Raw genomic sequence first — 57,671 nt, 5'->3', positions numbered from 1 at the left:
GGCAGCGGAGCAGGAGTAGCACGCTATTGTGATTTTCATGGCTGGATATACAGCTTTTTGCTTTTCCGCTATCCTGTGCCCTTTTGCCAGCCGCTAATGACTCGTTGCAGTACGTTTTGTTTCAGTACGCTTTGTTTCAAGTACTTAACAGCGGCTGCTAGCGCTATTTTTTTAGGAACCGATGTTACATGACCCAGTTTGATGCCTCCCAGTACGGCGCGAGTTCCATCGAAGTCCTGTCAGGGCTCGAGCCGGTGCGTAAGCGTCCCGGTATGTACACCGACACCTCGCGGCCCAATCACTTAGCTCAAGAGGTGATTGATAATAGTGTCGATGAGGCTCTCGCTGGCCACGCAACGGCTATCAGCGTGGTGCTGCATAGCGATGGCGCCATCGAAGTGCAGGATAACGGCCGTGGCATGCCAATCGATATGCATCCTGAACATGGTGTGTCGGGTGTCGAGCTCATCTTCACTAAGCTCCACTCGGGTGGCAAATTTTCCTCTTCCAGTTATCGCTTCTCAGGTGGTTTGCATGGGGTTGGCGTATCGGTGGTTAATGCCTTATCGCGCCGTTTAGATGTTGAAGTTACGCGTAATGGCGCGCGCCATGCCATGGCCTTTGAGTTTGGCGAAAAAGTCGAAGAGCTACACGAAATTGGTAAAGCGGCGAAAAAAGCGACGGGCACTCTCGTGCGTTTCTGGCCCGATGAGAGCTACTTTGACAGCCCAAAGCTTGCCCTTTCAAAGTTAAAGCACTTGTTACGTGCCAAGGCCGTGCTGTGCCCTGGGCTGGCGGTGACGCTAGTAGAGCCTGATGGCACCAAAACGGAATGGGCCTATGCCGATGGCTTAAAGGACTACCTAGCTGAAGCTACCGATGGCTATGAAGTGGTGCCGAATGAACCCTTTGTAGGCCATTTTAGCGACGATGAGCATGGCGTTGATTGGGCGATTCAGTGGTTGCCCGAAGGCGGCGACGCATTGTTGGAAAGCTACGTGAACCTGATTCCCACGCCCCAGGGCGGCACCCATGTTAATGGCTTCCGTTCAGGATTGTTGGAAGCGCTGCGGGAGTTCTGTGAATACCGCAGCCTGTTGCCCCGCGGCATTAAGCTGACCGCCGACGATTTATGGGAGCGGGCTTCCTTCGTGCTTTCGGTTAAAATGCTTGATCCTCAGTTTGCCGGGCAGACCAAAGAGCGGCTCTCCTCACGCACGATTGCGGGCTTCGTGTCGGGGGTGTTGAAAGATGCTTTCTCGCTTTGGCTTAACCACCACATTGAACAGGCCGAACAGCTGGCCGAAATGGTGATCAGCGCCGCTCAGCAGCGCCAGAAAAAGTCCAAAAAGGTCGCCCGTAAAAAAGTGACTTCTGGCCCCGCGCTACCAGGCAAACTGGCTGACTGTTCCGGTCAAGACCCTGCCCTTAGTGAGCTGTTTTTAGTCGAGGGCGACTCGGCAGGTGGTAGCGCCAAACAAGCGCGCAACCGTGAAACTCAAGCCATTCTTCCGCTGCGCGGAAAAATCCTCAATACCTGGGAAGTCGATACCCACGATATCTATGGCTCTCAGGAAGTGCACGATATTGCTGTGGCGATTGGCGCCGATCCCGGCAGCGCAGATCTTGAAAAACTGCGCTATCACAAAATTTGTATCCTGGCGGATGCGGACTCCGACGGCTTGCACATTGCAACGCTGTTGTGCGCGCTGTTTGTAAAGCACTTCCCCAGCCTTGTGGATGCTGGGCATGTGTTTGTTGCCATGCCACCGCTTTATCGAATCGACTTAGGTAAAGAAGTGCACTACGCCCTGGATGAGAGCGAGAAAGCTGCCATTCTCAAGCAGTTGGCGAAAAAGCGTGGCACACCCAACGTTCAGCGCTTTAAAGGCTTGGGTGAAATGAGTCCGCTACAGCTGCGTGAGACCACTATGTCAGTGGAAACCCGTCGTTTGGTGCAGTTAACGCTGGATGAGGGCGATGGCACGATGGAAATGATGGATATGTTGCTGGCCAAGAAACGTGCCGGTGACCGCAAAAAGTGGCTGGAGGATTACGGTAATCTGGCTGATGTAGAGGTGTAGTGACCGCTATACCAGTTGTAAACACCAGAGGTGTCAGCCGAACCTGCTGAGCAAACGTTAACAGGCATTATTACAGTGCCATGTTATTTGGCCGATAGTTGAATAGGTAGCCTACATACTAAGACGCGTAAAAAAACGCTCATAGACAGGGGAATAACTTTGTTCAACACAATCTCTCGGCAGTTAACGTTGTCTGCAGTGGTGCTCACACTACTCATGGCTGTCAGTATTTACGGCGTGATGGCTTGGCGTGGCCAGCCATTGGTGATCGATGCAAGCCAGTCATTGATTGAGCGGACGGGTGGCTCTATCGTGAATGCGCTGAATGGCCAGTTGGCTCGCGTCGAGGGGAATACCTCGAGCTTAGCAGCGCTGGCCGAGTCGCTTCCCCAAGATGAAGCGATTTACCGGCAAGCACTGCCTAATGTGGTCGATGATAACGGCAATATGACGATTGCCGGAGGCGGTATTTGGCCTGAGCCAGGCGCATTTTCGCCAGGTGTTGAGCGCTTTAGTTTTTTCTGGGCACGGAATGCTCAGGGAACGTTGGAGTTTCTGGATGACTACAACGCAAGCACTATTGCGCCTTATCATGACGAAGCATGGTACAGCAGTGCCCGCGATGCCACGCCAGGGCAGTGCGTTTGGTCTGCTGCGTACCGCGACCCAGCGACAGGGGTTGCCATGGTGACCTGTAGTGTTCCGTATTATATCGATGGCGCTTTTTCAGGAGTGGCGACCATTGATATGCAGCTAGGCGGTGTGGCTGAGTTTCTTGCAGAAAATGGCGGTGGCACAGGCGGCTACGCCTTTGTACTAGATAAGGAACACAACGTCGTTGACCTGCCGGGGGTAGAGCAAGCCTCGGATGAGATGAAGCGTTTAGCGGACGTTGCCCGTGATATGCCCTGGCTTCAGCCCGTTGTTACGGCGATCACGGCTGGCCGTGAACAAGCGAGTGTCGAAAACGCAGGCGTGTTAGCAGAACCTGCAGAGGTGCGTTTGTTTGATATGCCACGTACGGGGTGGACGCTAGGGTTAGTAACGCCTAGCGAGCAGGTTACGGCTTTGGCACGCACGCTAACACGTGATCTGCTGCTATTTATTGTCCCCTTACTGGCACTCTTGCTGGGGCTTGGATGGTGGGGCGGTCGCATTTTGCTAGCGCAAATACGCAGTACTACCCGCCAAATCGATCAGCTAGGGCAGGATGACTCGAGTCGCGAGCTGACGATCTATCGCGAGGATGAGATTGGCGAGCTGCGCCGAGCTGTTAATCGATACTCGGAGAAGCTACAGCGGCTATTTGGTGACGTGCGGAGTGTGGCCGATGCCATTGCCAGCGAGTCTACTGAAATTGCGGCAGGTAATACGGAGCTTTCTAGCCGAACAGAACAGCAGGCGGCTTCTCTTCAGGAGACGTCATCAACGATGGAAGAGATGGCGGCTACGGTGAAGCGCAACGCTGATAACGCTCAAGAGGCAGACCTGCGGGCAAAAGAGTCAGCGGATAAAGTGAAGCGCGGCGGCCAACAGGTATCGAGGCTGGCGCAATCCATGGAAGCGATCAACGAAAGTTCTGTTGAAGTCGCTTCAATTGTTCAAGTAATTGAAAATATTGCTTTTCAAACCAATATATTAGCGCTGAATGCCTCAGTAGAAGCAGCGCGTGCGGGTGAGCACGGAAGAGGCTTTGCGGTGGTTGCCAGTGAAGTACGTGAGCTTGCTTCGCGTAGTGCTACATCGGCCAGAAATATTAATGAGCTGATCAAAACCACCTCTGAGCAGATCGCGACGGGCAGCGGTTATGCTCAACAAGCTGAGTCGGCTATGAAAGAGATTGTGGGCGCCATTGAGGAAGTAACGGCACGCATTAGCGAAATCAGCCAAGCTTCCAGCGAACAAACCAATGGCATTGATGAGATTAACCGTGCGGTAACGCAGATGGATACGGTGACCCAGCAGAATGCGGGTTTGGTTAGCCAAGCCGCAGGGGCTGCTAATGAACTGTCGTTACAAGCCCAGCGCTTAAAAGGCTTGCTAGACGAGTTTCACGGCGGTGCGCAAGCGGCATCCCAGGCTCCAGCACTGTCGAATGCATCGCATGAAAAGTATCAATTAACATAGCGTGCCATGCTAAGTGGCCGCGTGTCCGCTTATCAGCCGCCCCGACTGGGGCGGTTTTGTTGTTAAGGTAGGATATGATCGACATGGATATTCAGGTAGCAGAGGGTGACGTCGAACGGCTGTCCCTGCGCGATTACACCGAAAAAGCGTACCTCGACTACTCGATGTACGTCATTTTAGACCGCGCCTTGCCCAATATTGGCGATGGGATGAAACCTGTGCAGCGGCGGATTATTTACGCCATGCGTGAATTGGCGCTACACGCCAATGCCAAGTACAAAAAGTCGGCGCGTACTGTCGGTGATGTACTGGGTAAGTTTCACCCCCATGGCGACGGCGCGTGCTATGAAGCAATGGTGCTAATGGCCCAGTCGTTTAGCTATCGCTATCCACTGGTAGATGGGCAAGGCAACTGGGGGAGTCCTGATGACCCCAAATCCTTTGCCGCCATGCGCTATACCGAAGCCAAGCTGTCTAAGTTTGCAGAAGTGCTGCTTAGCGAGTTAGGTCAGGGTAACGTAGACTGGACTCCCAATTTCGATGGCACGATGCAAGAGCCGGTAGTGCTTCCAGCGCGTTTGCCGCACGTGTTACTCAACGGCGGGACTGGCATCGCGGTGGGGATGGCAACCGATATTCCACCTCACAACGTGTCTGAGGTGGTGGAGGCAACCTGCCACCTGTTGCGGAACCCGGCAGCGACCACTGTCGACCTGATGGAATTTGTACCGGCCCCCGACTTTCCTACCGATGCCGAAATCATCACGCCGAAAGCAGACCTGCGTAAGCTCTACGAGTCAGGTCGTGGTTCGGTCAAGCTGCGCGCTCGCTATGTGCGCGAAGAGGCCAATATCGTGATTACCGCGGTGCCTTATCAGGTCAGCGGTGCCAAAGTGCTGGAGCAGATCGCCGCGCAAATGCAGGCCAAAAAGCTGCCGATGGTAGCCGACCTGCGTGATGAGTCGACCCATGAAGAGCCTACTCGCCTGGTAATTGAGCCTCGTTCTAACCGCGTGGATGTTGAAGCCCTGATGGCGCACTTGTTTGCCACCACGGATTTAGAAAAGAACGTGCGGGTGAACATGAACGTGATCGGCCTGGATGGCCGCCCCCGGGTGATGCCGCTACCCGATATGCTGAGCGAGTGGTTGCGCTTTAGGCGAGCGACAGTACGCCGTCGTTTAGAGCATCGTTTAGGTAAAGTCGAAGATCGTCTACATATTCTTGAAGGCCTGCTAACGGCTTACCTCAACCTTGATGAAGTGATCCGTATTATTCGTGAAGAGGATGAGCCTAAGCCAGCATTGATTGCTGCGTTTGGTCTTTCTGAGCGGCAAGCCGAGGCGATCCTGGAGCTGCGACTGCGCCATCTTGCCAAGCTGGAAGAGATGAAAATTCGCGGCGAACAAGATGAGCTGGAAAAAGAGCGCAAGTCGCTGCAAGGCTTGTTGGGTAGTGAAGCTAAGCTAACCACGTTAATTGAAAAAGAGATCCGTGCGGCGGGTAAAGAGCATGGTGATGCGCGTCGTTCGCCGCTGGTTGAGCGTAGTGAAGCAAAAGCGCTCTCTGAAGTAGAGTTGTTAGGCGCTGACCCGATTACCGTCGTGTTGTCGGAAAAAGGCTGGATTCGTGCGGCGAAAGGCCATGATATTGATCCGGAAGGGCTCTCCTATAAGGCCGGCGATAGTTTCCAACTAGCGGCTCGGGGTAAAACCAATCAACCCTTGGTGCTGCTAGATGACACTGGCCGTGCCTATACCCTAGCGGCGCATAACTTACCTAGTGCCCGAGGTCAGGGGGAACCGGTTACCGGCCGTGTCAACGTATCGGCAGGTGCGCGCATGGCAGGGCTAATGCTGGCGCCGCCCACTAAACGCTACGTATTGGCCAGTGATGGTGGTTATGGCTTTATCGCGCAGCTTGAGGCTCTGACAGGTAAAAATAAAGCCGGTAAAGCGGTGCTAAGTGTTCCGAAAGGGTGCAGCGTTATGGCGCCAGTGGAAGTGCCGGAAGGCCAAGGCCATTGGGTTGCATCGGTTTCCAATGAAGGCAGGCTGCTGCTGTTCCCGTTAGACCAATTACCTGAAATGGCTAAAGGGAAAGGCAATAAAATGCTCGACATTCCCGGCCCGCGTGCGGCTCGCCGTGAAGAGTTCGTGCGTGATATTGCCGTTGTGGCAGAGGGGTGTGAACTCATTATTCATGCCGGTAAGCGTAAGCTAACCCTGAAGGCCGACGATCTCGCGTATTATCGTGGTGAGCGCGGTAGGCGAGGCAGTAAACTGCCCCGCGGTTTCCAAAAAGTAGATTGTTTAGAGGCAGGGGAGTAAGTCATGGCAACACGTTATTTGATTCGTGCGACCGGGGTTGCGCGCCCGGGGCAGTTAGCTGGCCTGGGAAATGCGTTGGCGGCTGGGCGTGCCCGGCTGTTGGATATTAATCAAAGCGTGACGTTTGGCATGCTCTCTTTGGAAATACTGGTGGGGCTTGATCAGGACAGCGCTTTAGAAGCCGCGCTTAGTGAAGCGGGAGATACGCTCGGTTTAGACGTGCAGGCAATAGCGGTAAGTGGTGACGATTATCAGCGCTGGAGTGAGCAAGCCAGCCAACCGAGACTCATCTTAAGCCTGTTAGCCCCCAAGCTGCCTGCCGGCATATTAGCTGAAGTAGGGGCGCTGACCGCAGAGTTTGGCCTCACCGTTGAGCTAATTCACCGTCTTTCAGGCCGCGAAGCGCTTGAGGGAGATTCGCCGGCTAACGGTGCTTGCGTTGAGTGTTGGCTCAGAGGAAGCGATGCAGAACTAGAAACCCTACGCGAGAAGGCGCTTGCGCTAGGTGCCCAGCATGGTGTCGATATTGCTATTCAAGAAGATACTATCTGGCGTCGGCATCGTCGTTTAGTGTGTTTTGATATGGACTCGACGCTGATCAAGACCGAGGTGATTGATGAGCTGGCTCGCCGCCATGGCGTTGGAGATGAAGTTGCCGAGGTGACCGAGCGAGCGATGCGTGGCGAGCTTGATTTTCAAGAAAGCTTCCGCGAGCGTATGAGTAAACTGGCGGGTCTAGATGAGTCGGTCTTAAAAGAGATTGCTGCCGAGCTGCCATTAATGGACGGCGTTGAGCGGCTAATGGCGAACTTAAAGCGCTTTGGTTACCGCACGGTGATATTGTCCGGGGGCTTTAGCTACTTTGCTCGCCATCTTCAGGAAAAGCTCGGTTTTGACGAAATCCACGCCAACGAGCTGGTCATTGAAAATGGCAAAGTAACCGGTGATGTGAAAGAACCGATTGTTGATGCGCAACGCAAGGCCGATCTATTAGAGCAAATCGCGCTACGGGAAGGCTTTACTTTAGAGCAGACCATTGCCGTTGGTGATGGTGCCAACGATCTGAAAATGTTGGCAAAAGCGGGGCTGGGGATTGCGTTTCGCGCCAAGCCGGTGGTTCGCGCGCAAGCTCGCCAAGCAATTTCAACGTTGGGAATTGATGCGGTACTGTATTTAATTGGCTATCGGGAAGCTGATCTGATCGACTGACGTATCACGCCGCTAAGTGAACAGGCGGTGCCTTAGCACCGCCTTAGCCCTAGTTGGCCGTATGGCCGTTAACACCGCCATATTCCGCGCGCAGGGCTTCTAGTTTGGCGGCCTCATTTTCGCTAAGCGGTGGTGAGTTCCAAAGGGGTTCACCTTGCGCATTATTTACCCCCTCTAGCGTTAGGGTTAGCTGTGAATCGCGGGGGATCTGATTATTACCCCAGGGGCCGAAGCGGTTGGGGGCAAGACTCCATTGGGCGGTCTCGCCGGGGGCTAGGCCACCAGCAATAACATAGTAAAACGTTTCATCTACCCAGGGTGTCTCGTGTCCTGGGCTGGTCAATACGCCGTGTAAAAACAGTTCCGATACCTCTTGGTCAGAGCCATTCGTTACCTGAAGGTCAATGACTGGTTCGAATGCGCCATAGGGGCTGGTGCTGATGTAGTAATCGGCGCTTTCAATGCTTACCCGGGCGCGCTGTTGTTGGTCGTGTTCTGCTCGCGCTTGTTTGGTTTCTAGTCGATCAAGCGTTTGAAGCGCCTGCTCGCGTTCGCGGGCACGGCGCTCACGCAGCATTTTATCGGCGCGCTCTATAATCTCATCGCCCGTTAGGCCATGCATGTAGGCATTCGCCGACTCGGCAATTTCGGCGGCATTCATACGCTGAGCATTGAGTAAGTCGATGCCGTTAAACGATGACATGGCAATGATCGTTAATGCTTGATCAAACTCATCGCGCTTGTAGGCGGGGAGTGAGTCGCGAACTTTCTCAACGGATACCACGGCGGCTGGCATTGAGCTTGTGTCTATTTTGGGGTCTGAGCAACCCGCTATCATCAACGTGGTTAATGACAGTGCCGACAACCTAAGCAGGCTCCACATATAATTACCTCAAAACAGGCTAACAAAACGCAAGGAGCTTACCGGAAAGTGTCGCTTCCCACTACTATCTCGCGTCGCTGACATATAAAAAGCGCTGGCGTTTCGGCCAGCGCTTGTCAGTCAAGAACGGCTGTTCCTGCCTTTTAGCCATGTCCCTTGTCAGGGTGTGGGACAGGCTTTTCACCGACTTCTTCTGAGCGAAGTTCTACCGGTTTGCCCTGGGTTTTATCTATATGTTTGAGTTGCAGATGAAGCCCCGTTTTGGCGAGCAAGTGAGCACTTACCGGTGCGGTAATGAATAAAAACAGCGTGATCAACAGTTCTTGAACGTCAGGCTTACCATCGATACTCCAAAAGTAACCCATTGAGGCGACAAGCATGCAGCCTATGCCGAGTGTGGTGGCCTTGGTGGGGCCATGCAGGCGCATGTAGAAGTCTCTTAGATGAGCAAGACCCAGCGAGCCGATAAACACGAAAATACCGCCCGCGACCAATAGTAATGAAATCAGCGCTTCGACAAAAAACGACATTGGCGCATCTCCTGAGACGTTACACGGTTCATTCGATAATATCCCCGCGTAAAATGTACTTACAAACGGCCACTGTGCTGATAAAACCAAGCATGGCAATTAACAGCGCAGACTCAAAATAGGTCTTGCTGTTGAGCCATAGTCCCAGCAGCACGATCAGCGCAATTGAATTGACATACATAGTGTCGAGCGCCAGTACGCGATCAGGCAGGTCGGGGCCAATGGTTAGACGATAAAGATTCATCAATAGCGCCATAACGACTAGCGCTAAAGCAATCACGAGTGCGGCGCTTAGCATTCGTAAATCTCCTTAAGAGGGCGCTCATAGCGCTCGCGAATTTGGGCAATTAAAGCGTCCTCGTCGTCTACATCAAGTGCATGAATGAGCAACGATTTTCCGTCCATCCTCAAGTTCGCTGAAACTGTTCCTGGGGTTAGGCTGATAGTGCTTGCGAGAAGCGTAATAGTGAAGCGTTCCTCAAGCATCAGCGGGTATTCAATAAAGTGAGGTTTGACTTTACGCCAAGGGTTAGCAATTAAGTACGCAACTTCGAAGTTGGCGATGACGATATCGCCTAATACGCGAAACGCAAAACGCAGCAGTTTAAACGGCTTGCCAATGCGAGGACGTGCGTCCCAAAAGCGATGGGTCAATAACGGAATAAGGATGGCCAGCGCGCCGCCTAGCACAATCTGGCCGAATGCAAAGCTACGCACAAGCAGTAGCCATACCAACAGCAGTAGCAGCGATAGTACCGGCGTAGGGAGCCAAGCGCGGGGGGCAATCATTGGGTGTCTCCAGCATCAGGCAGAAGCGAATTAATCAACAGCTGCGGGTTGGCCAACTGCTCTCCCGTGGCTTGGGTGTAGCTGCTTACGGGCCCTGCAAAGGCCACCATTAGGGGGGCCGCGCTAAGTAGCCACAGCATACCAATCCATTGGTAACGAGAGAGGTTGCTGCCGCTTGGGCTGCCACGGTGGCTGCGCCAAAACAGCGTAGAGCCTGCGCGAGATAGCGCAATTAACGACGCCAGGCTCGTTAATAGTAGCAGCGGCCAAAGCCACAGACGCTCGCTACCTTCGGCGGCGTTAAGCATGAGAGCCTTCCCCAACGCACCGGATAGCGGCGGTAACCCGGCCACGGCAATAGCACCGATAAAAAAGGTCAGCGCCAGTGCATTGCCTTGCACCAATGGTCGGCCTTTAACAATGCGCGTGCCGGGTTTGCCCCGCTGTAGGCCAATCATTTCCGCTAACAGGAAAAGTCCGCCGGTAATCAGCGTGGTGTGAATGAGGTAATAGAGGAGTGCTGATGTCGCGGCAGGAGAGCGCATGCCAATGCCAGCCAATAGCGTGCCTACCGAAATAAGTACCAGATACGCTACCAGCAGGCGTAAATCGCGTGCGGCGATAACGCCAACACCCGCTGCGGCTAACGTTGCTAGCGCTAACCACCATACCCAGGGCTGCTCCAATGCGACTAAACCACCGGCCTGATCGCTGAATATCAGTGAATAAACGCGCAAAATCGCGTAAATACCCACCTTCGTCATAATAGCGAATAGCGCTGCCACGGGAGCGGGAGCAGCTGCATAAGCGCGGGGAAGCCAAAAGTAGAGTGGTAAAATAGCCGCTTTTAAACCGAACACCACCAGCAGCATTAATGCCCCGGCGGTGACTAAGCCTTCGCGTTCGGCGGGCAGGCTAGCTAGCTTATGCGCCATATCGGCCATGTTCAGCGTGCCCGTTGCACCATATAAAATGCCTACGGCGATTAGAAACAGTGAGGAGCCCGCTAGGTTAAGTACGACATAGTGAACACTGGCTTGGATACGTGCTTTGCCACCACCGTGTAGCAGTAAGGCGTAAGAGGCCAGGAGGAGTACTTCGAAAAATACGAAGAGGTTAAACAGGTCGCCGGTTAAAAAGGCCCCGTTAATGCCAAGCAATTGCCATTGAAATAGGCCATGGAAGTTACTGCCTTTTTCATCATCACCGCCGCAAGCAAAAATGACCGCACCGACCGCTAAAATAGCGGTGACTAGCAACATCAATGCCGACAAGCGATCCAACACCAGTACCACGCCAAACGGGGGCTGCCAGTCGCCCAGCGCGTAGTAAGTAATGTCACCACTTGCTGCTTGGTTGACCAGCGCTATTGAGACGAGCAGCAAGAGTATCGAAGCGACAACGCTGACAATACGCTTATAGTGTACTAAGCCCTGGCGTTGATAAAGCAACAAAATACCCGCGACTAACGGTAGCACCACGGGTAATACAATCAGATGCTGGATCATTCGTGGTCTTCCTTTTTGCCGTCGACATGGTCGTTACCTACTTCGCTGCGTGCACGCATGGCCAGGATGACCACAAAGGCGGTCATCGCAAAACCAATCACGATCGCTGTTAATACCAGTGCCTGGGGCAGCGGGTCAGCAATGTCCGTGCTTTCATTGACCAGGGCGGCGCCATCCGTGGTTAAGCCGCCCATGGAAAACAAAAATAGATTGACCGCATAGGAGAGCAGCGTCAGACCCACCACAACGGGAAACGTACGCCCGCGCAGTATTAGATAGAGTCCGCACGCAGTTAATATGCCCGTTGTAATGGCATAGAGCATTTCCATTAGTGGGACTCCTTGTTAGTGGGCGTACTCGAATCATCGCTTGTTTTGGGTTCGGTGACGGGGCGGTGTGGGGTGGTGACTTTACCCAGGTTGGCCAGAATCATCAGCGTTGCACCGACAACCGCTAAATAAACGCCAAGATCAAATAGCAGGGCAGTAGCCAGTTCAAAGGTGCCAATCAGGGGCAGCGTAAAGTAACCGAATGATGAGGTCAGGAACGGATAGCCAAAAAGCCAGCTACCTAGCCCTGTAAGTGTTGCAATGGCAACACCTACCACCGCCACTGGCTGGAAGGGGAAGTTGAGGCGCTCTTGTGCCCACTCTACGCCGCGTGCCATATACAGCAAGATAAGGGCGACTGCCGTGATCAATCCGGCGATAAACCCGCCGCCAGGCTGGTTATGACCGCGCAAGAAGATAAACGCAGACACCAGCAGCGCCAGGGGCAGTAACGTCATAGAAATCGACGTTAAAATGGCGGGATAGCGATCAGGCGACCAAACACGGCCTTCGCCATCGCTATGGGGGATAAACAAACGCAGCCGGTTCAATAGTTTAAAGATGGCTAAGCCAGCAATGGCCAGCACCGTAATCTCGCCAAGCGTATCGAAACCACGGAAGTCGACCAAGATCACGTTGACAACGTTATATCCACCGCCGCCAGGTTTGCTGTTTTCAACGAAAAACTCAGAAATTGACAGCGTTTCACGGGTCATCACCGCATAGTTAAGGCTCGCTACCACTAAGCCTAATGCACCTGCCAGTAACATATCCCGGACGTTGCGCTTGGGGCTTGATTCACGCGGCGTTTTTTGGGGTAAGAAAAATAGCGCTAACATCAGCAGTATCATGGTAACAACCTCTACCGATAGCTGTGTCAGTGCTAAATCTGGGGCAGAAAAGCGTGCAAAGGTGAGCGCAACGAATAAGCCTACGACCGAAAGCATCAGCAATGAGATCAACCGGTATCGATGGGCTGCGGCTGTTGCTATTCCCCCAAAGATCAGCATGCCGGCACCTAATAAAACGATACCATCAATTGGTTGATTACCTTTTGAACCGGTTAGGCCTTCAATGTTCGCCAGGCCAATCACACCCATCAGTAACGCCGCGAAAAGTAACCAACCCATATAGCGCTGAAGCGAGTTTCCTTCCAGCTTGGTGATAAGCTGTTCGGCGCGATAACCCAGAGTGACGATAAAGCGCTCAAAGGTGCGGCGCGCATCAATACTGGGGAATGATTGCACAAAACGGCGTAGATTCTTATGGCGCCAGTAGAGCGTGATACCCACCACAAAGGCCAGCCCACTCATCATCAATGGTAAGTTGATGCCATGCCAAATAGCTAAATGGAAATCAAGCGGCTCGCCCAATACTGCATGGGTCGCCAGCTGTAAAATACCGGTGGCAAAAAAGGCCGGAAAGAGTCCAACTAAGACGCATAGAGCCACTAAGATTTCCACGGGCAGGCGCATTAAATGCGGTGGTTCGTGAGGCGCTTTAGGCGTTGCCTCTTTGGCTGGTTTATAAAAAACCGCATGCACCAAACGCAGTGAATAAGCCACCGAAAGAATGCCGCCTAACGTTGCCAGCGCGGGCAGTAACCAACTAAGCCCGCCTAGTACCGGGGTGGCTAGTGTTTCGGTAAAGAACATCTCTTTGGAAAGGAATCCGTTAAGTAACGGCACACCTGCCATGGCTGCGGCGGCCAATGTGGTCAACAGCGCTGTAACAGGCATCGCCTTTTTCAAGCCGCCTAATTGCTTAAGCTCTCGGGTACCCGTTTCATGGTCGATAATTCCTGCGCTCATAAACAGGGCCGCTTTGAAGGCCGCATGATTCAAAATATGAAACAGCGCTGCTAACACCGCCATCGGGCTACCAATACCCAATAATACGGTGATCAAGCCTAGGTGGCTGACGGTTGAGAACGCCAGAATTCCTTTTAGGTCGGTCTTAAACAGGGCGAACCAAGCACCGTAGAGTAGCGTGATAGTACCTATGAGCGGCACCACTACGCTCCAAAGTTCGCTGCCAGCAATCGCAGGGTGTAAGCGGGCCATCAGAAAAATACCTGCTTTTACCATGGTGGCTGAGTGCAGATACGCTGAGACTGGCGTCGGGGCCGCCATCGCATGAGGTAGCCAAAACTGGAAGGGAAACTGAGCCGATTTGGTAAATGCACCGAGTAGCACCAGCCCAAGCATCAGCGGATAGCGAGGATCGGCGACGATGGCAGCGCCGCTGCTAAGCACATCATCCATCCGATAGCTGCCGGCCATATCCCCCAGCAGTAGCAGGCCAGCTAACAGAGCCAAACCGCCAGCACCGGTAACGGTTAGCGCCATGCGGGCACCTTTGCGGGCATCAGTACGGTACGACCAAAAGCCAATCAGCAAAAATGACGAAAGGCTGGTTAGTTCCCAGAATAACCAGAGTAAGATGAGGTTGTCTGACATCGAAATGCCCACCATCGATGCCATAAACAGCATCAGAAAGGCATAAAAACGTCCAAATGGCTCCTCTTTGTCTAGGTAAAAATGTGCATACAATAAAATCAGCAGACCGATGCCAATAATCAAAAGATTAAACAGCAACGACAGGCCATCTAAACGAAATGCCAGCTCAAGGCCTAGCTCAGGCATCCATGCCGCGTTAAAACGCAGCGCTTCGCCTTTTAACAGGGCAGGGATCTGCAACAGTGTCAGCAGCAGGGCAACAGCGGGCAGTATGCTTGTCGCTAGCGAACACAGGGTGCGGCCGCGTTTGGCATTGAATGCCGGCACCAGCACGCCTAGCAGGGGCAGTAGGGCTATCCACAGCAGTGTCATGGGCTTATCCAGCGCAAAAAAATCGTGAAACACCAAGGCGGCAATGGCTACCTGGATGGCGGAGATACATCAAGTGAAACAACAAGATATCACTTGTATAGTAAGTACGTGATTTTAGTATAAAGTGGTACCGTTAACCGTTTTAGAGACTCCCTGTTCCATGAGTGAACCATTCAATACCTGGCAAGCCCGCTTCGAAAAGCTGCGTTCAAACAAGCTGTTTGAAGGCGCTGTGATTTCCATCATTGTGATTTCTGCCTTAGTAATCGGCGCGAAAACCTATGAAGAAACCTCCCGAATAGAGCAGTGGCTGCTTTATCTTGATATTGCCGTAACCGTGTTCTTTCTGATTGAGATTTTGATCAGAATGGCAGCCGAGCGCAACTTAGTCAGCTTTTTTAAGAAGGGTTGGAATGTTTTCGATTTTCTGATAGTGACCGCTAGCCTGATCCCCATGGACGACTCAGAGATGGTGCTGCTGGCACGGTTGCTGCGAATTTTCCGTGTTTTGCGCTTGGTGTCGATGATTCCTGAGCTGCAAATGTTGTTGGGCGCGTTGGTGAAGTCGATACCCCGGATGGGCTATGTCGCACTGCTGATGTTTATCATCTTTTATATCTATGCGGCCTTTGGTAGCTTTTTATTCCATAACGTTGACGACTTCTTGTGGGGTAATATTTCCGTGGCGATGCTTACGCTGTTTCGCATCGCCACGTTTGAAGATTGGACTGACGTTATGTATGCCACCCAAGAAGTCTATGCTTGGAGCTGGGTCTATTATTTGACGTTTATATTCCTAACCGCGTTTATTTTCCTCAATATGATGATTGGTATCGTGCTCGATGTTATGCAAAGGGAGAGCGCGCAGATGGAGTTGGATAGCGGGGAAGGAGATTCTGCTCAGCTTCAAGCGTTGCGTAGCGACGTGCATACGTTAAAAGCCCAGCTTGATCGTATGGAGGCCGCCATGGCCCATAAAGGCACTGCATCAACTTCAAGTGACCAGGCCGACTAACCTAAAACTGGGTTGCCGAAAACAGGGCTGCCAACAACAGATTAACGACAGGAGCGACGCCATGATGCTGTCCGATCCCTCTAAAAAATATCGTCCCTTCGTGGCCGTTGAATTGCCTGATCGCCGTTGGCCTAACCAGCGCATCGAAATGCCCCCTGTATGGTGCAGTGTCGATTTACGTGATGGTAACCAGTCGTTAATTGATCCCATGGATCAAGAGCGCAAGCAGCGCTTGTTCGACCTGCTGCTAAAAGTGGGGTTTAAAGAGATTGAGGTGGGCTTCCCATCGGCATCACAAACCGACTTCGACTTTGTCCGTTCATTGATTGAGCAGGATAAGATTCCTGATGATGTGACGATTCAAGTGCTGACTCAGGCGCGCCCGCATTTAATTGAACGCACGTTCGAAGCCCTTAAAGGCGCTAAAAATGCCATTGTGCACGTCTATAATGCCACAGACCCGATGTTTCGACGGGTAGTGTTTAATGTGGACAAAACAGAGTGCATTCAGATTGCTGTTGATGCAACGGCGCAAATCCGCGATTTAATGGCCGCTAATCCAGACACCCATTGGACTTTCCAGTACTCGCCCGAGCTATTCACCACCACGGAGATGGACTTTGCGGTGGAAATTGTCGAAGCGGTGATGGATACCTTCGGGCCTAGCATTGATAACCGGATGATCGTTAACTTACCGGCCACCGTAGAAGTCGCAACACCCAATAACTACGCCGACCAGATTGAATGGTTCTGTCGTCATGTTAAAAAGCGCGACACGCTGATTGTCAGTGTGCACCCGCATAATGACCGCGGTACTGGCGTAGCGGCAGCAGAATTGACGCTAATGGCCGGTGCTGATCGGGTGGAAGGTACGCTGTTTGGCAATGGCGAGCGTACTGGGAACGTGGATATCGTGACGCTTGCGATGAACCTTTATACTCAAGGCGTTCACCCGAACCTGGACTTCTCCAATATTACGCCCATTATGCGTGAGGTTGAGTACTGCAATCAGTTACCCGTCCATCCACGCCATCCCTATGTTGGCGACTTAGTATTTACCGCGTTTTCAGGCTCGCATCAGGATGCGATTAAAAAAGGCATGGCCGATCGTCGTGCTCATCCTGAGGCTCCTTGGGATGTCCCCTATTTACCCATCGACCCGCTGGATGTGGGGCGTAGCTATGAAGCAGTAATTCGCGTTAACAGTCAGTCTGGAAAAGGCGGTATTTCCTATCTGCTGGAACAGGAGCACGGCATAGAACTGCCGCGTCGTCTGTCGATTGAATTTAGCCAAGTCGTACAGGAAGTCGCTGATCGCACGGGGCGCGAAATTACCTCACAAATGATTTACCAGGCATTTGCTGATGAGTACTTAGAGCAGCATTCGCCGCTAGCGCTGATAAGTCATCGCCTTTCCTCTGAGCCTGAAAGCCCAAAAGTTGCGCTTGAAGCGATACTGGAAAGCCAAGGTGAGCGCCAAACGGTAACTGGTGAGGGTAACGGCCCCTTGGCCGCGTTTGTCAAAGCGCTGGTGGCTAGCGGCCAAGAGGTGGAAATAATTGATTACCATGAGCACTCCCGCGGACAAGGGGCCGATGCTGAAGCAATCGCCTATGTTGAGGTGCGCATTGATGGTAAGGCAGTGTTTGGTGTGGGCACCGACGAAAGCATCACCAGCGCATCGATGAAAGGTGTACTCAGCGCTATTAACCGTCACCACTCCAACCAAGCACCGGCTGCCAATGTTACGGCAGAAACGCTAGGGTAAATACCCGATTTGGACGTGATCGCTAGCAGACCTATAAGGAGGCGTTGGCCTCCTTATAGGCGGTTAAGGTAACTAGCTTGCTACCTGGTGATGCTAGAGAGGGGTTTTGCTAGCTTTGCCAGGCACTTCGCGCACTAAGCGTGGCATTAAAAAACCTGGCAAGTGTTCAAGTAGCTGCTTAACCAGTGCTTTGGCTTCCGCATCGGGGACGTCAAAATGGGCGGCACCTTGCACCGGGTCGACCACATGCAAATAGTAGGGCAGCACGCCCGCTTCAAACAGGCGTTCTGACAGCGTCGCCAAGGTGCTGACGCTATCGTTTATTCCGCGTAGTAACACGCTTTGGTTAAGCAGCGTCACACCTGCTTGTTTTAAACGTGTACAGGCATTGATGACCGCTTGGTCAATCTCATTGGCGTGGTTAATATGCAGTACCATGACTTTTTGCAAACGCGTCGCCGCTAGCCAGCCAACAAGAGCATCATCAATCCGGTCGGGAATCACCACGGGTAGACGTGTATGGATGCGTAGCCGTTTGAGATGCGGAATATTTTCAAGCTGCTCCACCAGCCACGCCAGTTGGCGATCGTTGGCGGCCAACGGGTCACCGCCAGAAAGAATCGCTTCGTTTAGGCTGGTATCGATGCGCAGGTAATCCAACGCTTCCTGCCACTGTGCTCTGGAAGGAGAGTTGTCACTGTAGGGAAAATGGCGCCGGAAGCAGTAGCGGCAGTTAATTGCACAGTTAGGGCTGGCAATTAACAGCACGCGGTTAGCGTACTTATGAATAAGCCCCTTAACCGGCTGATGCTCTGCTTCTTCTAGCGGGTCGGTGACGTAACCTTGCGGTGTTGCAGCTTCATCGCTTACCGGCAGTACTTGGCGGAGCAGAGGGTCATTGGGATCGTTGGGGGCAATGCGCGTAAGATAGGCGTCGGGAACACAGATCTCAAACAGCTGGTGCCCAGTAGCAGCACCAGGTAGCCAGCTGTCGTCCAAGTTTAAACGCTTGCACAGTGTGGCTGGGTCGCGAATCGCTTGGGAAAGCTGCCGCTGCCATGACGCGTAAATCTGGGTAGACTGGCGCTTATCAGCGATAATAATGTTCTCCTGCAAAAAAGCCCTCCTTCGGGTTATCATGCGCGCACTTATTAGACGACGTATACAACGACATTATCAACGGCGAAGCATGGCTTCGCGCACTACGTTACTGAAATAAAACACTGAGAGGCATCATGGCGAACTATTCTACCAATGAATTCAAAGGCGGTTTGAAAGTAATGCTCGACGGCGATCCTTGTTCTATCGTCGAGAACGAACTGGTCAAGCCAGGCAAGGGGCAGGCATTTAACCGCGTTAAGCTACGCAACTTGATGACTGGCCGTGTTGGCGAGCGTACTTTCAAATCCGGTGACTCACTGGAAGGTGCCGATGTCATGGATTTGGAGATGGAATATCTCTACACCGACGGTGACATGTGGTATTTCATGAAGACGGATGGCTCCTTTGAGCAGTACGCCGTTGAAAAGAAAGCGTTGGGCGATACTGAAAAATGGCTCAAGGAGCAGGTGCCTTATATTATTACGCTTTGGAACGATAAAGCGATTTCCGTTACACCGCCCAACTTCATTGAACTGGAAGTGGTTGAGACGGACCCAGGTTTGAAAGGCGACACTGCCCAGGGTGGTTCTAAGCCTGCCACGCTGTCATCCGGTGCGGTTGTGCGCGTACCGTTGTTTATCAACCAGGGTGAAGTGCTGAAGATTGATACGCGCTCTGGTGACTATGTTTCCCGAGCATAAGTGTTTCTCGAGCATAAGTGTTTCTCGAGCATAAGCGCTGCCGTGTGACCGGTAGTTAGTTAGCCGCGAAAGCATCTACTTGATAAAGCCACGTGATCACCATGCGTGGCTTTATAGCATTGGAGGGGGCGTAAATGACGGCTAGCTGGCAGCCAACGGCAAGTATCGAAACGTTGCGCGAGCGTGCGCGCTTACTCGCTGAGGTGCGTGCATTTTTTGCTGAGCGGGATGTGTTGGAAGTGGAAACGCCGGTGTTGGGGCAGGGAGGCAGTACCGATGTGCACTTAGTCTCGCTCTCTAGCATGGCACGTACGGATAAAGGCCAGCGTCGGCTATGGCTGCAGACGTCGCCCGAGTTTCATATGAAGCGCTTGCTGGCCGCAGGTAGTGGACCGATTTTTCAACTCGCTAAAAGTTTTCGTGATGGTGAAATTGGCAGCCGCCATAATATTGAATTCACTATGCTTGAGTGGTACCGCCCGGGGTTTACCCTGGCGCAGTTGATTGATGAGACGACCACGCTGGTTGCTAACATAATGCCGAGCTTCGCGGGCCCCGTGGTGCATTACCGTTACCGAGAGTTGTTTCATACCTACTTGGCGGTAGACCCCTTTACGACCTCTATTGACATATTGCGCACATTGGCTGCAGAGCGTGGCCAGATGCCGGCGCATGCGTTAACAGAAGAGAGTCGCGATACTTGTCTCGATTTGTTAATGAGTATGGTGATTGAGCCCACGCTTGGCCAAAATGAACTGAGCGTTGTGTTGGATTATCCTGCCAGTCAAGCGGCCTTAGCGCGCCGCCATCAAGACGCAGATGGTGAGTGGGTGGCCTCTCGCTTTGAGCTTTATATCAACGGTGTCGAGCTGGCAAATGGCTATGATGAGCTGGTTGATGCTGAGGAGCAGCGGCTGCGTTTCAGTGAGGATAATGCCGAGCGCCGCCGTTTAGGTTTATCTGAAGTGGATATTGATGAGCAGCTGCTCGCAGCGCTAGATCATGGAATGCCTGCAAGCGCGGGGGTGGCATTGGGTATGGATCGTCTTATTCAGTTGGCGCTGGGTAAGGCACGCCTGGAAGACGTGCTTACATTTTCAACAGCTAATTGTTAGCACTAATTTCTCGCGTTTAAGGCTCGCCCAGTGTTTGGCCCATTTGTACCTTGGCGCCCAGCGGGTTGTCTTCAAACGCGACTGGCTTGGCAAAGCACATCACCACCGTTGAACCCAGTTTGAAGCGGCCCATTTCAGCGCCTTTTTCAAGCGTGATGGGTTGCCCGAAGCGCATGCGCTGGGGGTGGCCTGAAAGCGGTGTCACTTGGCCTGCCCAGACAGTCTCGATCGCCGCGACGATCATTGCACCTACCAATACCATGGCCAATGGGCCGTGCTCGGTATCGAAAATACACACCAGTCGCTCGTTACGCGCAAACAGTCCTGGCACGTAGTTAGCGGTTGCTTGGTTGACCGAGAAGAGCCGCCCCGGCACATAAATCATCTCGCGCAGGGTACCTGTGACCGGCATATGTACGCGGTGGTAATCTCGTGGCGAGAGGTAAACCGTCGCAAAACTGCCGCCCATAAACTCTTCGGCTAGCGTGCTGTCGCCACCTAGCAGGGTTTGAGCAGAAAACGTGTGGCCTTTCGCTTGCACTAACTGGCCTGCTTGTAAGCGGCCGAACTGTGACAGGGTGCCATCAGCAGGGCTTAGCAGGCCTGCTCCCAAGGGGCGGGCATCGGCCTTCAACGCGCGAGTGAAAAAGTCATTAAACGTTGCATAAGCGCTGGGGTCTGGCTCCAGCGCTTGGCTCATATCCACATCGAATCGTTTGATAAACGTCTTAATTAACGTGTTCTTCACCGAAGGGGCATCGCACTTAGCGAGCTGACCCGTTAAGCGCGACAGCGCGTGGTGAGGAAGCGGGTACTGAATTAGGGAAAACGCTTTTTGGGAAACAGTCACAGTTGTATTTTCACTTCTCAATCGGTGTATCGTCGCGGTTGCCCCATTCGCCCCAAGAGCCCGCATAACCACGCATATTAAAGCCTAGTGCCTTGCCGACTAACCACGTGAAGCTACTGCGATGGTGGCTTTGGCAATGAGTAGCAATTTCCATGTCAGGCGTCAGGCCGAGCGCGCCTAGTTCGGTTATTAGCTCAGCGTAATCGCGGATGCGAAGCGCGCGATTGCGATCCATGGCGTTGAGCCAGTCCATGTTAACCGCTCCCGGAATGTGGCCAAGGTGCTTATTGTTGCCTTTTTCACCATCAAACTCGCCTTTAGAGCGAGCATCCCAAACAGCGAACTGCTTGTCTTCGAGCTTTTGTTTGATTTCATCGCAGGTGATTAAAGCATGCGGGTTTAAGATCTCCGCTCGGTATTCACTGGGTGTTGGGGCGGTGGATTCAGTGCTTTCTGCTAAGCCGGAATCTCTCCATGCATGGATACCGCCATTCAAATACGAGTAACGGGTGTGGCCGATTAGCTCCAGTGTCCATAGCAGTCGTGCCGCCCAGCCGCCGCCCTCATCATCATAAGCGACGACGTGAGTATCCCGGGTTAGGCCAAGTGCGCTGAACAGTCGTGAGAGAAACTCAGTGCTCGGCACATCGTTGGGTACCGGCCCTTCGCCACGCATTAGGTAGCGAAAATCAAGGTAAATAGCACCCGGTACATGGCCTTGGCGATAGCTATCGCCATTCACTGGGGCATCGATAATTAGCAGCTGTGGATTATCCAGGTGTTCTTGAAGCTGCTCGGGCTCAACAATCAGCGGCAGTAGGTTGGTTTCCGATGAATGGCTAGCGGTGCTCATTGACAGCTCCCTATGCTTAGCAATTGATATATCAGGCATCAAGCTAATAAAAATTATGCGTTTAAGCTATCGAGAATACGCCGATAGCTGGCAAAGCGTTCTGGATGAATCTTGCCTGCCTCGACGGCTTCTAGTAAAGCGCAGCCAGGCTCGTTGCGGTGGCGACAATCTCGGAAGCGGCAATGGCCAATGAACGGATGAAACTCAATAAATCCATCGGTCACTTCCTGTTCATCAAGATGGATCAAGCCAAACTCGCGAATACCCGGTGAATCAATCAGTTCGCCGTTAGCCACTTCGTCACTACTCATCGCATAAAGCCGAGCGGTGGTCGTGGTGTGAGTGCCTTTACGCGAATCTTCTGACAGAGCGCCAATACGCAAAGTTTCATCGGGTAGCAGAAGATCAATTAGTGATGATTTGCCCACGCCACTCTGGCCAACAAACACAGATGTTCGACCTTCAAGCTGCTGGCGCAGATCGTCTAAGCCTGTTTGATTGGCAGTTGTGGTGCGCACTACGGTGTAGCCCAGAGAGTGGTAGCGCTCAAGCAGCTCCCCTAGTTGGCCACCACCTTCTGGTAGCAGGTCGGTTTTGTTAAGCACTAGTACGGGGGCAATGCCTGTTGCTTCGGCGGCGACCAAATAACGGTCAATCAGATTGGGATGAGGAGCGGGCTCTACCGCAAAGACAATCAGCAATTGATCGATGTTAGCCGCCACGGGTTTAAGCTGGCCCCGCGGGTCTGGGCGCTTTAGCACGCTGTCGCGCTCCTCGCGGGCCACGACGACGCCAGAGCCATCCTGGCCTGCTCGCCAAATCACTCGATCGCCGGTGACCAAGCCATCTAGGTTGGCGCGAAGATGGCAGCGCACGGGGGTACCGTCGGCATCGCGTACTTCTAATGTTCGCCCGAAGTGAGCCATAACTCGGCCTGGCTGTTCGGCACCATATTCGCCAGCGGCAAGTTTTTCAGCGTCTTTCACATCGCGCTTTTCAGCACGTTGTGCACGTTCCGCTTGGACTTTATCGACTCGCCACTGTTGCTGGCGACTTAATTTACGTTTGCTCATGACCACCTGATGCTCGGTACAATAATGGCATTGTACTCATCTGGGCAGTCCACTGTCCTGTATTGGGTGCTGGTTAAGGCAATATAAGCCACACTTTAACTCTAATCGCCGTATTAAGTGGCGGTACCGGCTAAGGAATGAACGTAATGAGTGAGCAAACTGCTGACAACGCTATCCCGCGAGATGATTTGCTAGTGTGGATAGACTTGGAAATGACCGGTCTGGATCCAAACAAAGAGCGCATCATTGAAGTGGCCACACTGATTACCGATGCCGATTTAAACGTCGTAGCGGAAGGGCCGGTGATTGCGGTGAAGCAGCCTGATAGCCAGCTGGCACAAATGGATGACTGGAATCAGAAGACCCATGGGGAGAGCGGGCTGGTTGCACGCGTCAAAGCGAGCACTGTGACTACCGCTGAGGCCGAGCAGCAAACGCTCGATTTTCTGCGCCGCTATGTGGTGTCTGGCTCATCGCCTATGTGTGGCAATAGTATTCACCAGGATCGACGTTTCCTTGAGCGCGAAATGCCGCATCTTTGGGCATTTTTCCACTACCGCAATTTGGATGTATCGACCGTTAAGGAGTTGGCAAAACGCTGGAACCCGGGGGCCTTAGCAGGATTTAAAAAACAGAATGTCCATCTGGCGATGGATGACATCAAGGAGTCGATTGCCGAGTTGGCTCACTATCGCAGTACGTTCTTACGCCTCGAAACGCTAACAGATGAAGAGGAGTAAGGTCGTTTAGAAAAGTGGCTAAACGCCATCAGTGGCAATTTTCGCCCCGCGCTTGAGGCGCTGCTCCTCAAGCGCCCAAGCAACGTGCTCACGCACCAAGCTACTCGGGTAGGCTCTTCTGGCCCACAAAGCTGCCTCTACCGCGCGACTCCAGGGGGCATTGCCCAGTCCGATAGCGATATTACGCAGCCAGCGTTCGTAGCCAATACGCCGGATGGGGCTGCCTGCGGTTTTATCCAAAAATTCGTCTTCGCCCCAGGCGAACAGGTTAAGGAGGTCGGCGCGGTCAAGGTCATGGCGTGGTGCAAAGTCATCTTCCTGAGTAACGCGGGTGAAGCGAGTGAAAGGACACACCAACTGACAGTCGTCGCAACCGTAAATACGATTGCCCATGGCGCGGCGAAACTCAGTAGGTATCGCGCCGTGGAGCTCAATAGTCAGATAAGAGATGCATTTGCGCGAGTCGACGACCTTGTCATCGACAATGGCACCGGTTGGGCAGGCGGTGCGACAGGCGCTACAGCTGCCACAGTGCTGCTGGGTAAATGGTGTGTCGATAGGCAGTGGCAAGTCGGTATACAGCTCACCGAGGAAAAAAAGCGAGCCCGCCTTGGGGTTGAGTAACATGGCATTTTTACCAAACCAACCAAGGCCTGCTTTTTGCGCTAGGGCGCGCTCCATAACGGGCGCTGAGTCTACAAATGCGCGATAACCAAACGCGCCGACCTGCTGCTCGATTTTTTTAGCGAGTTGCGCCAAACGTTTGCGTATTAATTTATGATAGTCGCGGCCCAGTGCATAGCGTGAAACATAGGCACGGCTAGGTTGCCCCAGCACTTTGGTACTTTCTACTTCAGCGGGTAAATAGTCCATGCGCACACTAATAACTCGCTGGGTACCCGGCTCAAGCTCCTCCGGGCGGGTGCGTTTGGTACCATGTTTCGCCATAAAGCTCATGTCACCGTGGTAACCTTTTTCAAGCCAAGTAGCTAGGTGTTTTTCATGAACGGCTAGCTGAGTGTCTGTAATGCCGACTTGCTGGAAACCTAACTCTCGTCCCCATGTTTTGATCAGGGCTGCAAGGTGCGTTAAGTCATCATCAGATAGTGAAAAGGTGGTGGAGTTTTGCATGGTAAATCAACGGTAGCGCGTTAAGCGCGCTATGCTAACGCATAAGTGGTTATCAACCTACTAGTGCCCAACTGTCACCAGATTAAGGAGAGATCGTGCCCACGTTAAGTACTTCCTCGCTACGCCCCCTTTATACAGCGGCTCAGGTGCGTGAGCTTGATCGGCGTACAATTGCTGGCGGCATTGAAAGTTTTGCCTTAATGCAGCGAGCAGCCTCCAGCGCATGGCACAGTTTTCGCTCCCGCTGGCCGCATGCACGAAGTGTGACAGTGCTGTGTGGGAGCGGTAATAACGGTGGTGATGGCCATGTGCTTGCGGCGTTGGCCATGCAGTCCGGGCTTAAAGTGCAGCGCATTTCACTTAGGCCTTTAGAGGCGTTGACGGGGGATGTTGCCCGCGCTGCCGAACTAGCCTCAGCGGCGGGCGTCGGCTTGGACCAGTGGCAGTCAAACACCACCTTAGTGGGTGAGGTGATTGTTGATGCACTGCTCGGTACTGGGCTGTCGGGGGATGTTGCCGGAGAAATCAGGCAAGTGATTGAAGCGATTAATGCGTCGCATCAGCCGGTATTGGCGCTGGATATTCCCTCTGGAATCTCGGCAGACACGGGGGCTGCTATGGGGCTGGCCGTCAATGCGGCCTGCACGGTGACGTTTATAGGCGACAAAATAGGCTTGCATACTGGCGACGCACCCGCTTACACCGGCGAAATTGACTTTCGTCCGCTAGGTGTAAAAGCGCAAGCGTTTGTTGATATCCCACCTAGCGCATGGCGTTTGGATGATGAGCTTTTGGGTGAGGTGTTTACGCCGCGCCCCCGTATTAGTCATAAAGGTGATCTGGGGCATGTGGTGGTAATGGGCGGCGCACCAGGATTTGGTGGTGCGGCGTTGCTCGCCTCACAAGCCTCCGCACGTTTAGGCGCCGGCAAGGTCAGCTTGGCAACGGCGCCTGAACATGTGGCCGCCAGTTTGATGCGTTGTCCTGAGGTAATGGCCCACGGCATTCGCGGTGGCGCTGATGCAGCCCAACTGCCTTGCCAGGCAGATGTGGTCGTTGTTGGGCCGGGGCTCGGGCAGGGAGCCTGGGGGCAAGCGATACTGCAAAGTGCTTTGCAATCAGACGTGCCGTTAATTGTTGACGCGGATGCGCTCAATTTGTTGGCTAGTCGTTGGCCCAGTGTGCGTCGTGATAACTGGGTATTAACCCCGCATCCGGGGGAGGCGGCTCGGTTGCTAGGCTGTTCCGTCGCCGATATTCAGGCGGATCGCCCAGCGGCAGCCCGAGCCTTGCAGCAAGCACGGGGCGGTGTCGTAATTTTAAAGGGGGCGGGGAGCTTAGTGGCTGGCCCCAGTGGGTTAGTCATCTGTCCCTATGGCAATCCTGGCATGGCTAGCGGCGGCATGGGGGATGTGCTGAGCGGGATGCTGGGCACGCTGGTTGCTCAGAGCGACAATAGGGAGCGCGGAGCATGGCTTGGGGTGATGGTGCATGCGCTAGCAGGCGATGAAGCGGCTAAAGCAACGGGTGAGCGTGGCTTGCTGGCAAGTGATCTGGCATCCTATGCACGAGTGTTAATTAACCCGTGAAGGCGGCCTACATGCAAGTGCAATTGAATAATGAAGTGTCTCACGTTGCCTTTGGTGAGGCATTAGGGCAGGCGCTGCAAGGTCACGGGCGCGTTTATTTAGAGGGCGACTTAGGCGCAGGAAAAACAACATTAACGCGTGGTATATTGCGCGCTTATGGCTACCAGGGGGCGGTTAAAAGTCCTACTTATACCCTGGTAGAGCCTTACGAGCTGGGGGCGCAGCGGATTTATCATTTAGATTTGTATCGTTTAGCAGATCCAGAGGAGCTTGAGTTTATCGGCGGGCGAGATGTGCTTGCCGATGACGCGCTCTGTTTAATTGAATGGCCGAGCCGAGGTGAAGGTTGGCTCCCAGCGCCTGATTTGCGAGTGGCGCTGGAGGTAGCTGATCCTGGCCGCTTGGTTACGCTAGCCGCAGAAACTGACTTGGGTGAACGGGTGATCAGCGAGATGGTTAGCAAGCATGGCAGTGAAAAGCTTGAAAGTGGTGTGATTCAATGGCTATAACCAGTGCACTAAACTATCTGGCACGCAACGTGTCGCTTGGCTGTGTTCTTATGGCGGCAGGTGCTTCATCGCTGCAAGCGGCAACGGTAGAAAGCATGCGCTTGTGGGCGGCTCCTGACCATGCGCGTTTGGTGTTTGATTTGACGGCAGCAGCAAATGCTAATGTATTTTCCCTTGATAACCCATCTCGGTTAGTTATTGATCTTGATGAAAGTTACTTAGACACCGATGTATCTACGCTGCCACTGGATGGAAGCGCCATCGATGAAGTACGAACGGGGGTTCGGGACGGTGGGGGGCTTCGCGTTGTTCTGGAACTTAATCGCGACATATCCCCACGCCACTTTTCATTGCCACCCAACGACCAGTATGGGCATCGCTTGGTAGTCGATCTTGAGTATCCTGGCGAGAGTGCGGTCGAAAACCCCATTGATCCGATAGAGGCGATGATTCGCGATCAAGAAATCCTTGCCCAAAGGGCTAACACCCAGGCTCAGGCCCAGTCACAGGGGCAAGTGGTTGCTGAAGAGGTCGTGCCGCCAACAGTTGCACCAACGGCGACAGCCGTCCAGCCAGCTCAACCGCATCCTCAGCGGGATATTATTATTGCTGTCGATGCTGGGCATGGCGGTGAAGATCCTGGCGCGATAGGTCCTGCTGGAACGCGTGAGAAAGATGTCGTGCTGGAGATTGCACGACGCCTTGCCGCAGAAGTAAACGGTACACGTGGCTTTAAAGCGGTACTCATCCGCGATGGTGATTACTATTTGGGGCTGCGTCAGCGCACACAGCTTGCTCGGGATCAGAAAGCCGACTTTTTTGTATCGATACATGCCGATGCGTTTACCAGTCCGCGACCCCAGGGAAGCTCTGTTTATGCACTTTCCCAGCGAGGCGCAACGTCTGAAACTGCCCAATGGCTGGCGAATAGCGAAAATCGCTCCGACTTGATTGGTGGTGTTGACGGCAGTCTTTCTTTGCGTGACAAAGATCAAGTGCTACGAGGTGTGTTGCTAGACCTGACGATGACGGCAACGTTAAATGATTCGCTGTCGATTGGTGGTCAAGTCCTCGACCAATTAGGCCGTGTCAACCGTCTCCACAAGTCTCGTGTTGAACAAGCGGGTTTTATGGTGCTTAAGTCGCCCGATATTCCGTCGCTACTGATCGAGCTTGGCTTTATTTCTAACCCTGATGAAGAGCGCCGCCTGCGTGATCCGGCCCATCAGCGTGCGTTATCAACGGCTATCTTTAGTGGTTTGCGTGATCACTTCGAGCGTAATCCGCCGCCAGCAAGTCTATTAGCGTGGCAGCGCGATAATCAGCGTCGTCCGAGCGGTAACGAGTACCGTATCCGGTCGGGGGATACATTGTCAGCTATTGCCGTACGCCATGGTGTGCCAGTGAATCAGCTGAAGCAGGCCAACGATATTAACGGTGACGTGATTCGTGTTGGTCAAGTGCTACGCATTCCACGTTCATGATCATAAGTTTCCGAGGTGACGGTTGTCTGAATTGATCTCTTCGCCAACGCGTATTCATGTGCTTGACCCGCGCCTAGCGAACCAAATTGCTGCGGGAGAAGTTGTCGAAAGACCTTCGTCGGTGACGAAGGAGCTGATTGAAAATGCCATTGATGCTGGCAGTCAGCGAATTGAAGTGGAGATAGAGCAAGGCGGCGCTCGGCTTATTAAAGTGCGCGACGATGGTATTGGTATTGGCGAACAAGATTTGCCCTTGGCGCTTGCTCGCCATGCGACCAGCAAAATCAATAGCCTTGAAGATCTGGAAGGCGTGAGTTCGTTGGGGTTTCGTGGTGAGGCGTTGGCCTCGATTAGCTCTGTCTCGCGGCTGGAGCTAATCTCTAATGCTGAAGAGGACCCCCGCCAAGGATGGCGTGTCGTCGCGGAGGGGCGTGGTATGGAAGCGCGGGTAACGCCTGCGCCTCACCCCCGTGGTACCAGTGTCGCGGTACGCGATCTGTTTTTTAATACACCTGCGCGGCGCAAATTTTTACGCACCGAAAAAACAGAATTTGCCCATGTTGAGGAAGCTTTTCGTCGCCAGGCGTTATCTCGTTACGACGTAGCGTGGGTACTGCGTCATAATCAGAAAGTGGTGCACCAATTGCCGCCGGGTGTGACGCCCGTCGCACGCGAGCGGCGCATTGCTTCTCTGTTGAGTAAAAACTTTATTGAGCATGCCCGCTACATTGAGCGTGAAGCGGGTGGGTTGCGAATTAGTGGCTGGGTTGGCTTGCCCACTCACTCTCGTTCTCAGGCGGATCAGCAATACTTTTTTGTTAACGGTCGCGTCGTTCGTGACCGCTTGGTCGCTCATGCTGTTCGTCAAGCTTATCGCGACGTGTTGTATAACGGCCGCCACCCCGTATTTGTGCTTTACCTGGAACTTGACCCTGATGTCGTCGATGTCAACGTGCATCCAACGAAGCATGAAGTGCGGTTTCGCGATGGGCGGATGGTGCATGACTTTCTTTACTCTAGCCTGCACCACTGCCTTGCTGCTTCTAAGCCTGCTGAAGAAGAGCAGGGTACGTCGTATGGGCATGAAGGTGAAATAGCGGAGGCAGGTGTCACGGGCAACACTAATGAGGCCAGCGATCAAACGCCTGCTCCCCGTTGGCAGCAGCAAGGGATGGCGCTGTCAGACTCGCCTGAGCGCCACCCTGGGGCAGAACGAGTGCGTCGTTTTATGCAGGGCTACCAGGCGCTGCACCCGGATCATGAAGCATCGCTATTAACGCCGCAGCCGAGTGCGCCAAGCATTAATACATCAAAAGCGACAGAAGTGCGCGAAGCTCCACAGGCGATGCCTGAACACGATGCGACCTCGGCACCGCCGTTGGGGTTTGCGCTTGGGCAGTTACATGGTGTTTATATTTTGGCGCAGAATGCGCAGGGGTTGGTGCTCGTAGACATGCACGCCGCTCACGAACGGATCGTCTACGAGCGCATGAAAAACCAGCTGGCTGCCGCCGACGGGATTGATACACAGCCGTTGCTGGTGCCAGTTTCCCTGGCTGCCAGTCGCGCCGAAGTGGCAACCGCTGAAAGTGAGCGTGATGCTATTGCTCAGTTAGGCGTTGAGCTGGACGTGGCAGGGCCGGAAACCTTGCTAGTCCGGCAATTACCAGCCCTGTTGGCTCAGGCAGATCCAGAAGCCCTGATACGTCAAATGCTCGAAGAGCTGTCGCGGTTTGGCCGAACCCATCAGGTTGAGGCACGCATTCATGAGCTGCTGTCGACCATGGCATGCCATGGTAGTGTCCGTGCAAATAGACGCTTAACCATTGATGAAATGAATGCCTTGCTGCGGGATATGGAGCGCACTGAACGAAGCGACCAGTGCAATCATGGCCGTCCAACCTGGACGCAAATGAGCATGAAAGCACTCGACCGCCTGTTCTTGCGTGGACAGTAGCGGCGTGGTGAGTTAAGACAACGAACGGAGTGCTAAGAGCAGATGGTTGACACACGCCCCTGGGCAATTTTCCTAATGGGCCCCACCGCCGCTGGTAAAACCGATACGGCGATGGCCCTGCATGAGCGTCTGGGGCATGAGCTGATCAGCGTAGACTCCGCGATGGTATATCGTGGAATGGACATTGGCAGTGCCAAGCCGAGTGCTGCCGAGTTGGCGCGCGCTCCGCATCGTCTGATTGATATTCGCGACCCAGCTGAGCCCTATTCGGCCGCTGATTTTCGTGAAGATGCGCTGCAGGAGATGCGGCAAATCAGCGCGGCAGGCAGCGTGCCATTATTGGTTGGCGGAACGATGCTCTACTTTAAGCGACTGGTGGAGGGCGTTGCTAACTTGCCCGCCGCGGATGCCGCCATACGGCAACGGCTGGAAGCTATTCGGCAGCATGAAGGGTTGGCAGCACTTCATCGTATGCTGGCTGAAGTGGATGCCGAATCCGCGCAGCGCATACATCCTAATGATCCACAGCGCTTAATGCGTGCGCTTGAAGTATATTATGTAAGTGGGCGCCCTATGAGTGAGCTGTGGGCGGAGCAGCAGCCGGAAACCTTTCCCTGGCGGGTGATGTCGATAGCATTAGCCCCGAGTGATCGCCAGTTGCTACACAACCGTATTGCAGTGCGTTTTAAAACAATGTTGGCTGAGGGCTTGATAGATGAAGTCGCCGCCCTCAAACAACGTACTGATATCCATCTTGGCTTGCCAGCAATGAAAAGTGTTGGCTATCGTCAGGTATGGGATTATTTAGACGGTAAGTATGACGAAAACGAGTTAATTGAGCGTGGCGTGATAGCAACTCGTCAGCTCGCTAAGCGGCAGCTTACGTGGTTAAGAAGTTGGCCGTCGCTGACGTGGGTAGACTCACAGCAGCCTGACGTATTGGATAAGGTGCTGAAATTCGTGCGTGAAAGCGGTGCTTAGCGTAAGATAGTGATTTCGTAAGCAAGTGTTTTCGAGTGGCCGGCTGGCTCTTTAGACAACCCCAGGCCTTTCGGGCAACAAGATTGCGGCGCAGCACCAGTAGGGCGCGCCATTTATAACCAACCCCAACGACAGTTTTAGGGAGAGCAACATGTCCAAAGGGCAGTCCCTTCAAGACCCGTACCTGAACATTTTGCGCAAGGAGCGCATTCCGGTCTCTATTTTTCTGGTGAACGGCATTAAGTTGCAAGGCCAGATTGAATCATTTGACCAGTTTGTCATTTTATTGCGCAATACCGTCAGCCAGATGGTTTATAAACACGCTATTTCCACGGTAGTGCCTTCGCGCAACGTGCGTTTGCCGGCACAAGATCCCGCCGCGCCTGACGCGGACATCTAACACCGTTGGATAGCTAGAGAGTCCACGAGGTATTGATTGTTTTTTGAGCGCCCAGATGCCGGTGAAACGGCAGTACTTGTTCACGTTGATTTTCATGATGAGCAAGCACGTGAAGACCCGGGTGAGTTCTTAGAGCTCGTGCGCTCTGCTGGCGCAGAGCCCGCGACATTACTCACTGCTAGTCGCCAGCGCCCTGACTCCCGAACGTTTATCGGGTCAGGTAAATTGGAGGAGCTGCGAGCCATGCTCGCAGCTCACCAAGCAGAACTGGTGATCTTCAACCATAGCCTAAGCCCCTCCCAAGAGCGCAACCTTGAGCATGAGCTCAAGTGTCGAGTGCTTGATCGTACCGGTTTAATACTCGATATTTTCGCGCAGCGGGCACGAACCCATGAGGGTAAGCTCCAGGTCGAGCTTGCTCAGCTTGAATATATGTCCACTCGCCTAGTACGCGGCTGGACCCACTTAGAGCGCCAGAAGGGCGGTATTGGTTTGCGTGGTCCTGGTGAAACGCAGCTAGAAACCGACCGCCGTTTGTTGCGCGGGCGCATTAAGTCTATTCACAAACGGCTCGATAAAGTGCGCAGTCAGCGTGACCAGAACCGACGCGCCCGTTCGCGTGCCGAGATTCACAGCGTTTCATTAGTTGGCTACACCAATGCCGGTAAATCGACGCTGTTTAACGCGCTGACCAATGCCGAGGTGTACGCGGCTGACCAGCTATTTGCCACGCTTGACCCCACACTTCGTCGCCTCGAAATTGAAGACGTTGGTCCTGTGGTGATGGCCGATACCGTAGGTTTTATTCGCCATCTGCCTCACAAGTTGGTTGAAGCTTTCCGGGCAACGCTTCAAGAGGCTGCGGAAGCATCGTTGTTGGTGCATGTAATAGATGCTGCTGACCCTGATCGTGATGCCAACGTTGAGCAAGTCGATCGTGTGTTAAAAGAGATAGGCGCTGATAGCGTGCCAGTTCTCAAAGTTATGAATAAAATCGATCGTCTTGATAGTGCGCCGCGAATTGAGCGCGATGGCCACGGTGTTCCTGAGGTTGTGTGGCTCTCGGCTCAGCAGGGACAAGGCCTTGATTTACTGCATGAGGCGCTAACCGAGCGTTTAGCAAATGACGTTATTGGCTTCTCGCTTACACTGTCTCCGGAGCAGGGTAAGCTGCGTGCAGGTCTGCATGAGTTGAATGCAGTTCGAGAAGAGTATTTTGATGAGCAAGGGCAATCTGTTTTGGACGTGCGCTTGCCTAGACGTGATTTTAATCAGCTCATGGCTCAACTTGGTGAGCGTGCCAATACCTATTTACCCGTCGCTTTACGCGAAATTGAAGAGTGGTAGTTAAGTAGGCTGCATCGCCTATATGAGCTTAAATATAAGTAAGTTTGGCTATGTGAGATCCTATGTGAACTCGGGTGGAAGTATGGTACAAGATTTATATAGTAATAATATTAAAAGCACCGGCCTTGCTAACGGCAAGGCTAAGTGCAGGTGAACACCTTAGTGGAGAAGAAGTATGGCCTGGAATGAGCCTGGTGGTGGCAACCAGCACGACCCCTGGAGCAGTGGTGGCCGACGTGGTAATAACGGCGGTGATCGCGGTGGAAGTAATGGTGGAGGTAATAATGGTGGCAATAATCAAGGTCCGCCCGACCTCGATGAAGCACTAAAGAAATTCCAAGATAAGTTAAACGGAATGCTGGGTGGCGGTGGCAAGAAAGGCAGTGGTGGTAACGGGGGGGGCAAAAGCGGTGGTAGTAAACCACGTAACTCGTTTGCGCTACCTGGTTTGTTGGTCGTTGTCGCTTTAGCTATCTGGGCCGCATCCGGTTTTTATCTGGTCGACCAGTCTGAGCGTGGCGTCGTGCTACGTTTTGGTGAATATCAGGGCATTGTTGACCCAGGCCTGCAGTGGAATCCGCCGCTAATTGACGATGTTCGTATGGTGAACGTGACCCGTGTTCGGTCAGTTTCCCAAACGCAGTCTATGTTGACTCGAGACGAAAATATCGTAGAAGTGGAAATTTCCGCTCAGTATCAAGTGGCTAATCCCCGCGACTTCGTATTGAACGTACGTGATCCGGCGCTTTCTATCGAGAATGCTTTGGACTCCGCCCTGCGCCACGTTGTGGGTGGCACGGACATGATCGACATTTTAACGTCGGGTCGTGAAATTTTAGGTAGCTCTGTGGCAAGCCGCCTGCAATCTTATTTGGATGCTTACGGTGCTGGTATTCGTCTACAGACAATTAACATTGAGTCGACCTCCGCGCCTGCACCCGTAATCGATGCATTCGATGATGTTATCCGTGCACGTGAAGATCGGCAGCGTACGATCAACGAGGGGATGGCCTATGCCAATGCCATTATCCCAGCGGCTCAAGGTCAAGCGCAGCGTGTGGTCGAGCAAGGTCAAGGTTACAGGGAGTCAGTCGTAGCTGAAGCGCAAGGTCAAGCTAACCGCTTTAACGCATTGTTGACCGAATATCGCAACGCGCCTGAGATTATGCGCGAGCGTATGTACCTGGATGCAATTGAAGACGTTTTTGGCAATATTCCTAAAGTACTACTGGATGTTAGCGAAAATGCGCCTTTGATGTATTTGCCATTAGATCAAATGCGTAGTGGTAGCGCTGCTGGCGGCAATACTTCTTCTAGCAATAGTGGTGATAGTAGTAGTGAATCGATTGATCCGCGTGTGCTTGATTCATTGCGGGGAAGCCAGAGTAGCTCATCCTCCTCGTCATCAAGTAACCCCATTCGCAGGGAGGGCCGCTAAATGATTAATAATCGATCCCTGCTAATCGTAGGTGGCTTGGCCGCAGTGGCTTGGCTAGCTAGTAATAGCCTGTATGTCGTGGATGAAACCGAGCGTGCCGTTAAGCTGCGTTTTGGTGAAGTCATCGAAGAGAATATTCAGCCTGGACTGCATGTCAAAATACCGATCGCGCAAACGATTCGTAAATTTGATACGCGCCTGCTGACCCTTGATACCGATACCAGTCGTTATCTGACCCTTGAGCAGAAAGCGGTTATTGTCGACTCTTACGTTAAGTGGCAGGTGGTCAACCCCACGCGTTACTACGAAGCGACGGCAGGCGATGAAATGATGGCGATTCGCCTGATTCAGCCGCGCGTAGACGAAAGCTTGCGTAACGAGTTTGGTCGCTTGAACCTTCAGGAAATTATTGCCGAACGTCGCGATGATCTGATGACCGGGCCGACCGCTGAGCTAGATGAGCTGATGCGTGATGAGCTTGGTGTGGCGATACGTGACATTCGTATCAAGCGTATCGATTTGCCAGAAGATGTATCGGCAGCGGTATTTGAGCGGATGCGTTCTGAGCGTGAGCGTGAAGCTCGTGAATGGCGTGCCCAAGGTCAGGAAGAGGCTGAACGTATTCGCGCTAATGCTGATCGTCGGCGTCAGGTACTGCTCGCCCAAGCCAATGAGCGTTCTGAAACGCTGCGCGGTGAAGGCGATGCAGAAGCCGCGGCAATTTTCTCCGAGGCTTATGGCCAGGACCAGGAGTTCTTTGCTTTCTGGCGCAGCTTGAATGCTTATCGTGAAAGTTTCTCGGGTGATGACAACCTGCTGGTACTGGAGCCGAATAGCGATTTCTTCCGCTATTTGCGTAGTGCGGTTCCTAGTAACGACGAGTAGTCATATGCGTGCCTAGCCCCGCAAGGTTATGCAAACCTAGCGGGGTTCATCTGGCGCACAAACGTGATAGACTTAATTAACCGGGCGTCGCCCGGTTTTTTTGTGGCCCTCATTTCACTAGCGCTTGTCCATGAACGCCTATAACGCGTCATGATGTAGCTGCTTGTTTGGGCCTTCATTGTCTCGCAGGATTGTTCACATGACCATCGCTGACCGCTGGCTATTGCCCGACGGCATGGATGAGGTGCTGCCGCCTCAGGCAAGCCGCATGGAAGAGCTGCGCCGTGCGCTGCTTGATCTCTACCATTGCTGGGGCTACGACCAAGTAATGCCGCCGCCGGTGGAGTTTTTGGACTCCTTGCTTACGGGTACCGGTACCGATCTAGATCTTCAGACGTTTAAATTAACTGACCAGCTAACGGGTCGAATGATGGGCGCATCTGCCGATGTGACTCCTCAGGTGGCGCGTATGGATGCCCACTCCCTGAAGCGGCAAGGGCCAGTTCGATTGTGCTACTGCACGAATGTGCTGCGTGCAAAAGCCGACCAGCACCAGGGGGGAAGAAGCCCTGTGCAGGTAGGGGTCGAGCTGTTTGGTCACGCAGGTTTAGAAGCTGACAGTGAAATTATTCATTTGGCGCTGGCCAGCTTAAAAGCAGCGGGCGCTGATGAAATTCATCTGGCGCTGGGCCATATTGGCATTTATCGTAGCCTTGTTGAGGCAGCTGCGCTTAGCGATGAGCAGGAGCGGGCGCTGTTTGAAGCATTGGCGCTCAAATCGCCGGGCCAGTTAGCTGAACTCGTTCATCGCAGTGTCAGCGACCCAGCCTTGGCAGATATGCTGATAGCGCTGGGTGAGCTGCATGGTGATGCAAGTGTGTTAGGGCAAGCGCGAGATCGTTTTGCTGGTGCCCCCGCGCCGGTGAGGGCGGCACTTGACCAGTTGGAAGCTCTCTATAAAGGCGTATTGGCGCGCTTTGACGTTTCGCTCTATTTTGATTTAGCGGAGCTGCGTGGTTATCAGTATCACACTGGTATGATGTTTGCTGCCTATGTGCCTGGTTATGGCCATGCATTGGCCAAAGGCGGGCGTTATGATGACACTGGCCGTGCTTTTGGGCGTGCGCGTCCGGCGACCGGTTTTTCTATGGATTTAAAACAATTGGCATCTCTGGCGCTGGCTTCACCCAGCCAGGGGGCTGTTTGGGCGCCTGCCCAAGAAGAAGAGTCGCTTAACGCTGCCATTGCTGCGCTGCGTGAGCAGGGTGAACGCGTGATTCAAGCGCTGCCTGGGCAGCGTACTGGGCCGGCGGAGCACAGTTGTGACCGCCGTCTTGAGTTTATTGACGGTCGTTGGCAGACAATGACCCTGACACAAGAGACGAGTGCATAATGGGTAAGAATGTCGTAGTCCTGGGTACCCAATGGGGTGATGAAGGCAAAGGCAAGATTGTTGACCTGCTCACCGAATCGGCCTCAGCAGTGGTGCGCTTTCAAGGCGGTCATAACGCAGGGCATACCTTGGTGATTGATGGTGAGAAAACGGTTCTTCACCTGATTCCCTCTGGTGTGCTGCGTCCAGGTAAGACCTGTGTGATCGGTAATGGCGTAGTATTGTCGCCTGAAGCGCTGATCAAAGAGATCCGTGAACTTGAAGAGAAGGGCGTACCGGTACGAGAGCGCCTGCGCTTGTCACCGGCTTGTCCGTTGATCCTGCCTTACCATGTGCGTTTAGACCAAGCACGTGAAAAAGCGCGCGGCATTGCTAAGATCGGCACCACTGGTCGTGGTATCGGGCCGGCTTACGAAGATAAAGTTGCCCGTCGTGGTCTGCGTTTAGGCGATATGCTTCACCGTGAGCGCTTCGCTTCGAAGCTTGGTGAGGTGTTGGACTACCATAACTTTGTGTTGGTGAACTATCACGGCGAGCCGGCGGTGGACTTCCAGGAAGTGCTGGATAGTGCTATGCAGATGGCCGAAGAGCTACGTCCGATGGTCGCAGACACCGTTAGTATGGTGCACGATCTGCGAAAAGCCGGTCAGAACATTCTGTTTGAAGGTGCTCAAGGCTCGCTGCTGGATATTGATCACGGTACCTACCCCTACGTCACCAGCTCTAATACCACCGCAGGCGGAACGGCGACCGGTTCAGGTGTTGGCCCGCTTTATCTGGACTACGTATTGGGTATCACCAAAGCCTATACCACCCGCGTTGGCTCTGGCCCATTCCCGACCGAGCTGTTTGACGACCATGGCCGTCACCTAGCCGAGCGTGGACATGAGTTTGGAGCAACTACTGGCCGCGCGCGCCGGTGCGGCTGGTTTGACGCCGTGGCATTGCGTCATGCAGTGCAGATCAACTCAGTCTCTGGTATCTGCCTAACCAAGCTTGATGTTTTGGATGGCCTGGAGAATATTCGTGTGTGCGTGGGCTATCGTAGTAAAGATGGCGATGTGCTGGATAATCCAATTGATTCAGAAGGCTACGAAGCAGTTGAGCCGTTGTACCATGATCTGCCGGGCTGGAAAGAATCTACCCTGGGTGCCAAGAAGGTTGAGGATCTGCCTGCCAACGCACGTGCTTACATCAGCTTCTTAGAAGAGCAGGTAGGTACCAGTATTGATATTATTTCAACTGGCCCTGACCGTATGGAAACCATTATCCTGCGCAACCCTTTTGAAGGGTAAGCTAGCATTCATGCATGAATCATTTGTGTGTTTGTAAGTTGCTGAGCTAATTGAGTAGCCGAAAAAATTGAGTAGTTAAAAATGAGCAGGTAAAAAAGGGGGGCGACTAAATCGCCCCCTTCTGCTTTTAATTGACTGAATTAGAACTAAAAATCAATGCCGCGACGGGCTTGCAGACCATTGTTAAACGCGTGCCGTACCTCTTGCATTTCTGTCACTGTATCTGCCATTGCCACCAAATCTCGATGAGCATTGCGCCCGGTAATAATCACCGTTTGCTCCTGCGGCCGATTGATCAGTGCTTGCTTAACTGTATCAATATCTAAATAACCAAATTTCAACATGTAAGTAATTTCATCCAGGACAACAAGGTAAGTCGCTGGGTCTGCGAGCATTTTTTCAGCTTCTTGCCATACTGCTTGGCAAGCTTGGGTATCTGACTCGCGATTCTGGGTATCCCAAGTAAAGCCCGTGGCCATGATGGCAACAGTTAGATTTGCGTCTTCTTCCAGCCGATTGCGTTCACCGCACTCCCATAATCCCTTGATAAATTGTACGACACCAACTTTGTAGCCATAGCCAAGCGAGCGAGTGACGGTGCCCCAAGCGGCAGTGGTCTTACCTTTGCCATTACCCGTATTGATTAGTAACAGCCCACGCTGCTCGGTAGCGTTGGCCACTTTCTCGTCAACGCGGGCCTTCAGTTTTTCCATCGACGCTTTGTGGCGTGCATCGCGATCGCTCATGGTCGGTGTCCATCGGTAAGTGATTAAGTCAATGATGGCTAGGTTAATTCATCCAGCGCCAATTTAATATTGCTGTGGTTAAGTCTTGTATAGCTAATGGAGGATTCTGTTCGGTTTTGAGACCCCAACATTAGCGCTGCCAGACACATTATGTAAGAAATTGGCCGGTTGGGGGCTAGCTGCTCTAGAATAGTGGGTCATGTCTTACTAGGAACGATGCCATGCCCTCATTTGATATTGTGTCAGAATTTGATCAGCACGAAGCGTCTAACGCTGTCGACCAAGCAAATCGTGAAGTGCAGTCGCGCTTTGATTTTAAAGGTGTTGACGCCAGCTTTTCACTTGAAGGAGAGAAAGTTCAGCTTGAGGCCGAGGTTGATTTCCAATTAAAACAAATGCTTGATGTGTTGCGCAATCGACTGATCGCGCGGGGGATTGATGCCCGTTGTATGGATATTCAAGACCCGCTGTTGTCTGGCGTGAAAGCCCGCCAGGAGGTCGTTCTAAAGCAAGGGCTTGATCAGGCTGAAGCAAAAGATGTGGTTAAGCGTATCAAAGCCAGCAAGCTAAAAGTGCAGGCTCAGATTCAGGGTGAAAAAGTGCGCGTTACGGGTAAAAAGCGCGACGATCTTCAGAGCGTAATGGCGCTTTTACGTGGTGAAGAGGGGCCTGAGCTACCGTTACAGTTCGATAACTTCCGTGATTAATTAACTCGGTCGACAGTCATACGATGGTGCAGCGTTAGGCGCTGCTTCATCAAATAATTTATAAGCTTACAGGAGTCACGCACTATGTCTGATCCGCAGCCGGTTTATTTAAGCGACTATCAGCCGCCCGCCTACCAAGTTACCCATACCGAGCTGACGTTTGATCTTGACCCTGCAGCAACTCGCGTGAAAGCGCGCCTGCAAATAGAGCGTCATCCAAGCACAGATTCACAGGCGCCGTTAGTACTTAACGGTGAGCATCTAACGCTGATATCACTCGCTATCGATGGCAGCCCTGTGTCTGATACTGCGTATCAGTTAACGGATGAGGTGCTGCACATAGCGGATGTGCCTGAGACCTTCATACTAGAGAGTGAGGTGGAGATTTCTCCCAGTAGCAATACTGCCTTGGAAGGGCTATACCAATCTAACGGCATGTATTGCACTCAGTGTGAAGCAGAAGGCTTTCGGCGAATTACCTATTACCCCGATCGTCCTGATGTGATGGCCACTTTTAAGGTAACAGTAATAGGTAATGCCACCAGTGAGCCGGTGCTGCTCGCCAATGGTAACCCTATTGATCAAGGTGTGTTGGAGAATGGTCGCCACTTTGCGACTTGGGAAGATCCGCACCCGAAACCCTGCTATCTATTCGCTTTAGTCGCCGGTAATTTACATAAAGTAGAAGATTCTTTTGAGACCGTGAGTGGTCGCAATGTGGCGCTGCAGTTATGGGTCGAGCAAGAGAACCTAGATAAAACCGAACATGCCATGGCGTCCCTTAAGCGTGCTATGGCGTGGGACGAACAAACCTATGGCCGCGAATACGATCTTGACCTGTTTATGATTGTGGCGGTGAATGACTTCAATATGGGGGCAATGGAAAACAAAGGGCTTAATATATTTAACTCCGCGGCGGTATTAACTCATCCTAGTACTGCGACAGACGCGGCTTTCCAAAATGTGGAAGGGATTGTTGCCCATGAATATTTCCACAACTGGTCAGGCAATCGAGTGACTTGCCGTGACTGGTTTCAACTCTCGTTAAAAGAGGGCTTTACTGTATTTCGTGACCAGTGTTTTTCCGCCGATACCAACTCGGCTCCCGTTAAGCGTATTCAAGACGTGTCGTTTTTCCGCACTGCTCAGTTCGCCGAAGATGCAGGGCCGACGGCGCATCCCATCCGGCCAGATCACTTTATTGAAATCACCAACTTCTACACCCTGACGATTTACGAAAAGGGCGCAGAGGTGGTGCGCATGCTGCGTAATTTACTGGGCTGGGAAGACTTCCGCCGTGGCTCAGACCTTTATTTTGAACGTTTTGATGGACAGGCAGTGACCATCGAAGACTTTGTGGGCTGCATGGCCGAAGTATCTGATGTCGACCTTGGCCAATTTATGCGTTGGTACTCCCAGGCAGGCACGCCTGAAATCGATGCGCACGGTGAATACGACTATGCTCATGGGGAGTATCACCTCACTCTGCGCCAACGTACCCCCGCAACCCCAGGGCAAGCCGACAAACTGCCGTTACACATTCCCATACGTATGGGGCTAGTGGGCACCAAGTCGGGGCAGGACCTGACCCTAACACTGTCAGGTGAGAAGCTAGGTAGCGACGCTGTTATTCATCTTACTGAAGATGAACAGAGGTTTGTCTTTAGTGATGTTGCTGAAGCGCCTGTTCCTTCACTGCTGCGTGATTTTTCTGCACCCGTGAAGCTACACTTTCCCTATTCACGCGAAGATCTTGCGTTTTTGCTGACGCATGATAGCGATGGCTTTAACCGTTGGGATGCGGGTCAGCGGCTTGCTATGCTGGCGTTAGATGATCTGATTGCTGCACACCGTAATGGTGTTGAAAAGGTCATGGATAGTCGTGTTGTGGAAGCCTTTAGAGTGCTCCTTACCGGCTCTATGAGCGATAAAGCGGTACTGGCAGAAATGCTGACGCTACCCTCTGAAGCTTATATTGCCGAGCAGCAGCCGATTGTCGATGTGGACGCCATACACGCCGCTCGCGAATTTGTGCGCCAGTCGCTAGCTGTTGCGCTGCGTGATGAATTTGTCGCCGTTTATAGAGCGAACCAAAGCGATGAACCCTATGCGCCAACGCCTGAACAGATCGCCCAGCGTAGTCTCAAAAACGTCGCCTTAACGTATTTAATGGCGATTGAGGACGAAGAGGGAGTTGCGTTTTGCGAAACGCAGTTTGCTGCGGAACATAACATGACCGATGTTCGTCATGCGCTGACCCTGTTGGTGCATAGCAACCGTGATGATATTGCCTCTCCCGCATTGAAAGCATTTGGCGAAAAATGGGCACATGACCCGTTGGTGATGGATCAGTGGTTCACCATACAGGTGTCACGCCCGCAATCAGATGTTTTGGAGCGTGTTCAATACCTAATGCAGCACCCGGCATTTTCAATTAAGAATCCTAATAAAGTGCGTGCCCTGATCGGAGCATTTGCTCAAAATCGGATTAATTTCCATCGTTTAGATGGCAAAGGGTACGCGCTGTTAGCCGACGTGGTCATTGAGCTAAATCGCCTCAATCCCGAAATAGCCGCACGCCTAGTGACACCGTTAACCCGTTGGCAGCGTTTCGACGAAGAGCGTCAACAGTTAATGCGTGATGAGCTTGTGCGTATTAAGCAGGAGCCTTTATCTTCAAACGTATTTGAAGTCGTTGAGAAAGCGCTGGCATAAGGCAAGCCTGCGAACTAACCATGGAGAGGGAATGCGCCGGTGACAGATACACAGCAGCACAATTTACTGATTATTAACGGTAAGTCTGCCGGTAACCCGGCGCTGCGCGAAGCAGTTGAAGAGCAGCGCAAGGCAGGGATGTCGATTATTGTACGTGCGACCTGGGAAGGTGGCGATGCCGCTGAGTTCGCTGCCCAAGCAGTAGAGCTAGGCGCTACGCGGGTGATTGCCTGCGGTGGCGATGGCACCGTTAATGAAGTGGTTAACGGGCTCATGCGGATTGCCTATGATTTGCGACCGGCACTAGGCATTGTGCCGTTAGGCAGTGCCAACGATTTTGCTACCTCCCTGGGTTTGCCGCTGGAGCCAGGGCCAGCGCTTAAAGCCGCAGGGTACTTGTCTCCAGCGCCGATTGATGTGATCAGAATGACCGCTCAGTCAGGCTCAGAAAAAGCGATTAGCTATTACGTCAACATGACAACCGGCGGATTTGGCGCTGAAATTACCTCATCGACCCCCAAAACGCTAAAGCGCATGTTAGGCGGTGGCGCATACTCCCTAATGGGGGCTTTGAAAGCATGGCGGCACCGTAGTTATTGCGGCACGTTGCACTGGGGGGATCAGCAGCAAGACGTATCGCTGTTGCTTCTTGCGTTGGGTAATGGCCGCCAATCTGGCGGCGGGCAAGTCTTAGCGCCAAGGGCTAAGCTCGACGATGGCCGTTTCGATGTGCTATTGGTGAAGGACTTTTCATCAGCGACAGAGTTGCCGAGGTTGTTAAATGAACTGCAGCAGTTCCCTGCCGACGGCCGCTTCGTGCGTTATTTTACTGCCAGCGAGCTGTCAGTGACGACTCAGCCATCTGACGAGCCTTGGCCGTTAACCTTAGACGGAGAGGCGCGTCGCTACGAGCGATTTTGCGTCGAAGTTGTGCCACTGGCGCTGAAAGTGCTGCTGCCGGAAGGTTGCTCATTATTGACGGCTAATGATCGCCACTAAATGTTATTTATTTGAAGCACTGTTAAGGAGAAATCCAATGGTAAATCGCTTTTGGATGCCGCTACTGGCCAGTCTCGCGCTGCTGCTAAGTGCCTGTGGCGATGCACAGGAAGATACCACGACAGAAAATCAAGAGGGCGCCGCTAGCAGTGACGTGGATGCTCAACAGGCGCCTGCTGCTGAAGAGGGTGGCGAAGAGGCAGATGAAGTCGCTAGTGCGGATGATAGCGAAGAAGGTGCTGAAGCGCCTCAAGCGACAGAGCAGCTAGAGGAAGCAGAGGCGCTCAAAGATGACAGTGATGATGGGTCGGAAGTTGTAACGCCGTCCAATAACGAAGAGGTGCAGGCGGATGAAAACACGCTTGCGGCTGACCCGGAAGATGCACTCGATGAAGCCAGTGCTATGCCGGGTGAAACCACTCGTTCAGATGTCGATGACGTTATTGCTGAAACTGAGCGCCGCTTTGAAGAAGCCCAGCGTCGCTTAGATGAGCAGTTTCAGGAAGTCGAGCAGCAGACACCGACCTTGGAGCCGATGGATGGTGACGCTCCAGCCCCCAGTTGGGAAACGGAGTCCAGCTTACCCGCTGCATCTGACTTAGATGATAATTTGGAAGCCACCGACGTAGATGCGCTGCTTGAAGACACTGAGCGACGTTTTGAAGAAGCGCAAAAGCGTTTAGAAGAGCAGTTTGAGGCCCTCGAGCGTGAGCAACCGATCAGTGAAAGTATGGATAGTGACAGTATGGATAATGACAGTATGAACAGCGTTAGTGAGGAGCCAGAAGCTGAGCGCGATCAGGAGTAATAGGCGTTCATAATCAACGAATACGAATAAGACCCGCAACTTGAGCGGGTCTTGTTTTATTCCTCTGGTGTTAGACCGGACGAATGTTAGAAGCCTGAAGGCCTTTTTTACCCTGTGTTACCTCAAAGCTGACTTTTTGACCGTCTTGCAGGGTCTTGAAACCTTCAGCTTGAATCTCAGAGAAATGGGCAAAAAGATCGTCACCGCCGTCATCAGGAGAGATGAAGCCGTAACCTTTGGTCTCGTTGAACCACTTGACAGTGCCAGTTGCCATCGTGCATATCCTTAACATGCTTAATAATTGGGCAAGCATTCATTGCGAACGCCTGCCAAAATTAATGTAGAAGCAAATAATTCAGACGTCCAGCTGCGGGCTTAGGATTTTTTAACTTTTGGCGGGTTTTAAATCATGATGCAAATCGGCTTTATCGACGCTCAGTTTGTCTCGTTCCTTGTAGCGATAACGCTACTATCAATAAGCCCTGGCGTTGATACGCTGCTCGTCATCCGCAACACTGCCCGCGGCGGTGTTCGTGATGGCGTTGCAACCAGTATCGCTATTTGCTGCGGGTTATTTGTCCACGCCACTATTTCAGCGTTGGGTATTTCATTGATACTACTGCAGTCGGCCTGGGCATTTCATATGCTAAAACTGGTGGGGGCGGCTTACTTGATTTGGCTGGGCGTCTCCAGCCTGCTAGCGGCGCGGCGTGGCACTCCCTTGCCTGTTAAAGGTGTGATGACAAGTGGCTCACCAGTGCCATTTTGGCAACCTATTAAAGAAGGGTTGCTCTCTAATGTCTTGAACCCCAAAACCGTGGTGTTCTATATGGCATTTTTACCCCAATTTATCTCGCCTTCTGACCCAGCATTGCTGAAATCATTATGGCTTGCAGGGGTTCATTTCGTGATTGCTAATATCTGGCAAATTAGCGTGGTGCTAATGGTGGGCGGGGCAAGTAAATGGTTGGCCAGCGCGCGTTTTGCACAAACGCTCAATGCCGCCACCGGTGTGGTGCTGGTGGTATTTGGCGTTCGTTTAGCGTTAGAACAGCGCCCGGTATAAACGGGGCGCTGTATCGGTGGAGGGGGGGTCGAGTTTAGCGGCTTACAAGCAGCGCGCGGTCATAGCGGACGGCCTGTTCACTGTCACTAAGTAGCGAGACGCCCTCGCTGTTGCCGCCGTTTGCTAGGCTTTCGAAAATCACTCGATAGCTCAATACTGCCTGCACATAATCTCGGGTTTCCCGGAAAGGGATGCTTTCTACAAACAGGTCAAACGATTCCATGCTGTTGTTGCCTAGCCATTGATCTACTCGGCCTGGCCCTGCGTTATAAGCAGCAGTAGCGGCCAACCGATTGCCTTGATAGCGTTCCAACTTGTCACGTAAGTAAGTGCTACCTAAGCGAATATTGAGTTCTGGCTCTAAAATGCCGTAGGGACCTGGGTCATTTAGTCCGAGTTGACGACTAACTTGGCTAGCGGTGCCTGGCATTAGCTGCATTAACCCCCGAGCACCGGCAGGCGAGAGGGCAACTGGATTGTAAGCACTTTCACGCCGGGTGATAGCCATCAATAAATAAGGGTCGACGCCGGTTACGCGTCCCCAGTGTAGGAAGCTGTCACGATAAGCTGCTGGAAAACGCCAGTCCAGCGCGTCCCACATTTCGGCCGCGATCGTCGTTTGTACCAAGCGGGCATGCCACTGCTGATGAGCGGCGTAATCGGCGAGCGCTCGCGCCTGATAAGGTGTGCCATTCTGTACGGCATATAGCCACTCACTGTTGGCTAGCCCATCTTCGCCTATACGTAGAAGTGCTTCGGTGCGCTGAACCACCGGCAGGCGTGCCGTTTGTGCCCTGGTGGCTTCGTCAAAGTGGTTGCGTTCTAGGTTGAGTTGGTAGGGCTGGTTAAGCTTTTCGGCAGCAGCAAAGCCATAGAAGCTTCTGTCGGTTGCTGCTTGTTGGTAGCGCGCTAACGCTGCTTCATGATTACCCAGTTGGTCATTGGCTCTTGCTAGCCAGTACTGCCAGCGACTGCTTTCCTGCTGGCTGATAGGCATTTCGGTAATCCAATGGACGACATCGGTCCACTGTCTGTTGGCTAAAGCGTCGCGAACGCGCAGTTCTAAGACGCGTTCGCTGTTCAGCGAGGGTAGGACGCTGTCGACCCATGAAAGAGTGCCAGGAACGTTGCGCACGAGAGCATAAAACGCAAGCTCTTCTTCGATCGCTTGGCGGTCAGCATGGGCTAAGGTAAGGCGTGGTCCAATGGCTTGCCACGTTGAGAAGGCTGCCGGGGTGTTTTCTCGCGTGTAGCGCTGCATGGCGGCTTTATAAAACGCCGCCGTGGCAGCGCATTCAGGGCCAAGGCAGGTAGGCGCTGAGGCAATTGCAGCTGATGAGTTTTTGACCGTTTCAACGGTATTCAGTGCTGTTTGCCACTGACTGCTCAGTAACCCACCTAGATAGCTGCTTAAGCGCTCTTCGCCCGCCTGCCAGGCGAGCATTTTCCGCTCCCAAATGACCGTGTTATCAATGGTGCTATCCGCACGAAGGCGATTGAACAGCGGGTCGCAGGCATCTGGCTGGGAGCGACCCACGCGCCACAGCTCAAGCCCCGCTTCGCGAGCTTCAGCAGGCGCTCTATCCAAGAGAGCAGTGTAGTAGTAACACTGACGAGCAGTGCCTGTTGGTACACCGTCAGCAACGGCAAGCAGGTCGCCAAATCGGCCCGCATAGCCATATTTTGCGATCGCTTGGCCGCGCATCCATTCTGATAGCGGTGAATCAGCGTGGCGCTCAATAAACTGTAGCACTTGACTGGGGGCTGCATTAGGCAGTTGGCTACGTAGGCGATGGTAGTCCACATAGCCGCTGAGAATATGCCCCTCTATCGCGCGGTCATTGATCTGCTGCCACTGCTGTTGGCGCGCGGCTTCAAGTGCCTCGTGCATCGCTGAGTCAGATGTTGCCCAGGAGGCAGTTGGTAAACCGATGAGCATCGCCGCACATAGGCTGCGAAATGTTAATCGAAATGGCGAAGCTTGCATGGCACTCCCTCTTGCTCGCGAATGGTGTCTAACCGCTATATTGCTAGAACTGTATTGCTGGGTCGATGATGAACTAAATGTGTAAATAATGTTCCCACAATTATGCTACTTGGAGGATTCAATAACGATGGCACGAATGTCTACGTGGTGGTTGTTTCGACGGCTCAAAACACGTGTGTGGGCAGTGAAACGCATTGGCCGAGCCCTAAAGCTGTTTCTGCCGATGACGCGTGATGTACTGCGAGGCAGCTTCCGGCCTATTCCCTGGTCGGCCTTTGGGCTGATGGCGCTAGCACTTGCTTATCTTGTCATGCCTTTTGATCTTATTCCCGACTTTCTCGTAATGATTGGCGTAGCTGATGATGTTTTGATCGTAGGTTGGTTACTTAACCGTGTCGATGCTCATCTGTCAGAATATCGTAATTGGAAATATGCAGAGCAAACGCCAGCCGCTTCTTCTCATTCACCTTCTTGAAATCCCACTGCTTATCCCCATATTGAGTTCACAACCTTTTTCGCTCCTGGCTAGCATTCGCCAGGAGCACCAAGCACAACGTGATTAATGAGGGCTAAGCGCATGACGACGGCGACCCACGAAGAAACTCTTGGCTTTCAAACGGAAGTTAAGCAACTCCTAAATTTAATGATTCACTCCCTGTATTCCAACCGGGAGATATTTTTGCGCGAGCTGATCTCTAACTCAGCTGACGCCTGTGACAAGCTACGTTATGCTGCACTTGATAATGATGCGCTTTATGAAGGTGATAGCGAGCTGCGCATTGAGATTGAGCATGATCGCGAGGCTAACACTATCACGCTACGTGATAATGGCATTGGCATGAATCGCGATGATGTCATTGCGAACCTGGGTACTATCGCACGCTCAGGCACCGCAGAGTTCCTCAAGCAGCTTTCTGGCGAGCAGCAGAAAGACGCTAAGCTGATTGGCCAGTTCGGGGTAGGTTTCTACTCGGGGTTTATCGTTGCTGATGAAGTGACGGTCCGCACCCGCAAAGCGGGCACTGACGCCTCAGAAGGGGTCGAGTGGCGCTCAAGGGGCGAGGGTGAATTCACCGTTGCTGATATTGAGTGTGAGCGTCACGGTACTGAAATCACGCTGCATCTTAAAGACGATGCGAAAGAGTTTGCCGACGACTATCGTTTGCAAGGGCTAGTGCGCAAATACTCCGATCATATTGAAGTGCCCGTACGCATGCCTAAAACCGAAATGGCGAAGGACGACGAAGACAACGATATTGAAGGCAGTGAAATCACCACGTGGGAAACGGTTAACGAAGCAACTGCATTATGGGCTCGTCCGAAAAGCGATGTAACCGAAGACGAGTACAAGGCATTTTACAAGCACGTTGCTCACGATTTTAGCGACCCGCTGACCTGGAGCCACAACAAGGTTGAGGGCAAGCTGGAGTACACTAGCCTGCTGTATGTGCCGGGGCGTGCACCGTTTGACATGTTCGATCGTGATGGTGCTAGAGGCGTTAAACTGTATGTTCAGCGTGTGTTCATTATGGACGACGCGGAGCAGTTCTTGCCCCTGTATCTGCGCTTTATCAAAGGTGTTTTAGATACCCGCGATCTCTCTCTGAACGTTTCTCGTGAGCTGCTTCAGCAAGATCCCAAGGTCGATAAGATCAAGGGTGCGTTGACCAAGCGAGCGTTGGATATGCTCAAAAAGTTGTCGAAAGACAACGAGCAGTACCAAACTTTCTGGACTACATTTGGCAGCGTGCTAAAAGAGGGGCCAGGTGAAGACGCCGCTAATCGTGAAAAGATTGCAGGCCTGCTCCGTTTTGCTTCAACGCATACCGATACTGCCGCCCAAGAGCACTCTCTGGTCGACTACATTGAGCGCATGAAAGAGGGGCAGAAGAAGATTTACTACGTGGTTGCCGACAGCTTTAATGCGGCGAAAAACAGCCCCCACTTAGAGATTTTCCGTAAGAAAGGTATCGAAGTTCTGCTGCTATCAGACCGTATTGACGAGTGGCTAATGAGTCATCTTACCGAGTTTGATGGTAAATCGTTTGCCGATGTGGCTAAAGGTGAGTTGGACCTTGGCGATGTAGAAGACGAGGAAGAAAAGAAAGCTCAGGAAGAGACTGCTAAGGCCAAAGAAGATTTGGTTAAGCGCGTCAAAGAGGCGTTAAACGAGGGGGTTCAAGAGGTGAAAATCACCCACCGCTTAACCGATTCACCTGCCTGCGTTGTGCTTCCTGAGCATGAAATGGGCTATCAGATGCGTCGTATCATGGAGGCCGCTGGTCAGCCATTGCCTGAGGTGAAGCCGATTCTGGAGCTAAACCCCAACCATGCCCTGGTGGCGCGTCTGGAAAATGCCGAAGGCGATCTGTTTGGCCAGTTGGCGCATATTTTGCTGGATCAGGCGATCATTGCCGAAGGTGGTCATCTTGATGATCCCGCTGCCTATGTTAAGCGGCTTAATCACGTCTTGACGGCTTGATGAATCGGTAGTTGATTGACGCGGCCCGCTTGGATATCCAAGCGGGCCGCTTGTTTTAATAGAGATGATGATAAAGTAAGTGCTAAACGCACGAGACCAATGATCAGGATATCGTCATGGCTGATGAGCAGCAGATGAATGTCGCAGTGCTGGGGGGCGGAAGTTTTGGTACCGCTCTGGCGAGTATTGCAGCAGATAATGGCGCAAAGGTGCGCCAGTGGATGCGCGATGAAGCTTTGGTGACGCAAATAAATCATGAGCATCGCAATGGGCGCTATCTACCACATTATGTAATTAATCCCGCCGTCATCGCATCTACGGATCTTCAATCGGTGCTAGAAGACGCTGAGTTAGTGCTGATTGCTATCCCTTCCAAAGCGTTTCGCAGTGTTGTTCAGGCTGCCAAACCCTGGTTAACCCCAGAGCAAATTCTGGTCAGCACCACCAAAGGCATTGAGCAAGATAGTTTTTTGCTAATGAGCCAAGTGCTTGAGCAGGAAACTGGCTTTCCCCACGTTGGCGTTATCGCAGGGCCTAATTTAGCGTCCGAAATCGCTGATAAGCAGTTGACCGCCACTGTCATTGCCAGTAGCGATGCGCTGACCAGAACGCGGGTACAGCAAGCGTTGGGCTGTCGCTATTTTCGCGTATATGCCAGTAATGATCGCCATGGGGTTGAACTCGGCGGGGCGCTTAAAAATATCTACGCCATTGCCGCAGGTATGGCGGCAGCGCTGGGAATGGGGGAGAACACTCGCAGCATGCTGATGACGCGGGCGCTAGCAGAAATGAGCCGCTTTGCAGTTGCACAGGGTGCCAACCCGATGACGTTTTTAGGCTTGGCTGGCGTCGGTGATTTAATCGTTACCTGCTCTTCAAATCTATCCCGCAACTATCGGGTTGGCTACGCCATGGGGGAAGGGCGAGGTCTTGATGAGGCGGTATCGGCATTAGGTCAAGTCGCTGAAGGGGTAAATACCGTCAAGCTTGTCTGTGCTAAAGCGCGTGAAATGGGTGTTTATATGCCGCTGGCTGAGGGGCTGAATCGCGTGCTGTTTGAAGGTGTTCCGGCTCAGGAGATGGCGCGTACTCTGATGATGGGCGAGCAAAGCAGTGATGTGGAATTTATTTTGCCGCGTGAGGCTGTTCAGCAAGCCCACCGTGAAAATGGAGGCAGAAATGGCTAGTGTGCTCGTTATGCGCCATGGTGAAGCTGCGCCGGGGTTTCCCGATCAGGCTCGCCGGCTAACACATCGCGGTGAGCTTGAAGCCGAAAAAATGGCCCGCTGGCTGGCCGTGCGTATTGAGCAGGGTGAACTATCTTGCCCCAGGATTTATGCTAGCCCTTTTGTACGAGCTCAGCAGACCGCTCAGCGGATCTGTGATGCGTTGGGTGTGCCACTGACTACATTGGCGTTTATTACCCCGGAAGATTCACCTAGTGATGTCAGTGAATGGCTGCTAAATCAAGCTGCGGATGCCCCGATTATGCTTGTCAGCCATATGCCGCTGGTGGGTGAGTTGACGGGCCTGTTAGTCGAAGGCGTGCCGAGCCAGGGGATTGGCTTTCCTACCGCCGCCATTGCAGAGCTTGAGGCTGACGTGTGGGCCGCCGGTTGCGCGCAGCTAAAACGCTTTACCCAGCCAAGTCAGTTGTTATAACGCTTATAGCCACAAAAAAGCGGCTGCCGAGGCAGCCGCTATGACCTTGATGTCACTCGTCGGTCGACGTTATAGCAATGCGTCCAGCTTCTCTTTTAACAAGCCATTAACTTGCTGCGGATTCGCCGTGCCGCGAGATGCCTTCATGACTTGGCCAACGAAGTAACCAATCATCTTGCCGCGTTTCTCTGGCTCAGAATCACGATATTGGGCAACCTGTGCCGGGCTGTCTGCGATCACTTGGTCAATCATCGCCTCGATCGCGCCAGTATCCGTTACTTGCTTCAGTCCTTTTGCGTCAATGATGGCATCGGCGCTATCGCCTTGGCCATTCCACAGTGCTTGGAAGACTTGCTTGGCGGCCTTGCCGTTAATGGTGTCATCCAATACGCGACTAATCAGCTCGCCGAGCTGCTTTGCGGAAACAGGACTGTTTTGAATGGTGAGGTTTTCACGGTTAAGCGCACCCGAAAGTTCCCCTTGTACCCAGTTAGCGGCCTGTTTTGCATCGCCGCACACTTGCTGTACTTCTTCGAAGAACTCGGCCATTTCTCGGCTAGCCGACAGTACGTGGGCATCATAGGCCGATAAGCCTAACTCATTCTGGAAACGCACTCGCTTGTCGGCAGGAAGCTCTGGCAACTGGCTGCGAAGGTGATCAAGATAAGCTTGATCTAACACCACAGGTAACAGGTCCGGGCAGGGGAAGTAGCGGTAGTCGTTAGCTTCCTCTTTGGTGCGCATGCTGCGGGTTTCGTCGCGCTCAGGATCAAACAGGCGGGTTTCCTGTACGACCTTGCCGCCGTCTTCGATCAGCTCAATCTGGCGCTCGACCTCATAGGCAATGGCGCGCTCCACAAATCGGAACGAGTTAACGTTTTTGATTTCCGCGCGGGTGCCGAAGGCTTCTTGGCCTTTAGGGCGCACTGAAACGTTAACATCGCAGCGCATTGAGCCTTCCGCCATATTGCCGTCGGAAATGCCCAAATAGGTCACAATAGAGTGAATCGCTTTGAGATACGCGGCAGCCTCTTTTGCGCTGCGCATATCCGGCTCAGAGACGATTTCCAGTAGCGGTGTGCCCGCTCGGTTCAGGTCGATGCCCGTCATGCCGTGGAAGTCTTCGTGCAGTGACTTGCCAGCGTCTTCTTCGAGATGGGCATGATGAATACGAATACGCTTGGTGGATTCATCATCTAAGGTGATTTCGACATCACCTGCGCCGACGATCGGATGATACATCTGGCTGGTTTGATAGCCCTTGGGCAAATCTGGATAGAAGTAGTTTTTACGGTCGAACACCGATACTTCAGGAATGTCGGCATGTACCGCAAGCCCAAATTGAACGGCCATAGCCACGGCCTGTTCGTTCAGCACGGGCAGAACACCGGGTAAGCCAAGGTCAACAGCACAGGCTTGAGTGTTCGGTTCTGCGCCAAAAGCGGTGGAGGCGCCGGAGAAAATTTTCGAGCGAGTCGCGAGCTGAACGTGTACTTCCAGCCCAATCACGGTTTCCCATTGCATTAGGCGTTCTCCTCGGCAAAAGCAGGGCGTTGTAAGTGCCAATCAGTGGCTTGCTGGAACTGGTGAGCCACGTTTAGCAGCTGTGCTTCTGCAAAGTGGGTCCCCAGGATCTGTAGACCGACCGGGCGGCCATTAGAAAAACCTGCAGGAACACTGATGCCAGGAATGCCGGCTAGGTTAACGGCGATGGTGTAAATGTCTTGTAGATACATGGACACCGGATCTTTCTTGGCGCCAAGATCAAACGCGGGCGTTGGCGATGCTGGCCCCATCAGTACGTCTACGTCTTCAAAGGCGTCCAGGAAGTCCTGTCGAATCAAACGACGCACTTTCTGTGCTTTGGTGTAGTAGGCGTCAAAAAAGCCTTCAGAAAGCGTGTGGGTGCCAATCAGGATGCGCCGTTTTACTTCATCACCGAAACCTTCCGCACGAGACCGCGTGTAGAGATCAATAAGGTCGGCCGGTGCATCGCAGCGGTGCCCGAAACGCACGCCATCATAGCGGGAGAGATTCGAGGACGCCTCGGCGGGGGCGATAACGTAATAAGCCGGAATCGCATAGTGGGTATGCGGCAGGCTCACTTCGCGTACGCTCGCTCCTAATGATTCATATACCTTCACTGCCTCGCGAACCGCTTTTTCGACGTCAGCGTCTAAACCATCGCCAAAGTACTCCTTTGGCAGGCCGATTTTGAGGCCAGAAAGTGGTGCATTAAGCGTTTCTGTGTAGTCGGGAACGCCGCGGGCAACGCTGGTGGAATCACGTGCATCATGGCCAGCAATGACATTGAGCAGATGCGCGCAGTCTTCCGCGCTTTTCGCCATAGGGCCTGCTTGGTCGAGGCTAGACGCATAGGCAATAATGCCATAGCGAGAAACGCGGCCGTACGTAGGCTTCAAGCCGGTGATGCCGCAAAATGCTGCTGGTTGGCGAATAGAGCCGCCGGTATCTGTGCCCATTGCTGCAGGGACAAGGCCGGCCGCGACTGCGGCGGCACTGCCACCTGAGCTGCCACCAGGCACTGCACTAAGGTCCCAGGGGTTTTTAACTGCGCCAAAATGGCTATTTTCGTTGGAAGAGCCCATCGCGAACTCGTCCATGTTGGTTTTACCCAAGCTAATGGTGCCGGCAGCGTTGAGCTTCTCTACCACAGTGGCATTGTAAGGCGCGATAAAATTATCGAGCATTTTTGAGCCGCAGCTGGTCTTCACCCCCTGAGTACAAAAAATATCTTTCAGTGCGAAGGGGATGCCTGTTAGCTTGCCAGCCTTGCCTGCAGCACGCGCATTGTCGGCAGCTTCTGCCTGATTAAGTGCTTGCTCGGCGGTGACGGTAATAAAGCTATTGAGCGTGCCATCAGCCTGCTCGATACGCTGTAAAAAGTGTGAAGTCAGCTCTCGGCTAGAAAGCTCACCGCTTTTCAGGGCGGCGGCGAGCTGCGTTACGGTTTTATCATGCATGACCCGGAAGCTCCGTTCGGGGGCGAATAGAAAGAGCAGAAAATAGCGGCCTGTGCCTGGTAATCTGGTTACTCGACGACGCGGGGTACGAGATATAGACCATTTTCTACTGCCGGAGCACAGCGCTGGAAAGCGTCGCGCTGGTTAGTTTCCGTGACTTCGTCGGCTCGTAGCCGTTGTGTAGCATCCAGCGGGTGCGCAAGCGGCGCAACGCCATCGGTGTCCAGGCTCTGTAGCTGGTCGACCATGTCCAGAATGCGGCTTAGATCGTCGACAAAACCACTGGCTTGGTCATCGCTAACGGCGAGTCGGGCCAAGTGTGCGGCCCGGCGCACATGAGATTCTTCAAGCGCCATGATCGAATTTTCCTCGCAAACGTGATGGAACATATTCCGCGTTCAGCGGTATACATACGGTCATCTTAAATTCGTCTTATGTAGCAGACGTAGAAAATAGCCGCAAAAGGTACCACATATTGGCCCCAACGGGCAGTATTAGGCGCGACTCGTGCTTGCTGCCAAGGGGTAGCGGTGATACCGTTTGCATCCGCACAGGGTTCCCGGTCTGCACTAGGTAACAACATCCATGTTCAAACGTTTGAGGGGGCTGTTTTCCAGCGATCTGTCGATCGACTTGGGTACGGCCAACACACTGATTTATGTACGCGGTCGTGGCATCGTGCTCGATGAACCGTCCGTAGTCGCTATCCGCCAGTCTGGCAACATGCGCAGCGTGGCATCGGTTGGCACCGATGCCAAACGTATGCTCGGTCGCACGCCAGGCAATATTACCGCCATCCGCCCCATGAAAGATGGTGTTATTGCTGACTTCACCGTGACAGAGCAGATGCTTCAGCACTTTATTCGTAAAGTGCATCAAAGCACCTTCTTAACACCCAGTCCTCGCGTTTTGGTGTGCGTTCCCTGCATGTCTACGCAGGTTGAACGGCGCGCGATTCGCGAGTCGGCGGAAGGTGCTGGTGCTCGCGAAGTGTTTTTAATCGAAGAGCCGATGGCCGCCGCAATTGGTGCCGGGCTTCCGGTTGAAGAAGCGCAGGGCTCTATGGTGGTTGATATCGGTGGTGGTACTACCGAGATCGCCATTATTTCGCTCAATGGCGTGGTTTATTCAGAATCTATTCGTGTCGGTGGTGACCGCTTTGACGAGGCCATCACTGCGTATGTGCGTCGTCACTACGGCAGCCTGATTGGTGAAGCCACCGCCGAGCGCATTAAAGAAGAGATCGGTTGTGCCTATCCTGGCGGCGAACTGCGTGAAATTGATGTGCGTGGACGCAACCTAGCGGAAGGCATACCGCGCAGCTTTACACTGAATTCCCACGAGATTCTCGAAGCCCTTCAAGAGACCTTGGGGTCTATTGTGGCAGCGGTTAAGAGTGCCCTTGAGCAATCACCACCGGAACTGGCTTCTGATATCGCGGAGCGTGGCTTGGTGCTGACAGGTGGCGGCGCACTGTTGCGTGATCTCGATAAATTGATCGCCGAAGAGACCGGCTTGCCAGTGATTGTGGCTGAAGATCCGCTCACTTGTGTAGCCCGCGGTGGCGGCAAAGCATTGGAAATGATTGATCAGCATACCTTCGAGTTGCTGTCGAGCGACTGATCGTAGCGGTTTATCGCGGGGGATTGCCTATTAAACCGCTATTTTCGCACGCGTCATTGCCAGGGTATCGGCTATTCTTCTGTGTGCTATTGGCAAGCATTTTAATGTTTGCCGATCAGCGATTTACCCGCATGGAAGATGTGCGCGCCCAAATGACGATGATTGTTGCCCCAATTCAGTGGGTCGTTAGCGTGCCTAGCGATCTGCTTAACTGGGGGGCACTGGCGCTTTCTGACCAGCAAGCGCTTGTTGACGAAAATCGTCGCCTGCGTGAGCAAATTTTGACGCTTTCACATCGTGGTCAGCGGTTGGCTAATCTGACCGCGGAGAATGCCGAGTTACGTAATTTACTAAAAGCAGCTCAACGTAGAGATATTCCTTACATAACCGCTGAGCTACTGTCGTTAGATAATGATCCGTTTAGTCATCAGATGGTGGTTGACCGAGGGCATCGGAATGGCGCCTATGTTGGTCAGCCGGTGATTGATGCGTTTGGCTTGGTGGGGCAGGTGACCGCTGTGTCGGCGTACTCAAGCCGCGTTCTGTTGCTAGCGGATGCGAGCCATGCACTACCCGTTCAGGTGAATCGCAATGGCTTGCGATTCATTGTGCAGGGAGCTGGTCGTTACGGCAGCGTGAAAGTGTTGCACGTGCCCGATACAGCCGACATTCGCGAAGGTGATTTGCTGACCACGTCGGGGTTGGCAGGACGCTTCCCGCCAGGCCATCCCGTTGCCAGGGTCACCGACGTTTACCACGACCCGGGTCAGCCTTTCGCTCAAGTGACCGCAGAGCCGTCTGCTCAGTTGCAGCGTTCACGTCACTTCCTATTGTTGTTCCCGCCGCCCCGTGAAGAGATAGAGGATACTATTTGGGGAGAGGGTATGGATATTTCAGCCGCTGCACTGCACGCTGCTCAGCGTATTGGTTTGCAGCAGGATGCTGCACGAGAGGTGCAGTAATGGCTAAGACACCCGCCGTGTCGCTTATCTTTGTATGGTTTACGCTTATCCTGGCATTGTGCTTACAAGTGATGCCTTTAGCCGAAGGGTGGCAAGTATACCGTCCTGAGTGGATAGGACTAATGCTGATTTATTGGTGCATGAGAACGCCGGATAGAGTGGGTGTTTTTCATGGCTTTGTGATCGGCATTCTGCTGGATTTGATCGAAGGTACCGCGCTAGGTCAACATGCTTTGATATTGTCGCTGTTGGCCTTTTTATGTGCTTTGGTTTACCCCCGCTTTCGCGCTTACTCTTTAGTGCAGCAGTCTGTTCTCGTGCTGGTCTTATTAGGCTTGGTGCAGCTAGTCGAGCAATGGTTGCGCACACTGACGGGGGATTTTTCAATCCATTTGTCTTTCTTGATTCCATCATTGATCAGTGCTGTTCTGTGGCCCTGGTGGTCTACCATGCTTAAAGCGCTCGAACAGCGTTTAGCTAGCGTTTGATAAGCTGCTGGAGTTGCTGTGATGGATAGTTCACGTTCTGCATCGTCACCTGTGTTATGCCTTGCCTCGGCATCGCCCCGACGTAAAGCGCTGTTAGCATCAATAGGTGTGACGGTTGAGGTCATGCCAAGTGACGTGGATGAAACGCCGCTCAAGGGGGAGTCCGCGCAAGCTTATGTGGAGCGCTTGGCGAGAGC

Annotated in this window: 52 protein-coding genes (2 of these 52 running past the window's edge); 34 read left to right on the top strand and 18 right to left on the bottom strand. The window is 53.0% G+C overall.

Annotated elements, in window-relative coordinates; translation table 11 throughout:
* From pgi to serB, 5 genes are all read left to right on the top strand, one after another.
* Positions 1-19 carry the 3' portion of a glucose-6-phosphate isomerase gene (gene pgi / locus IR195_RS13000; RefSeq protein ID WP_206047745.1) on the top strand. 1,676 nt of this gene lie to the left of the window's left edge, so 19 of the gene's 1,695 nt are visible here — the last part of the coding sequence; its start codon lies beyond the left edge, outside the window; its stop codon occupies positions 17-19.
* A gap of 169 nt (positions 20-188) precedes the next feature.
* Positions 189-2,084 carry a DNA topoisomerase IV subunit B gene (parE, locus tag IR195_RS12995; protein ID WP_206047744.1) on the top strand — a complete coding sequence of 632 codons (1,896 nt, stop codon included), beginning with the start codon at positions 189-191 and terminating at the stop codon, positions 2,082-2,084.
* A 159-nt stretch (positions 2,085-2,243) separates the two neighbouring features.
* Positions 2,244-4,211, top strand: coding sequence for a methyl-accepting chemotaxis protein (locus IR195_RS12990; protein ID WP_206047743.1), 1,968 nt, complete (start codon positions 2,244-2,246; stop codon positions 4,209-4,211).
* A 74-nt stretch (positions 4,212-4,285) separates the two neighbouring features.
* Positions 4,286-6,541 carry a DNA topoisomerase IV subunit A gene (gene parC, locus IR195_RS12985; RefSeq protein WP_213017518.1) on the top strand — a complete coding sequence of 752 codons (2,256 nt, stop codon included), beginning with the start codon at positions 4,286-4,288 and terminating at the stop codon, positions 6,539-6,541.
* Positions 6,542-6,544: 3 nt separating this feature from the next.
* Entirely contained in the window at positions 6,545-7,750 is a 1,206-nt protein-coding gene (gene serB, locus IR195_RS12980; protein WP_146943266.1) for a phosphoserine phosphatase SerB, read from the top strand.
* A gap of 49 nt (positions 7,751-7,799) precedes the next feature.
* Here the strand turns inward: serB and IR195_RS12975 are convergent, their stop codons facing one another.
* From IR195_RS12975 to IR195_RS12945, 7 genes are all read right to left on the bottom strand, one after another.
* Entirely contained in the window at positions 7,800-8,633 is an 834-nt protein-coding gene (locus IR195_RS12975; protein WP_338073756.1) for a DUF6694 family lipoprotein, read from the bottom strand.
* 143 nt (positions 8,634-8,776) lie between these two features.
* On the bottom strand, positions 8,777-9,163 hold the full coding sequence (locus tag IR195_RS12970) for a Na+/H+ antiporter subunit G (RefSeq protein ID WP_125749297.1): 387 nt from the start codon (positions 9,161-9,163) through the stop codon (positions 8,777-8,779).
* A gap of 28 nt (positions 9,164-9,191) precedes the next feature.
* Positions 9,192-9,461, bottom strand: a complete 270-nt coding sequence (locus tag IR195_RS12965; protein ID WP_125749294.1) for a K+/H+ antiporter subunit F — start codon at positions 9,459-9,461, stop codon at positions 9,192-9,194.
* Positions 9,455-9,952, bottom strand: a complete 498-nt coding sequence (locus tag IR195_RS12960; protein WP_146943268.1) for a Na+/H+ antiporter subunit E — start codon at positions 9,950-9,952, stop codon at positions 9,455-9,457. The genes IR195_RS12965 and IR195_RS12960 overlap by 7 nt, the downstream gene beginning before the upstream one ends.
* Entirely contained in the window at positions 9,949-11,460 is a 1,512-nt protein-coding gene (locus IR195_RS12955; RefSeq protein ID WP_206047742.1) for a monovalent cation/H+ antiporter subunit D, read from the bottom strand. Before IR195_RS12955 ends, IR195_RS12960 begins: the two co-directional genes overlap by 4 nt.
* A complete protein-coding gene (locus tag IR195_RS12950) occupies positions 11,457-11,789 on the bottom strand; it encodes a Na+/H+ antiporter subunit C (protein WP_125749285.1) in 333 nt (110 codons plus the stop codon). Before IR195_RS12950 ends, IR195_RS12955 begins: the two co-directional genes overlap by 4 nt.
* Positions 11,789-14,620, bottom strand: coding sequence for a monovalent cation/H+ antiporter subunit A (locus IR195_RS12945; RefSeq protein WP_125749283.1), 2,832 nt, complete (start codon positions 14,618-14,620; stop codon positions 11,789-11,791). The genes IR195_RS12950 and IR195_RS12945 overlap by 1 nt, the downstream gene beginning before the upstream one ends.
* 160 nt (positions 14,621-14,780) lie before the next feature.
* Here IR195_RS12945 and IR195_RS12940 point away from each other — a divergent pair, with 160 nt between their 5' ends.
* Entirely contained in the window at positions 14,781-15,635 is an 855-nt protein-coding gene (locus IR195_RS12940; protein WP_125749280.1) for an ion transporter, read from the top strand.
* Positions 15,636-15,696: 61 nt separating this feature from the next.
* On the top strand, positions 15,697-17,403 hold the full coding sequence (leuA, locus tag IR195_RS12935) for a 2-isopropylmalate synthase (RefSeq protein WP_206047741.1): 1,707 nt from the start codon (positions 15,697-15,699) through the stop codon (positions 17,401-17,403).
* Between the two features lie 93 nt (positions 17,404-17,496).
* On the opposite strand, the gene epmB is transcribed toward leuA, so the two are convergent.
* A complete protein-coding gene (epmB, locus tag IR195_RS12930; RefSeq protein ID WP_206047740.1) occupies positions 17,497-18,519 on the bottom strand; it encodes an EF-P beta-lysylation protein EpmB in 1,023 nt (340 codons plus the stop codon).
* 119 nt (positions 18,520-18,638) lie between these two features.
* On the opposite strand from epmB, the gene efp reads away from it, so the two are divergent.
* Together efp and epmA are read left to right on the top strand one after the other, a co-directional pair.
* A complete protein-coding gene (efp, locus tag IR195_RS12925; protein WP_038485642.1) occupies positions 18,639-19,205 on the top strand; it encodes an elongation factor P in 567 nt (188 codons plus the stop codon).
* 134 nt (positions 19,206-19,339) lie between these two features.
* The gene (gene epmA, locus IR195_RS12920; protein WP_206047739.1) at positions 19,340-20,320 is read left to right on the top strand and encodes an EF-P lysine aminoacylase EpmA; all 981 of its coding nucleotides are present in this window, start codon (positions 19,340-19,342) and stop codon (positions 20,318-20,320) included.
* Positions 20,321-20,336: 16 nt separating this feature from the next.
* Here epmA and asd read toward each other — a convergent pair whose 3' ends face one another.
* Genes asd through rsgA form a run of 3 tightly spaced genes read right to left on the bottom strand, consistent with a single transcriptional unit; the run spans position 20,337 to position 23,096 of the window.
* The gene (gene asd / locus IR195_RS12915) at positions 20,337-21,170 is read right to left on the bottom strand and encodes an archaetidylserine decarboxylase (protein ID WP_125749268.1); all 834 of its coding nucleotides are present in this window, start codon (positions 21,168-21,170) and stop codon (positions 20,337-20,339) included.
* 10 nt (positions 21,171-21,180) lie between these two features.
* Positions 21,181-22,023, bottom strand: coding sequence for a sulfurtransferase (locus IR195_RS12910; protein ID WP_206047738.1), 843 nt, complete (start codon positions 22,021-22,023; stop codon positions 21,181-21,183).
* A 53-nt stretch (positions 22,024-22,076) separates the two neighbouring features.
* Entirely contained in the window at positions 22,077-23,096 is a 1,020-nt protein-coding gene (gene rsgA, locus IR195_RS12905) for a small ribosomal subunit biogenesis GTPase RsgA (RefSeq protein WP_125749263.1), read from the bottom strand.
* Between the two features lie 146 nt (positions 23,097-23,242).
* Here rsgA and orn point away from each other — a divergent pair, with 146 nt between their 5' ends.
* A complete protein-coding gene (gene orn / locus IR195_RS12900) occupies positions 23,243-23,836 on the top strand; it encodes an oligoribonuclease (protein WP_206047737.1) in 594 nt (197 codons plus the stop codon).
* Between the two features lie 18 nt (positions 23,837-23,854).
* Here orn and queG read toward each other — a convergent pair whose 3' ends face one another.
* Positions 23,855-24,967 carry a tRNA epoxyqueuosine(34) reductase QueG gene (gene queG, locus IR195_RS12895; RefSeq protein ID WP_125749257.1) on the bottom strand — a complete coding sequence of 371 codons (1,113 nt, stop codon included), beginning with the start codon at positions 24,965-24,967 and terminating at the stop codon, positions 23,855-23,857.
* Between the two features lie 95 nt (positions 24,968-25,062).
* On the opposite strand from queG, the gene IR195_RS12890 reads away from it, so the two are divergent.
* From IR195_RS12890 to IR195_RS12840, 11 genes are all read left to right on the top strand, one after another.
* Positions 25,063-26,556 (top strand): NAD(P)H-hydrate dehydratase, encoded by a 1,494-nt coding sequence (locus tag IR195_RS12890; protein ID WP_206047736.1) that lies wholly within the window; start codon positions 25,063-25,065, stop codon positions 26,554-26,556.
* Between the two features lie 11 nt (positions 26,557-26,567).
* Entirely contained in the window at positions 26,568-27,065 is a 498-nt protein-coding gene (gene tsaE / locus IR195_RS12885) for a tRNA (adenosine(37)-N6)-threonylcarbamoyltransferase complex ATPase subunit type 1 TsaE (protein ID WP_125749251.1), read from the top strand.
* 50 nt (positions 27,066-27,115) lie between these two features.
* The gene (locus IR195_RS12880; RefSeq protein ID WP_240645195.1) at positions 27,116-28,549 is read left to right on the top strand and encodes an N-acetylmuramoyl-L-alanine amidase; all 1,434 of its coding nucleotides are present in this window, start codon (positions 27,116-27,118) and stop codon (positions 28,547-28,549) included.
* 22 nt (positions 28,550-28,571) lie between these two features.
* Positions 28,572-30,506 (top strand): DNA mismatch repair endonuclease MutL, encoded by a 1,935-nt coding sequence (gene mutL, locus IR195_RS12875; RefSeq protein ID WP_423250111.1) that lies wholly within the window; start codon positions 28,572-28,574, stop codon positions 30,504-30,506.
* 42 nt (positions 30,507-30,548) lie between these two features.
* Complete coding sequence (gene miaA / locus IR195_RS12870; protein ID WP_206047735.1) at positions 30,549-31,487, top strand: tRNA (adenosine(37)-N6)-dimethylallyltransferase MiaA; 939 nt, start codon at positions 30,549-30,551, stop codon at positions 31,485-31,487.
* Between the two features lie 151 nt (positions 31,488-31,638).
* Positions 31,639-31,887, top strand: coding sequence for an RNA chaperone Hfq (hfq, locus tag IR195_RS12865; protein WP_009099947.1), 249 nt, complete (start codon positions 31,639-31,641; stop codon positions 31,885-31,887).
* Between the two features lie 36 nt (positions 31,888-31,923).
* Entirely contained in the window at positions 31,924-33,234 is a 1,311-nt protein-coding gene (hflX, locus tag IR195_RS12860; protein ID WP_125749242.1) for a ribosome rescue GTPase HflX, read from the top strand.
* A 175-nt stretch (positions 33,235-33,409) separates the two neighbouring features.
* On the top strand, positions 33,410-34,672 hold the full coding sequence (gene hflK, locus IR195_RS12855; RefSeq protein ID WP_171880196.1) for an FtsH protease activity modulator HflK: 1,263 nt from the start codon (positions 33,410-33,412) through the stop codon (positions 34,670-34,672).
* Positions 34,673-35,557 (top strand): protease modulator HflC, encoded by an 885-nt coding sequence (hflC, locus tag IR195_RS12850; RefSeq protein WP_125749239.1) that lies wholly within the window; start codon positions 34,673-34,675, stop codon positions 35,555-35,557.
* 199 nt (positions 35,558-35,756) lie between these two features.
* Positions 35,757-36,950, top strand: a complete 1,194-nt coding sequence (locus IR195_RS12845) for an ATP phosphoribosyltransferase regulatory subunit (RefSeq protein WP_125749236.1) — start codon at positions 35,757-35,759, stop codon at positions 36,948-36,950.
* Entirely contained in the window at positions 36,950-38,245 is a 1,296-nt protein-coding gene (locus IR195_RS12840; protein ID WP_125749233.1) for an adenylosuccinate synthase, read from the top strand. The genes IR195_RS12845 and IR195_RS12840 overlap by 1 nt, the downstream gene beginning before the upstream one ends.
* Before the next feature lie 146 nt (positions 38,246-38,391).
* On the opposite strand, the gene cobO is transcribed toward IR195_RS12840, so the two are convergent.
* Entirely contained in the window at positions 38,392-38,991 is a 600-nt protein-coding gene (cobO, locus tag IR195_RS12835) for a cob(I)yrinic acid a,c-diamide adenosyltransferase (RefSeq protein ID WP_125749230.1), read from the bottom strand.
* 221 nt (positions 38,992-39,212) lie between these two features.
* On the opposite strand from cobO, the gene IR195_RS12830 reads away from it, so the two are divergent.
* The 4 genes from IR195_RS12830 to IR195_RS12815 all read left to right on the top strand — a co-directional run bounded on the left by IR195_RS12830 (position 39,213) and on the right by IR195_RS12815 (position 44,220).
* Positions 39,213-39,698: a YajQ family cyclic di-GMP-binding protein gene (locus IR195_RS12830; RefSeq protein ID WP_125749226.1), complete on the top strand. Its 486-nt coding sequence runs from the start codon at positions 39,213-39,215 to the stop codon at positions 39,696-39,698.
* An 84-nt stretch (positions 39,699-39,782) separates the two neighbouring features.
* Complete coding sequence (pepN, locus tag IR195_RS12825) at positions 39,783-42,413, top strand: aminopeptidase N (RefSeq protein WP_206047734.1); 2,631 nt, start codon at positions 39,783-39,785, stop codon at positions 42,411-42,413.
* A gap of 39 nt (positions 42,414-42,452) precedes the next feature.
* Entirely contained in the window at positions 42,453-43,412 is a 960-nt protein-coding gene (yegS, locus tag IR195_RS12820; protein WP_206047733.1) for a lipid kinase YegS, read from the top strand.
* 37 nt (positions 43,413-43,449) lie between these two features.
* Positions 43,450-44,220 carry a prolipoprotein diacylglyceryl transferase gene (locus IR195_RS12815; RefSeq protein ID WP_206047732.1) on the top strand — a complete coding sequence of 257 codons (771 nt, stop codon included), beginning with the start codon at positions 43,450-43,452 and terminating at the stop codon, positions 44,218-44,220.
* Positions 44,221-44,290: 70 nt separating this feature from the next.
* On the opposite strand, the gene IR195_RS12810 is transcribed toward IR195_RS12815, so the two are convergent.
* Positions 44,291-44,494, bottom strand: a complete 204-nt coding sequence (locus IR195_RS12810; RefSeq protein ID WP_009721950.1) for a cold-shock protein — start codon at positions 44,492-44,494, stop codon at positions 44,291-44,293.
* A gap of 135 nt (positions 44,495-44,629) precedes the next feature.
* On the opposite strand from IR195_RS12810, the gene IR195_RS12805 reads away from it, so the two are divergent.
* Positions 44,630-45,286 carry a LysE family translocator gene (locus IR195_RS12805; protein WP_206047731.1) on the top strand — a complete coding sequence of 219 codons (657 nt, stop codon included), beginning with the start codon at positions 44,630-44,632 and terminating at the stop codon, positions 45,284-45,286.
* 34 nt (positions 45,287-45,320) lie between these two features.
* Here IR195_RS12805 and IR195_RS12800 read toward each other — a convergent pair whose 3' ends face one another.
* Positions 45,321-47,273: a transglycosylase SLT domain-containing protein gene (locus tag IR195_RS12800; protein ID WP_206047730.1), complete on the bottom strand. Its 1,953-nt coding sequence runs from the start codon at positions 47,271-47,273 to the stop codon at positions 45,321-45,323.
* Between the two features lie 127 nt (positions 47,274-47,400).
* Between IR195_RS12800 and IR195_RS12795 the strand changes: the two genes are divergently transcribed.
* The 4 genes from IR195_RS12795 to sixA all read left to right on the top strand — a co-directional run bounded on the left by IR195_RS12795 (position 47,401) and on the right by sixA (position 51,417).
* Positions 47,401-47,748, top strand: a complete 348-nt coding sequence (locus tag IR195_RS12795; RefSeq protein WP_125749212.1) for a YkvA family protein — start codon at positions 47,401-47,403, stop codon at positions 47,746-47,748.
* A gap of 102 nt (positions 47,749-47,850) precedes the next feature.
* Positions 47,851-49,755, top strand: a complete 1,905-nt coding sequence (gene htpG / locus IR195_RS12790) for a molecular chaperone HtpG (RefSeq protein WP_206047729.1) — start codon at positions 47,851-47,853, stop codon at positions 49,753-49,755.
* 116 nt (positions 49,756-49,871) lie between these two features.
* Complete coding sequence (locus tag IR195_RS12785; RefSeq protein ID WP_125749207.1) at positions 49,872-50,942, top strand: NAD(P)H-dependent glycerol-3-phosphate dehydrogenase; 1,071 nt, start codon at positions 49,872-49,874, stop codon at positions 50,940-50,942.
* The gene (gene sixA / locus IR195_RS12780) at positions 50,935-51,417 is read left to right on the top strand and encodes a phosphohistidine phosphatase SixA (protein WP_206047728.1); all 483 of its coding nucleotides are present in this window, start codon (positions 50,935-50,937) and stop codon (positions 51,415-51,417) included. Before IR195_RS12785 ends, sixA begins: the two co-directional genes overlap by 8 nt.
* Before the next feature lie 69 nt (positions 51,418-51,486).
* On the opposite strand, the gene gatB is transcribed toward sixA, so the two are convergent.
* From gatB to gatC, 3 genes are all read right to left on the bottom strand, one after another.
* Complete coding sequence (gene gatB, locus IR195_RS12775; protein ID WP_206047727.1) at positions 51,487-52,941, bottom strand: Asp-tRNA(Asn)/Glu-tRNA(Gln) amidotransferase subunit GatB; 1,455 nt, start codon at positions 52,939-52,941, stop codon at positions 51,487-51,489.
* Entirely contained in the window at positions 52,941-54,401 is a 1,461-nt protein-coding gene (gene gatA, locus IR195_RS12770) for an Asp-tRNA(Asn)/Glu-tRNA(Gln) amidotransferase subunit GatA (protein ID WP_206047726.1), read from the bottom strand. Before gatA ends, gatB begins: the two co-directional genes overlap by 1 nt.
* Before the next feature lie 68 nt (positions 54,402-54,469).
* Positions 54,470-54,757 carry an Asp-tRNA(Asn)/Glu-tRNA(Gln) amidotransferase subunit GatC gene (gene gatC, locus IR195_RS12765; RefSeq protein WP_083005849.1) on the bottom strand — a complete coding sequence of 96 codons (288 nt, stop codon included), beginning with the start codon at positions 54,755-54,757 and terminating at the stop codon, positions 54,470-54,472.
* Positions 54,758-54,986: 229 nt separating this feature from the next.
* Here gatC and IR195_RS12760 point away from each other — a divergent pair, with 229 nt between their 5' ends.
* The 4 genes in view from IR195_RS12760 to IR195_RS12745 are tightly spaced (at most 23 nt apart) and all read left to right on the top strand, a layout consistent with a single transcriptional unit that may run on beyond the window.
* Complete coding sequence (locus tag IR195_RS12760; protein WP_009721960.1) at positions 54,987-56,024, top strand: rod shape-determining protein; 1,038 nt, start codon at positions 54,987-54,989, stop codon at positions 56,022-56,024.
* Positions 56,025-56,047: 23 nt separating this feature from the next.
* Positions 56,048-56,986 (top strand): rod shape-determining protein MreC, encoded by a 939-nt coding sequence (mreC, locus tag IR195_RS12755; RefSeq protein ID WP_125749195.1) that lies wholly within the window; start codon positions 56,048-56,050, stop codon positions 56,984-56,986.
* Positions 56,986-57,474 (top strand): rod shape-determining protein MreD, encoded by a 489-nt coding sequence (gene mreD, locus IR195_RS12750; protein ID WP_125749192.1) that lies wholly within the window; start codon positions 56,986-56,988, stop codon positions 57,472-57,474. Before mreC ends, mreD begins: the two co-directional genes overlap by 1 nt.
* 21 nt (positions 57,475-57,495) lie before the next feature.
* Positions 57,496-57,671, top strand: the start of a protein-coding gene (locus tag IR195_RS12745) for a Maf family protein (RefSeq protein WP_125749189.1). 436 nt of this gene lie beyond the right edge of the window; the window shows 176 of its 612 coding nt (coding positions 1-176); the start codon lies at positions 57,496-57,498; its stop codon lies off the right edge, out of view.

Origin of the sequence: Vreelandella venusta (assembly GCF_015689495.1) — a bacterium.
Classification (GTDB): Bacteria; Pseudomonadota; Gammaproteobacteria; order Pseudomonadales; family Halomonadaceae; genus Vreelandella; species Vreelandella venusta.
The sequence above is the reverse complement of the archived record's forward strand: the minus strand, read 5'-3'. Positions and strand labels throughout refer to the sequence as shown.

Bases quoted from the DNA above. Each gene is read 5' to 3' on its own strand.
- IR195_RS12760 (WP_009721960.1), top strand. From the start codon at position 54,987: ATGTTCAAACGTTTGAGGGGGCTGTTTTCCAGCGATCTGTCGATCGAC.
- gatC (WP_083005849.1), bottom strand. From the start codon at position 54,757: ATGGCGCTTGAAGAATCTCATGTGCGCCGGGCCGCACACTTGGCCCGA.
- epmA (WP_206047739.1), top strand. From the start codon at position 19,340: ATGACGGCTAGCTGGCAGCCAACGGCAAGTATCGAAACGTTGCGCGAG.
- miaA (WP_206047735.1), top strand. From the start codon at position 30,549: ATGGTTGACACACGCCCCTGGGCAATTTTCCTAATGGGCCCCACCGCC.
- IR195_RS12810 (WP_009721950.1), bottom strand. From the start codon at position 44,494: ATGGCAACTGGCACTGTCAAGTGGTTCAACGAGACCAAAGGTTACGGC.
- parE (WP_206047744.1), top strand. From the start codon at position 189: ATGACCCAGTTTGATGCCTCCCAGTACGGCGCGAGTTCCATCGAAGTC.
- IR195_RS12910 (WP_206047738.1), bottom strand. From the start codon at position 22,023: ATGAGCACCGCTAGCCATTCATCGGAAACCAACCTACTGCCGCTGATT.
- tsaE (WP_125749251.1), top strand. From the start codon at position 26,568: ATGCAAGTGCAATTGAATAATGAAGTGTCTCACGTTGCCTTTGGTGAG.
- efp (WP_038485642.1), top strand. From the start codon at position 18,639: ATGGCGAACTATTCTACCAATGAATTCAAAGGCGGTTTGAAAGTAATG.
- sixA (WP_206047728.1), top strand. From the start codon at position 50,935: ATGGCTAGTGTGCTCGTTATGCGCCATGGTGAAGCTGCGCCGGGGTTT.
- IR195_RS12970 (WP_125749297.1), bottom strand. From the start codon at position 9,163: ATGTCGTTTTTTGTCGAAGCGCTGATTTCATTACTATTGGTCGCGGGC.
- IR195_RS12815 (WP_206047732.1), top strand. From the start codon at position 43,450: ATGGTAAATCGCTTTTGGATGCCGCTACTGGCCAGTCTCGCGCTGCTG.
- IR195_RS12950 (WP_125749285.1), bottom strand. From the start codon at position 11,789: ATGGAAATGCTCTATGCCATTACAACGGGCATATTAACTGCGTGCGGA.
- queG (WP_125749257.1), bottom strand. From the start codon at position 24,967: ATGCAAAACTCCACCACCTTTTCACTATCTGATGATGACTTAACGCAC.
- IR195_RS12845 (WP_125749236.1), top strand. From the start codon at position 35,757: ATGACCATCGCTGACCGCTGGCTATTGCCCGACGGCATGGATGAGGTG.
- cobO (WP_125749230.1), bottom strand. From the start codon at position 38,991: ATGAGCGATCGCGATGCACGCCACAAAGCGTCGATGGAAAAACTGAAG.
- mreD (WP_125749192.1), top strand. From the start codon at position 56,986: ATGGCTAAGACACCCGCCGTGTCGCTTATCTTTGTATGGTTTACGCTT.
- IR195_RS12830 (WP_125749226.1), top strand. From the start codon at position 39,213: ATGCCCTCATTTGATATTGTGTCAGAATTTGATCAGCACGAAGCGTCT.
- IR195_RS12805 (WP_206047731.1), top strand. From the start codon at position 44,630: ATGATGCAAATCGGCTTTATCGACGCTCAGTTTGTCTCGTTCCTTGTA.
- leuA (WP_206047741.1), top strand. From the start codon at position 15,697: ATGATGCTGTCCGATCCCTCTAAAAAATATCGTCCCTTCGTGGCCGTT.
- parC (WP_213017518.1), top strand. From the start codon at position 4,286: ATGATCGACATGGATATTCAGGTAGCAGAGGGTGACGTCGAACGGCTG.
- hflC (WP_125749239.1), top strand. From the start codon at position 34,673: ATGATTAATAATCGATCCCTGCTAATCGTAGGTGGCTTGGCCGCAGTG.
- IR195_RS12945 (WP_125749283.1), bottom strand. From the start codon at position 14,620: ATGACACTGCTGTGGATAGCCCTACTGCCCCTGCTAGGCGTGCTGGTG.
- IR195_RS12795 (WP_125749212.1), top strand. From the start codon at position 47,401: ATGGCACGAATGTCTACGTGGTGGTTGTTTCGACGGCTCAAAACACGT.
- IR195_RS12960 (WP_146943268.1), bottom strand. From the start codon at position 9,952: ATGATTGCCCCCCGCGCTTGGCTCCCTACGCCGGTACTATCGCTGCTA.
- IR195_RS12975 (WP_338073756.1), bottom strand. From the start codon at position 8,633: ATGTGGAGCCTGCTTAGGTTGTCGGCACTGTCATTAACCACGTTGATG.
- IR195_RS12800 (WP_206047730.1), bottom strand. From the start codon at position 47,273: ATGCAAGCTTCGCCATTTCGATTAACATTTCGCAGCCTATGTGCGGCG.
- rsgA (WP_125749263.1), bottom strand. From the start codon at position 23,096: ATGAGCAAACGTAAATTAAGTCGCCAGCAACAGTGGCGAGTCGATAAA.
- IR195_RS12940 (WP_125749280.1), top strand. From the start codon at position 14,781: ATGAGTGAACCATTCAATACCTGGCAAGCCCGCTTCGAAAAGCTGCGT.
- hflK (WP_171880196.1), top strand. From the start codon at position 33,410: ATGGCCTGGAATGAGCCTGGTGGTGGCAACCAGCACGACCCCTGGAGC.
- gatB (WP_206047727.1), bottom strand. From the start codon at position 52,941: ATGCAATGGGAAACCGTGATTGGGCTGGAAGTACACGTTCAGCTCGCG.
- pepN (WP_206047734.1), top strand. From the start codon at position 39,783: ATGTCTGATCCGCAGCCGGTTTATTTAAGCGACTATCAGCCGCCCGCC.
- IR195_RS12880 (WP_240645195.1), top strand. From the start codon at position 27,116: ATGGCGGCAGGTGCTTCATCGCTGCAAGCGGCAACGGTAGAAAGCATG.
- IR195_RS12955 (WP_206047742.1), bottom strand. From the start codon at position 11,460: ATGATCCAGCATCTGATTGTATTACCCGTGGTGCTACCGTTAGTCGCG.
- serB (WP_146943266.1), top strand. From the start codon at position 6,545: ATGGCAACACGTTATTTGATTCGTGCGACCGGGGTTGCGCGCCCGGGG.
- IR195_RS12965 (WP_125749294.1), bottom strand. From the start codon at position 9,461: ATGCTAAGCGCCGCACTCGTGATTGCTTTAGCGCTAGTCGTTATGGCG.
- orn (WP_206047737.1), top strand. From the start codon at position 23,243: ATGAGTGAGCAAACTGCTGACAACGCTATCCCGCGAGATGATTTGCTA.
- htpG (WP_206047729.1), top strand. From the start codon at position 47,851: ATGACGACGGCGACCCACGAAGAAACTCTTGGCTTTCAAACGGAAGTT.
- IR195_RS12785 (WP_125749207.1), top strand. From the start codon at position 49,872: ATGGCTGATGAGCAGCAGATGAATGTCGCAGTGCTGGGGGGCGGAAGT.
- gatA (WP_206047726.1), bottom strand. From the start codon at position 54,401: ATGCATGATAAAACCGTAACGCAGCTCGCCGCCGCCCTGAAAAGCGGT.
- IR195_RS12840 (WP_125749233.1), top strand. From the start codon at position 36,950: ATGGGTAAGAATGTCGTAGTCCTGGGTACCCAATGGGGTGATGAAGGC.
- hfq (WP_009099947.1), top strand. From the start codon at position 31,639: ATGTCCAAAGGGCAGTCCCTTCAAGACCCGTACCTGAACATTTTGCGC.